Below are 57,671 nucleotides of genomic sequence, written 5' to 3' on the forward strand. Positions count from 1 at the left end.
ACACGTGAAACCCCGTGGGAATCTGGCAGGACCATCTGCTAAGGCTAAATACTCCCTGGTGACCGATAGTGAAGCAGTACCGTGAGGGAAAGGTGAAAAGCACCCCGGAAGGGGAGTGAAATAGAACCTGAAACCGTGTGCTTACAAGAAGTCAGAGCCCGTTAACTGGGTGATGGCGTGCCTTTTGTAGAATGAACCGGCGAGTTACGTTTACGTGCAAGGTTAAGGTGAAAAGCCGCAGCCGCAGCGAAAGCGAGTCTGAATAGGGCGAATGAGTACGTAGTCGTAGACCCGAAACCGTGTGATCTACCCCTGTCCAGGGTGAAGGTGCGGTAACACGCACTGGAGGCCCGAACCCACGTACGTTGAAAAGTGCGGGGATGAGGTGGGGGTAGCGGAGAAATTCCAATCGAACTCGGAGATAGCTGGTTCTCCCCGAAATAGCTTTAGGGCTAGCCTCGGAGTCAAGAGTCGTGGAGGTAGAGCACTGATTGGATGCGGGGCCCGCCAAGGGTTACCAAGTTCAGTCAAACTCCGAATGCCATCGACTTATATCCGGGAGTCAGACAGTGGGTGCTAAGGTCCATTGTCAAGAGGGAAACAGCCCAGACCATCAGCTAAGGCCCCTAAGTATACGTTAAGTGGGAAAGGATGTGGAGTTGCCCAGACAACCAGGATGTTGGCTTAGAAGCAGCCATCATTTAAAGAGTGCGTAATAGCTCACTGGTCGAGTGACTCTGCGCCGAAAATGTAACGGGGCTAAACGTATCGCCGAAGCTATGGCTTGCATCGTAAGATGCATGGGTAGGGGAGCGTTGTGTATCGGGTTGAAGGTAGACCGGAAGGACTGCTGGACTATACACAAGTGAGAATGCCGGTATGAGTAACGAAAAGACATGTGAGAATCATGTCCGCCGAAAGCCTAAGGGTTCCTGGGGAAGGCTCGTCCGCCCAGGGTAAGTCGGGACCTAAGGCGAGGCCGAAAGGCGTAGTCGAAGGACAACAGGTTGAAATTCCTGTACCACCGTAAGCCGTTATGAGCAATGGGGGGATGCAGAAGGATAGGGACGCGAGCTGATGGATGCTCGTCCAAGCAGTGAGGCCGGTCAGTAGGCAAATCCGCTGACCATAAGGCTGGGCTGTGACGGGGAGGGAAATTTATAGTACCGAAGGTCTTGATTTCATGCTGCCAAGAAAAGCCTCTAGCCAGGTGAAGGTGCCCGTACCGCAAACCGACACAGGTAGGCGAGAAGAGAATTCTAAGGCGCGCGGAAGAACTCTCGTTAAGGAACTCGGCAAAATGACCCCGTAACTTCGGGAGAAGGGGTGCCTCGGTAGGGTGAATAGCCCGAGGGGGCCGCAGTGAAAAGGCCCAAGCGACTGTTTAGCAAAAACACAGGTCTGTGCGAAGCCGCAAGGCGAAGTATACGGGCTGACGCCTGCCCGGTGCTGGAAGGTTAAGGGGAGTGGTTAGCCGCAAGGCGAAGCTATGAACCGAAGCCCCAGTAAACGGCGGCCGTAACTATAACGGTCCTAAGGTAGCGAAATTCCTTGTCAGGTAAATTCTGACCCGCACGAATGGCGTAACGACTTGGGCGCTGTCTCAACGAGAGATCCGGTGAAATTTTAATACCTGTGAAGATGCAGGTTACCCGCGACAAGACGGAAAGACCCCATGGAGCTTTACTGCAGCTTGATATTGGACTTTGGTACGGTCTGTACAGGATAGGTGGGAGCCTGCGAAGCCGGTGCGCCAGCATCGGTGGAGGCATCGTTGGGATACCACCCTGATCGTATCGGAGTTCTAACCTAGGACCGTAATCCGGTTCGGGGACAGTGTCAGGTGGGCAGTTTGACTGGGGCGGTCGCCTCCTAAAGAGTAACGGAGGCGCCCCAAGGTTCCCTCAGAATGGTTGGAAATCATTCGAAGAGTGCAAAGGCAGAAGGGAGCTTGACTGCGAGACCTACAAGTCGAGCAGGGACGAAAGTCGGGCTTAGTGATCCGGTGGTACCGCATGGAAGGGCCATCGCTCAACGGATAAAAGCTACCCTGGGGATAACAGGCTTATCTCCCCCAAGAGTCCACATCGACGGGGAGGTTTGGCACCTCGATGTCGGCTCATCGCATCCTGGGGCTGAAGTAAGTCCCAAGGGTTGGGCTGTTCGCCCATTAAAGCGGTACGCGAGCTGGGTTCAGAACGTCGTGAGACAGTTCGGTCCCTATCTGTCGCGGGCGTAGGAAATTTGAGAGGAGCTGTCCTTAGTACGAGAGGACCGGGATGGACGTACCGCTGGTGTACCAGTTGTCTCGCCAGAGGCATGGCTGGGTAGCTACGTACGGAAGGGATAAGCGCTGAAAGCATCTAAGCGTGAAGCCCCCTTCAAGATGAGATTTCCCAATTAGTAAGACCCCTTGAAGACGACGAGGTAGATAGGTTCGGGGTGGAAGCACAGCAATGTGTGGAGCTGACGAATACTAATCGGTCGAGGGCTTATCCTAATAACAATGATTCTAGAGCAAATGAAACTTTCGCGTTCAGTTTTCAAGGCGCAATCCTTGAATATCTGTTTGGTGGCGATAGCGGAGGGGTTCCACGCGTACCCATCCCGAACACGACCGTTAAGCCCTCCAGCGCCGATGGTACTTGGACCGCAGGGTCCTGGGAGAGTAGGACGTTGCCAAGCAGACGATATCCACTGACTTATGTCAGTGGATTTTTTGTATATAAGCAAGTCAAGCTCCCGCTTCGTCTAGGAAATGAAGAAAAACGTTGGACGAGCTGAACAGAATGCATGACAATCTAAACATAAACTCATGGCGAGCTGCATCTGCCCCAAGAGGCTGTTCCGCTTGGCCAATTGCTGAAAATCGGTATTTCCGCGTGAGAAACTGCAAATATGCTGTAGAATTTGGCTCTGCATCTCATTATAGACTCGTAACTGCAATTATGCAGTTATTATGACTAGTTATACCATTATTTGTGTGAAACAAGCATGGTGAACTGTACAAATGCAGTTCATTGGGAAATTTAGGCGCAAACAGGGCCGATTCGCTGCACTTTTGCAGTTAGAGCGTGTCAATTAATCATCGTACGAATGAATTCAGCCCATAGATAAACCAACTTATTTCTTTATACCTAAAGTATCCCTGTAAAATGATGTCTGTCCTTACTTTTATCATTGTATTTATGAATCGCATCTCTCCATCTAACTGGAATATTATGAATGAATAGGAAGACAAACAGGAAACGAAGCGTGCAATTCTGCTTTTGTGCCCATTTTCTTAGAGGAAAAGAATGATACAGTTCAGCCTTTCTCATACTAATTAAAAGTCATTTAATTTGTATACGTGGGGAGGACACTCTAGATATTGAAAATTATTGAAAAGCGTTGAAAAATCTCCTTTCATTAAAAGGCGCTTATCTTGACAGCCTTATACCGCTTTGCTAAGATTGCAATAATATATTCAGAGAGATGACGTAAATCGGAGGACAAGCCCCGTGTCGCAAGGGTTTGGCCGATGGATCGCCAATTTAAATCAAGGGAGGAACTTTCTGGTGTGGGAATCTAAGTTTGTAAAGGAAGGTTTAACATTTGACGATGTGCTGTTGGTGCCGCGTAAATCGAGTGTATTGCCACGGGAAACAGATGTATCGACGCGCTTAAGCAGCAAAGTGAAGTTAAATATTCCTTTGATTAGCGCAGGTATGGACACGGTAACGGAAGCTCCGCTTGCCATCGCAATTGCACGTGAAGGCGGAATCGGCATCGTTCACAAAAATATGCCGATTGAACGGCAAGCAGAGGAAGTTGACCGCGTAAAGCGTTCGGAGAGTGGCGTCATTACCAATCCGTTCTCTTTATCGCCAGAACATACGGTGGAAGAGGCTGATCGCTTGATGGCCAAATATCGTATTTCCGGTGTTCCGATTGTCGATGACAATCATAAGCTGGTCGGCATTTTAACGAACCGTGACCTACGCTTCGTGCATGACTTCAGTATTCTCATTAAGGAAGTTATGACGCATGAGAACCTAGTAACGGCAGCTGTTGGAACGACGCTCGAGGAAGCGGAAGTTATTTTGCAGCAGCACAAAATCGAAAAACTGCCGTTGGTGGATGAGGCGAACACGTTGAAAGGTCTCATTACGATTAAAGATATCGAAAAAGCGATTCAATACCCGAATGCGGCGAAAGACGAGCAAGGGCGTCTCCTCTGCGGCGCTGCGATTGGAATTTCGAAGGATACGTATGAACGCGCAGAAGCGCTTGTTCAAGCGGGTGTGGACGTCATTGTCGTCGATTCGGCTCATGGCCATCATATCAACATTATTGAAGCAGTCCGCAAATTGCGCGGTTTATATCCAGAGCTGACAATTATCGCAGGCAACGTCGCAACAGGCGACGCAACTCGCGACTTGATCGAAGCCGGCGCGTCCGTCGTTAAAGTCGGTATCGGACCAGGCTCCATCTGTACGACACGCGTCATTGCGGGTATCGGTGTTCCCCAAATTACGGCAGTGTACGATTGCGCGACGGTAGCGCGTGAATACGGCATTCCTGTTATCGCAGACGGGGGCATCAAATATTCCGGTGACATTACGAAAGCCATTGCAGCAGGCGCAAGCGCGGTTATGCTCGGCAGCTTGTTCGCAGGCACCGAGGAAAGCCCTGGCGAATCCGAGATTTATCAAGGACGCCGCTTCAAAGTATATCGCGGGATGGGTTCCCTTGGGGCCATGAAGCAAGGCAGCAAGGATCGCTACTTCCAGGACAATGATAATGAGAAGAAGCTTGTTCCAGAAGGCATCGAGGGGCGTGTTGCTTATAAAGGGCCGCTTGCCGATACGATTCATCAGCTTCTCGGTGGCCTTAAGGCAGGTATGGGCTACTGCGGAACGAATAATTTGAACGAATTGCAAAATGATACGTATTTCGTCAAAATCTCAGGTGCGGGTCTTCGCGAAAGCCATCCGCACGATGTGCAAATTACGAAGGAAGCGCCGAACTATTCCTTGTAACTTGCATCATTTCATGCAGATTCGACAAAGAAAGGCAGGGTATTACAACCCTGTCTTTTTTTTGCGTGGCCCGCTATGTTAGAATAGCTTCATGTGGGATTTATTCAGGAGAGGAGTTGTCGTGGTGTTGCAGCACAAACAAGCATCCAGACGCACAACATGGAAACGGGCGGTGGCGATTGTTACCGCATGTCAAATATTAAGCTTTGCCCTATTGCCTTCAGCAGGAATGGTACTGGCCGAAGCGGCAGCAACCCAAGAGAAGGGACAGCAAGCCGCTACCAATAAAGGGGCGTCTGCTCCAGCAGCGAAAGTGACCAAGGAATCGCTTGGATTGGAAGTCACCTCCGCGATCTTAATGGAAGCGAGCACGGGACAAGTGCTTGTAGATATAGATTCGAACTCGCCCAAGCCGCCGGCAAGCATGACGAAGATGATGACTGAGTATATCGTCATGGAAAAGGTAAAGAACAAGGAACTCAGTTGGGACGACGAGGTAACAACGCAAGAGCATGCTTCCCTGACGGAAGGTTCCCGTATTTTCCTGGCCAAGGGAGATAAGCATAAGGTGCGTGATTTATACATCGCCATGGCGATTGGCTCTGCCAATGATGCCACCGTTGCGCTGGCAGAACACATTGCGGGCTCGGAACCTGAATTCGTCAAGCTGATGAATGATACGGCGAAGAGATTAGGGATGACTACGGCGCATTTCATCAACTCCACAGGGCTTGGAAGGAATGATATGCCCAAGGACTATCGTCCTGAAGGCACTGATGAGACGGTAATGTCTGCAATGGACGTCGCCAAGCTTGTGCGTGCTATTGTCGTCGATCATCCAGAATTCAGCCAGTTCACGACCATTCAATCGTTCAAGTTCCGCGAGCGGGATCAGACGCCGATTACGAACTTGAATTGGATGCTGGAAGCGAACAAAAATATTACGAACTTCAAGCGCTACGCCTATCAAGGATTAGATGGAATGAAGACGGGTTTCACTGATCAAGCCCAATACACCTTTGCGGGTACGGCAGTGCGTGATAACATGCGCTTAATCTCGGTCGTTATGGGGACAAGCTCGAAGAGCGAGCGTTTCGTGCAGACGCAGAAGCTGCTTGACCACGGCTTCACCAGCTATGAGGTGAAGAGCGTCGTGGCTCCGAAGAAAGTCGTAGCCGGCGTGGAGGAAGCGCCGATTAAGAAGGGCGTCAAGACGCAAGTTCCGATTGTGACCGAATCGGGCGTATCGTTCGTTGTGCCCAAAGGTGCCAAGGTAGACGACAAAATTACGCATGCCGAGAAGTTAATCCCGGAAAATGAGCTGGTTGCTCCGATTAAAAACGGACAAAAAGTCGGAACGATTACTTTTACGTATAAAGATAAAGATGTGGAACAGAAACAGACGGTCAACCTGATCGCGTCAGAAGATGTGGAGAAGGGAAGCTGGTGGCGTCTGTTCTTCCGGGCGATCGGAGACTTTTTCGTAGATTTGTTCAAATCCATTAAAAATTTGTTCTAATCCGCACGAATTAAGGCAATCTATATGTCAATTCCGACAATATTGGTTGTCTATCCTATGGCGCATCATGTAAAATAAGTGAATGAGCCTTTATAGGCAGGTCATGTCGTCTCTAGAGGACGGTTCGTATTGGTTACGTAACGGCAAGTTAATATATATGAAATGGCGGGGGGCATTCAGATGGAAACAGGTACAGCTCGAGTCAAACGTGGTATGGCGGAAATGCAAAAAGGCGGCGTCATTATGGACGTCATGAATGCAGAGCAAGCAAAGATTGCGGAAGCGGCCGGCGCAACAGCGGTCATGGCATTGGAACGCGTTCCTTCCGATATCCGCGCGGCGGGCGGCGTTGCTCGCATGGCGGACCCGACCATCGTCGAAGAAGTGATGAAAGTCGTCTCCATTCCGGTAATGGCGAAAGCGCGCATTGGCCATTATGTAGAAGCGAAAGTTTTGGAGTCGCTTGGCGTTGATTACATTGATGAGTCGGAAGTGTTGACACCGGCCGATGAAGTGTTCCATATCGACAAGAATGAATTCACGGTTCCATTCGTATGCGGCGCGAAAGATTTGGGCGAAGCGCTTCGCCGCATCGGCGAAGGCGCGGCTATGCTCCGCACGAAAGGCGAGCCCGGCACGGGCAACATCGTGGAAGCGGTTCGTCATATGCGTCTCATCAACAGCCAAATCCGCAAAATCCAGAATTCGTCGAAGGACGAGCTGTATGCGGAAGCGAAAAATCTGGGCGTGTCCTATGATCTGCTGCTTCAAATTCATGAGAGCGGCAAGCTGCCGGTCGTTAACTTCGCAGCGGGCGGTATAGCAACACCATCGGACGCAGCGCTTATGATGCATTTGGGTGCAGACGGCGTATTTGTCGGCTCCGGTATTTTCAAATCGGACAGTCCAGAGAAGTTCGCGCGCGCAATCGTGGAGGCAACAACGCATTACCAAGATTATGCCCTTATCGCGGCAGTATCGAAGAACTTGGGTACGCCGATGAAAGGGATTGAAATTTCCAAGCTGGCGCCGTCTGAGCGAATGCAAGACCGCGGCTGGTAAGATAGAAAGAAGGTCTCACGGATGAACATCGGAGTATTAGCCCTGCAGGGCGCTGTTGCAGAACATATACGGAGCTTGGAAGCTGCGGGGGCCAAGGCGGTCTCTATTAAGCGTCCGGAGCAATTGGATGAGCTTCAGGGCCTCGTTATTCCCGGCGGCGAAAGCACGACGATCGGCAAGCTGATGCGCAAGTATGGCTTCATTGATGCGATTCGTGACTTCTCGGAGCAAGGGAAGCCCATCTTCGGCACGTGTGCGGGCCTTATCATCTTGGCAAAGCATATTGAAGGTCAGCAAGGACCGGAAGAGCCTCACCTGGGACTGATGGACATGACGGTGCTGCGCAATGCCTTTGGACGCCAACGGGAGAGCTTTGAGACGAACCTGAATGTCCGCGGCATTGATGAGCCGGTTCGAGCCGTGTTTATCCGTGCCCCGCTGATTAAAGCGGTGGGGGCTGATGTAGACGTATTGTGCGAAGTGAACGGCGAGATTGTAACGGCAAGACAAGGGCATCTGCTGGCTTGCTCGTTCCATCCGGAACTGACGGATGATGCCAATCTGCATCGTTACTTTGCCGAGATGGTTAAACAGCGCCAGAACGTAGCAGGATAAGGAATAGCAAAACACCTTGACTCCGTTCCCTGAAGGGTAGGGGTAAGGTGTTTTTATTGGAATACGAATGAAATTAGAAATGGCATAGATAGAAACGGTATGTCCTTGTCTCCAGAGAAAGGGCGATGCAGCCGTTTCTGGCAGGAGGGACAATCGGTGCTAGACATTAAGTTATTGAGAAACGAGTTCGGACGCGTGGAGCAAGCGCTGCAAAATCGGGGCAAGTCACAGGATATGATTGCAGGATTTCCAGAGCTTGACGCACGCCGCCGGGAAATGCTTCAAGAAACCGAGCAGTTGAAAAATCGACGCAACGTCGTATCTCAGGACGTAGCGAAGAAGAAGAAAGCCGGGGAGTCGGCAGACGATCTTATTGCCGAAATGCGTGAAGTCGGCGATCGCATTAAAGCGTTGGATGAGGACATCCGCTCTATTGAAGCGCAGATGGAGGAAATGACGCTGGCCATTCCGAACGTTCCTCACGAGAGCGTGCCTATCGGCTTGTCTGAGGATGACAATGTAGAAATTCGCCGTTGGAGCGAACCGAGAACATTTGCATTCGAATTCAAGGCGCATTGGGATTTGGCGCAGGATCTGGGTGTGTTGGACTTCGAGAGAGCAGGCAAGGTGACGGGCTCGCGCTTCGTATTCTACAAAGGAGCGGGTGCGCGCCTAGAGCGTGCGCTGATCAGCTTCATGCTGGATGTGCATACAATGCAGCACGGGTACGAAGAGGTGCTTCCGCCGTTCATTGTTAACCGTGACAGCTTGATTGGCACAGGTCAGCTGCCGAAGTTCGAAGAGGATTTATTTAAGCTGCAGGGAACGGATTATTATCTGATTCCAACGGCAGAAGTGCCGGTAACCAACCTGCATCGTGATGAAATTCTCAATGTGGAAGAACTTCCGCGGTATTATACGGCGTACAGCGCCTGTTTCCGTTCTGAAGCGGGCGCTTCAGGAAGAGATACGCGCGGCTTGATTCGTCAGCATCAGTTCAACAAGGTTGAGATGGTCAAGCTGGTCAAGCCGGAGGATTCGTATGCGGAGCTGGAGTCGTTAACGGAACATGCCGAGAAAATATTGCAGTTGTTGAAGCTCCCGTACCGTGTAATGGCGCTTTGTGCCGGAGATCTTGGCTTCAGCTCGGCCAAAACGTACGATCTCGAAGTATGGCTGCCGAGCAGCGGCACGTACCGCGAGATTTCGTCCTGCTCCAACTTTGAGGATTTCCAAGCGCGCCGCGCGAGCATTCGCTTCCGCCGCGATACGAAGTCGAAGCCGGAATTCGTGCATACGCTGAACGGATCGGGTCTGGCTATCGGACGCACGGTTGCGGCAATTATGGAGAACTACCAGCGGGCAGACGGATCGATTGAAATTCCAGAGGTGCTCCGTCCTTACATGGGTGGATTGGATGCCATTCAGCAGAAGAAATAGGCAAGAAGGAATAGTTGCGCTACAGACAAAAACATGATAAAATAATGACTGTTCGATCTTTCTTTCGGACAGTCATATTGTGGAGAGGTACCGAAGTGGTCATAACGGGGCGGTCTTGAAAACCGTTAGGGTGCAAGCCCACATGGGTTCGAATCCCATCCTCTCCGCCATTATATACTTTGTAATTGGAACCCGCATCTTTCTTGGATGTGGGTTTTTTGCTGTATAAAATAATGGCCCCATCCGCAAACTGTTAATGAATAGTGGAGGTGTGGGTCTTATGAATAATGAAAAGGCAGTGCAAGTCGATCAATACCGACTCGTCAATGAATGGCAGCAGACGCTGCCGAGAAAGCTGGAACAGGGAGACAAAGCAACCGTCTTGCCAGATGGTTCAAATCCGCAAGGGCTTATTATCCATATCGATACCGCAGGCCGGCAAATGTATTCATTTGACTTTCAGTGCGCTTATGTGGACTCCCGGGAAGTGGACTTGCAATTACTCGATGTGGAGCGGGATGGCGTGCATGTGGATGAGCGCACACAGGTCATTCAGGAACTGGCACAGAACTATATGCGGCATATTCATGAATGCGCCCAGGAATTGCACGATGTCACACACCATGGAGAATCATGATTCAGGAGGGATGAATATGACGAAAGCCAAAGGCCGCTTGGATAAGAACTTGAGCGGTGTCGTCAAAGATTTGGATGCGGCGCCCGTCAACAGCCATCAAGCTCAGCAAATACAGCAGGATCGGAATGATCGCCGTCATCAGGACGCGTTAAATCATGACAAGCCGACAGATATGGGGCATTTATAATACAAGGTAGAAAGGGAGCGACGAAGTTATGAGCAAGCCGAAATCGGTTCCGGTACCAAGTGCGGGCAAGAATCAGCCTAACCGCCATCACGCAGGCAATGAGCGCGGGGCGATGCAAGAACCGCTCTCAGGGTCGAAGAAAGTGAAAAATGCCAACCACGTGCACCACAATAACCCGGAGGGGTAAGAATCGATGGAACGGCACGTTCGAAATGATTAAGGAAGAGCATGGTTTTCCCCGCTATATGGGGAAAGATCCACGCTCTTTTATTTTTTTACAGGGAAATTGATCCGTTGGGTCCAATCTTGATACAAAGTTCGGTATAATAATAATAGTGACAAAAAAGTAACTAAAGAGAGGTGAACGCGGTGACCAATCGTAAAAATGAACACGATCGACTAGATCAAAGCACTTTTTCGCAGCACCCGGTCGAGCAGATTGCTGCGGCTCAGGAGCAGCAAGAGATAGGGCAGGCTATTGAACAGCTGACTTCTATAGAAGCGGCAGCGCTTGCCTCCATACAATGCCAGCAGCATTCGAAGATGGGGCTTGTAAAGCTGTTGAAACGCATAATTTTCGTAAGTATTGGTGCCGTGCTGATGGGGGTGGGCCTAGAGCTGTTCCTCGTCCCCAATCAGATTACGGACGGCGGAGTGACTGGCATTTCCATTATTATTTCACATGTTACGGGCGTACCGTTAGGCGTCTTTCTTTTCATTCTGAATCTGCCCTTTCTCATCATGGGGTATAAACAAATCGGCAAAACATTTGCCCTCTCCACGCTGCTTGGAGTCGCCGTTATGTCGCTAAGCACGGCGCTATTGCATCCGGTGGCGGCATTTACAGAGAACACGTTTCTTGCAGCTGTATTCGGAGGGATTATTCTTGGAATCGGCGTGGGGATGGTCATTCGCTTTGGCGGATCGTTGGACGGTACGGAAATTGTGGCCATTTTGCTGAATAAAAGGACGCCCTTTTCTGTCGGCGAAATCGTCATGTTTTTCAACCTGTTCATTCTATCCAGCGCAGGATTCGTATTTGGATGGGACCGGGCCATGTACTCGCTTATTGCCTACTACGTCGCATTTAAGATGATTGATATTACGGTGGAAGGCTTAAACGATTCCAAATCGGTCTGGATTATTAGCGATAATCATAAAGCGATTGGCGATGCGCTGTTGAGCCGTCTTGGCCGCGGGGTAACGTACATGCAGGGGGAAGGCGGATATTCAGGAGACGAGAAAAAAGTCATCTTTACCGTGATTACCCGGCTGGAAGAAGCCAAGTTGAAGTCTATTGTGGAAGAGCATGATCAGCAAGCGTTTTTGGCGATTGGCAACATCCATGACGTGAAGGGTGGTCGCTTTAAGAAGAGAGATATTCACTAAAAAGGGAATGCATAGGACCTATTGCGTATGTCAATGAAATGCTTCATAAAATATATTTCCAAGGAACTATTTTCAATCTTATACGTATAGGTTAATATGTATTGGGTTAATTTAGACATCATTTATAAGGAATAGGGGAGCTGAATTCAATGAACAGATGGATGAAAAGCGCGGTGGCCATCGTATTTGCCTTCGCCTTAATCATCACGGGTTGCGGTGCGAAGAGCAATCCGAAAGAAGCGGTAGAAGGTGCTTTTGGCAAGTCGCTCGAAATGAAATCATATTCTTTTAATAGTTCGATTAAGATCGATGATTTCTTGGTAAACGCAGCAAGCGCAACATCGGATCCAAATGCGCAGATGGTAATGAGCATGCTGAAGAACGCTGAGCTGAGCGTTAACGGTGTGGTGCAGCAAGAACCGCTGCAGATGGAAGCGAATTTGGAAGTCAACTTGAAGGGCGATATGGCCTTAACCTTTACACTTCCGATCGTAATGAATCAAGATAAGATTTGGGTGAAGGTCCCTAATATTCCGACACTTCCGCTTCCGCAAGATCTGGTCGGCAAATTCATCGAGTTGGATTTGAAGCAATTGGCTGAAGAGTCGGGCGAGCCGCTTCCGACGGCTGCTGACATCAAGAACATGCAGAAGTTTTCCAATGACTTGTTCAAAGCAATTGTAGGCAAATTCGACGAGAAGACATTCTTCTCGACAGTAGATAAGAAAGATGCAGGTTTGCCGGATACAGTTAAGGCGAAAGAAATTGTGAAGTTCAACGTAACGAACGAGAATTTCGAGCAGTTCGCTACAACCTTTGCCAAAGACGCGCTTCCGGCCATAACAGAGGTAGTGAGCAAGGAAGAATACCGTAAGCTGCTTCAAATAGAGCAGTCTGACATTGATGAGATGAAGAAAGAGCTTCAATCTGATGATAACGAATTGAAAAAAGGCATTGAAGAAATTAAGAAAACGATGAAGATTAACGAGCTTAGCTTGACTACGGCCATTGATAAAGATCAATTCCCTGCGTATCAGCAAATCGTAGCGAACCTTGAATTTACAGAGAACGGCCAACAGGCGAAAATCGCTGCCCGCATTACGAACGAATATACGAACATCAATGGAAAAGCAGAATTTAAAATCGGCATTCCAACAGATGTAGTTACGATGGAACAACTGGAACAAATGTTCGGCGGATATTAATATCGTCGTAAAAAACCGGCCCTATTCAGAGGGTGGTATTATCCCCTTTAAGTAGACACTCAAAAAAAACCTTGTGCTATCATGAGGAACAAGAGTGAACTTGGAGGGGATTTTTCTATGGCTAGAAAGGGACAAGTGTTTCAACAGTATACCGAAGAATTCAAACTAGCAGCAGTCAAAGCGTATTTAGAAGGGAAGGCCAGCTATAAAACGGTAGCGGAAAAGTTAGAAATCAGAAACTGTACCCAATTAAAAGTATGGGTAAGGAAGTGGCAGCATGGAGAAGCGTTCGATATCCGTAAAGGGGTATCGAATCTTCTTAAGGGACGTCCGCGTACAGCCTTTGACACTGTAGAACAAGAACGGGATTATTTGAAAGCACAGGTCGATTACTTAAAAAAGCGGTATCCAAATCTGGTAAAGGAGGCACGCTCCGTTCGCAGGATAACTACCAAGTGATTGAAGAGCTGCGTGATCTCTATGATGTTACGCGTTTGTTAGCCATTGCGGGGGTACCTAGGGCTAGTTATTACAAGTGGCGAGCGACACGGTCATTAAGGGCCGAAAGACAAACAAGGGATCACGAGATCAAGGAGCACATGATGGCTATTCACTTTGCGCACCCCTATTTTGGATATCCTCGTATGATGACAGCTTTATGGGAGGCTGGTTATCGTATTAACCATAAAAAAGTATGGCGGCTTATGAAGGAATTATCTATCCAGTCCGTCATTCGCAAGAAACGAAAGCGTTCTAGTTCTACGCCTTCCGTCGTGTATCCTAACCGATTGAAGCGTCAATTCCATGCTGTAGGTCCGCAGCAGAAGCTAGTCACCGATATTACGTATATCTCCGACGGCACACGCTTTTATTACCTGTCGGCGATACAAGATCTGTTCAACAATGAAATTGTGGCTTGGCAATTATCCGAGCGAAACGACGTAAAGCTGGTGCTGGATACGATTGAGCAGTGGACACGAAAAAGAGACGTTTCGGAAGCCGTGCTCCATTCGGATCAGGGCTTCCAGTACACGTCTCAGGCCTACAACTCACGATTGGAAGCATTCAGCGTCAAAGGCAGCCACTCTCGCAAAGCAACCTGCCTGGATAACGCCTGCATCGAATCCTTCTTTTCGCATCTCAAAACAGAGAAGTTGTATCTTCAGCAGTGTACGTCAGAAGTTGAGATTCATCAAGCTGTAGAAGAGTATATCTACTTTTATAATTATCAACGCTTTCAAGCCAAACTCAAACAGCGCGCGCCAATTGAGTATCGGCACGCGCTGGCTGCATAGCTTTTTTCATCTGTCTACTTGACAGGGGTATGACCAGGGTCGGTTTTTTGTTGGTTGCGCGTGGATTCGCATAATGATGGCCGGTCTCCCCTGATAATGTGCCCCAACATACAAAAAACTACATCTTTTCCCTTTGAAATCCTTGAAAATAGCGCTTACATGAAATAAATACAACGTTCCTTTAGTTTGTACACTATCTACTCCCTGGTAAAAGGAGCACAATGAGTTAAAGCGTTTACATTACATAAAAGGGGTTAGAATTCACATGAAGAAGAAGCATTCGCCATGGAAAGTCTTGCTCGCAACTACACTCCTCTGCAGCTCTTTGACTGCATTTGCTCCCAGCGCTTTTGCCGAGCAACCGTATTCACCTTATTGGTTCCCGCAAGATCTGAAGCAATGGCAGCCTGGTACAAACAAAGATGATGCATTCAACAAGTCAAGCATTCCGCTAGCAGATCGCTTTAAAGGCAAGCCCGTCAACGATACGGCGTCACCGGATCGCAGCGTCACTCATTTGGCTAGCATGCAAGCGCATACAATAGGTTTCCCTTCTCAAGGCTCTGATGACTTTCACGCGTACGCGTTCGGGTATTGGCAGTACATCGATCAATACGTTGCATGGGGCGGTTCTGCCAAGCAAGGTATCATTGTAGCACCAAGCGCCGACGTCATCGATGCCGCGCATAAGAACGGCGTTCCGGTACTTGGCACCATATTCTTCCCGCCGAACGCCTACGGCGGTGATATCGAGTGGCTGCGTGAAGTCGTACAAGAAGAGAATGGCCGTTTCCCGATTGCGGACAAATTAATTCAAGCCGCTGAATACTATGGATTTGACGGATGGTTCATCAATCAAGAGACACATGATGGCACCGTGGAAGATGCCGCTCAAGTCCAGAAATTCATGAAGTATTTCCAGGAACATAAACCTGCGGACATGAAGCTGCTCTGGTATGATTCGATGGTCAAAGACGGTAATGTCAGTTGGCAGGATGCTTTGAACGAGAAAAACGAATCATTCTTGCAGCACGGCAGCCAACGCGTGTCCGACAACATGTTCGTCAACTTCAACTGGTTCAAGAAAGGCACTGTCGCCAGCTCCATTGAGAAAGCCAAGCAATTAGGCCGCCAGCCTCAAGACCTGCTGTTCGGCATCGACGAGCAAGCGCGCGGCTTCAGCCCGAACTGGAACAAGCTGTTCGAGCAGAGCAATGAGGCTTCTGTCGGCTTGTACCGTCAAGATTGGACGACGTTCCATAATTCGGAGGACACGGAAGATTTCTATAATAAAGAGAGCATGTATTGGATTGGCTTGAACGGCACGCCAGAACGTCCGGTTAAGGACGGCGCGTATTGGAAGGGCGTTTCTAATTATATTGTGGAAAAATCAGTCGTCAATGACATGCCATTCGCGACGCACTTCAACACGGGTCATGGCAAGCAGTTCGCCGTTTTGGGCGACCTGGTGTCCAATAAGACTTGGAACAACTTGAGTCTGCAGGACATCATGCCGACATGGCGCTGGATTACGCAGAGCGACGGCGACCCGCTGAAAGCGAGCTTTGATTTTGACCGTGCGTATTACGGAGGAAGCTCGCTGAAACTGGAAGGACATCTGTCCCCGCAGAACAGCACGACGGCGAAGCTGTACGCAGCAGACTTGACGGTTAGTGAGCCTACTGTCGTATCCGCAACCTATTTCTCAAATGCGAGCCATTTCGACGTGAAGCTTGGACTCACCTTCAAAGATCAACCGAATGATGTCGTCCTTGTCAATCCGGAAGGCATTGCAGATAGTGGAGTAGCCGTTGAGCGGACTGTTACGGCTGCGACTTATCGCCAAGGTCCTGATCTAGCTCCCAGACACGCTGCGGATACGTTAACAGCGGCAACACCAGCAACCGAGCCGGAATATACTGCTTCCGTAACGGACAGCGTGTACAAGCCAGGACAATGGAATACGATGAAGTACTCATTGAAACCTTATGCAGGACGTCAAATTTCCGAGTTGTCCCTCTATGTAGGCAGTGAGCAGGACATTGCTGATTTCTCTGTCAATATCGGTGAATTGTCCGTGTATAACGAATCGAGGCAGGCTCTCCCTTCGGGGGTGTCGAACTTATCCGTTATGGACAATGAAGTGAAAGAAGGCATTTATAGCGACATTCGCTTGTCTTGGGACAAATTGTCCAGCGAAGTGCACCACTATGAAGTATACCGGGTGAATCAAGACGGTTCGAAGACGTTCTTAGGCGCGACGCCGAATTCGGCGTATTATGTGCCGAACATTCGCCGTGAAGGCAAAGAACCGCATTCAACACTTGAGATCGTTGCTGTTAGCCCGCAATTCACGCGTGGCGAATCGGCCCGTGTCAGCATGGAATGGCCCGCTTATCCAAAGCCTCGCGCTGATTTCACCGCAGAGCATGTTGTTGTCGAGCCAGGCGAAGCTGTGAAGTTCATCGATAAGTCTTCTGAAGTAACGGAAGCTCGCAGCTGGGAATTCCCAGGGGGTACGCCTTCGTCCAGCACGGATAAGAACCCTGTTGTCGTGTATGACAAGGAAGGAACGTATCCGGTCGTTTTGACTGTCAAAAATAGCGAAGGCGAAGACGTGCAGCGACAAGAGCAATTCATCCGCGTCACTCGAGATGAAGTTGCGTTGGCTCGCAATTTGGCGCTCGACAAGAAGGTCACCGCAAGCAGCTTCGTCAGTGATGGCGAAGCGCCGCAGTTCGCTGTGGACGGCAAAGTGACAGATAACAGCAAATGGTGTGCCGTATATACGTCAAAGGACAAGTTCCCTCACTGGATGGTCGTTGATTTGGGCAAAGATGCGAAGCTGAGCAAATTTATCATTCATCACGCTGAAAGCGGCGGTGAAGGTCCGTCCTTGAATACGCGAGGATTCAAGATTCAGCTCAGCAATGATGGGGAGAATTGGACCGATGCGGTCACGGTGACGGATAACAGCTCGGCTGTATCCACACATCAGATTCCGCTGACGAATGCGCGTTACGTGAAGCTGATTACGACGCAACCGTCTCAAACTTGGGCAGACGTTGCTGCGCGGATTTATGAATTCGAGGTTCACGGCGTCTATGCGAAGAAGACAGACGGCAACGGCAGCTCGGGCGACAACGGTGCAAGCGACAATGGAAACAACAGCAACAACGGCACAAACGACAACGGGAATAGCAATAACAGTGCAAATGACAATGGAAACAGCAGCGGTACAAGCGACAACGGAGACAGCAGCAACAGCAGCAATGACAGCACATCTGCAACCGGTATGCCGCTACCGGATACGACCGCTGACCAATCCGAATCCGGGAACAAATCCGGAGACGATACAACAAGCGGTAAAGGGACGAATGAGACAAAGCAGCCTGTTGCATTCACCGATCTGAACGGACACTGGGCACAGGATGCGATTCAACGCCTGATTAAAGAACAGGTTATCACCGCTTATCCAGATGGCACGTTCAAGCCGCAGCAAAGCATGACACGTGCGGAAGCGGCAGCCATGTTCGCGCGAGCGCTGCAATTGAACCCGGACCAAGCAAGCTCCGTCCAATTCACGGATGTGGCTGACAATCATTGGGCGCAAGGGTTCATCGAAGCTGCAGCACAGCAAGGCATTATCGCGGGCAAAGATGCGAAGAAGTTCAAACCGAACGATTCGATTACACGCGAAGAACTGTCCGTGATGATCGTTCGCGCATTGAAGCTGACTGACGGCGCGCAAGCATTATCGTTCTCTGACCGTGATGCCGTAGCATCGTGGGCACTCGAAGCAGTAAAGATCGCAGCAGGCCATAATCTCGTGAAGGGCTATCCGGATGGAACCTTCCAACCGAAGCAATCGGTCAGCCGGGCCGAAGCAGCTCTGATGATAAACCGTGTTATGGACAAGCTTCAATAGTGTATTTTCCCATATAAGCCGCCTCCAGGGTCAGCTACAAACTCGTTCGAATTTTGGCGGACATTGAAAAAATTCTAGGCTGCAAGCTGGTACCTGTGTTCAACGGGGGCCAGCTTGTTTACCTTCCTTAGGGGACATATTTTACATTTGATTAGCCATGCCGTAGATCTACGAGGGGCACCACTGACCGATTACTCTTTTTTGCGCAGACGGCGAAAGAACTGGGTCAGCATGGCCGCGCATTCGTCTCGCAGAACGCCATCGATTACGTCCGCACGGTGATTGAAACGGGGCTCCTGCAGCAGGTTCATAAGCGTTCCCGCGCATCCCGCCTTCGGATCGGTCGTCCCGTAGACGACATGCGGAACGCGCGATTGCACGATGGCTCCAGCGCACATGGGACATGGCTCCAGAGTAACGTACAACGTGCAATCAAGCAGACGCCATGCCTGCAGGGCTTCGCTCGCTTGTCTTATGGCAATCATCTCGGCGTGGGCGGTGGAATCAAGCGTCGTCTCGCGCAGGTTGTAGCCACGGCCGATAATTTCGTCTCCGCGGACGACGATGGCGCCAATCGGCACTTCGCCGATGGCCTCGGCTTTCTTCGCTTCTTCCATGGCGATACGCATCCAATGCTCGTGCTGCTTCATATTTTGCGGTTCAAATGGTTGCATGCTCAAACAAAAAACTTCCTTTCTTGGACAACATTTTAGACTCGGCTAATGGGTAGACGCCAAGGTGTGCAAAAGTCTAATCGTTATTCCCCGAACAAATATTCGTTGTTAACACTCTGTGCACAAGTATGTGGATAAGTTCAGTTTTACTCACACTATTATACACATATTATCCATAACTGTTCACATTATGTGAATAAGTTGTTGATAACTATTTTGTTTCGCATAATGCGACTTCGAACGCTACAATTATACTCTCTACCAGCAGTATTATCCAAAAACGATAGACAAATCGCTGCAAATTAAGATATGATTCGTAGAGAAGCTACAAATAAATACAACATTTGTCAGGAATATTCGCCGTTATTAACAGGCGAGATGATAGACCTGATAGAGGTGAAGCATGCGACTTTCAATCAAAGCCAAGTTATCCATCTCCATATCTATTATAGTACTGGTTGTTCTTCTGCTTCATATGGTCCTCACCTACAATATTACCAAGGACAAGCTTATCGAAGAAATACAGCAGCGTATGAATGTAATCGCGCAACAAATCAACGTATCGGTCCAGCAATCTCGATTGACCGCTAAGTCATTTGAAGTGCAGTTGGCAGAAAAGCTGCAAATAGCCTCCATGTATGCAGCGGGCAAGCTCCCTCCCCGTATCGACCAAATATCAGACAAGCAGCTGCAGTCGCTCTGCAAAGAGCTGGGCATCTCCGATATGTCCTTGCTTCGCGCGTTGCCTGACGGCAGCGATATTATTATAGAGCGTTCATCGGATCCAAGCGAAGTCGGGATGTCCACAAAAAAATGGGGATATTGGCATGCAGCGTTTCAAGAACTGCTTGAGACGCAACAGGTCTCGATTGCAAAAGGGGAGAAGCTGAAGAACTTCTGGTCCGGCCCGTTCGATGTATCCACGTCAAATCCGAATCATATCGATAAATGGGGATATTATTACGATGGCAAGCGGGATTACATTATTAATCCGTATATTCGCGATGATCGAGTGGATACGTTCCTTGAACTGACCAAGCCGGATAATCTAATCGAGCAGACGGTCAAGGCCCAAGCGAGCGTCATCGAAATTGCGGCGCTCAACCCGGAAACATTCGACAGACCGCCGAAAATGACCGTTCGTCACGATGGCATTCAATTTGTCAGCCAGCAGGACAATGCGGTGTTATACGGGAGTTATACTTTAAAGCACGACCATGACAAGCATTATATGGATGAGGCGATGGAGCAAAAGAAGCCGTTGTTCTACGAAGGACAGTTCGGTAACAGGGCCATCATTAAAGGGTTCGTCCCGATTCAGGCCGAGAAGCCGTATGTGTTGAATATTGCGATGGATTTCGATTCGCTCATGTCGGCGCTGCATGATCAATTGATGCGCAATATCGCGATTGGCGTCGTCCTGTTGGAGATCGTCCTCATTAGCAGTTATATATTATCCGGGATGCTGATTCGTCCGATTCAAGCGATATTAAATAAAGTGAACATGATTTCGGTCGGACATTTTCATACGAAATTGAGCATTGAGCGGAAAGACGAGCTGGGACTTCTCGCGCAGCGGATTAACTCGATGGCCCGCAATCTCGATATGTCCACAGAACGGCTGCGCACATTATATGAAGAGAACCGGGCGATGAAGGAGCATTTGGAGTCGTTCATCAACCAATCCAAAGACGCGATTCATGTCACCAATTTGCAAGGGCAGATCGAACGCGTCAATCAAGCTTTTGTCGATATGTACGGATGGACGACAGAAGAGGTAATCGGCCGTCCGCTGCCCAATATACCAGAGAACTTGAGAGACGAGGAACGCAAGATCGAAGAGTCGCTGCATGCGGGTGACCCAGTAAGCATCCGGGAGACGGAGCGGCTTACGAAGGATGGACGTCTGCTCGATGTGAGCGTCAGCACGTCGCCTATCTATAATGAAGCGGGCGAATGCATCGCTTGGGCGAGCATCACGCGGGATATGACGAACCGCAAGCGGATGGAAGAGCTGCTCAGACGTTCTGAGAAGCTGACGACGGTCGGTCAATTGGCAGCGGGAGTCGCGCATGAAATCCGCAATCCGCTGACGACGCTGCGCGGATTTTTGCAGCTGCAGCAGCAGACGAAGCGGATGAATGAAGGGCATGTGGACATGATGCTGTCTGAGTTGGATCGGATTAATCTCATTGTCAGCGAGTTTCTTATTTTGGCGAAGCCGCAAGCCGTAAGCTTCCAGCCAAAGGATGTGCGTATTATATTGCAGGAGGTTCTTTCCCTGTTAGACAGTCAAGCGCATTTATACAACATTAAATTCGTGACGTATTTCGATCAGGAGATTCCGATGGTCAATTGTGAAGAGAATCAGCTTAAGCAGGTGTTCATCAACATTATTAAGAACGGAATGGAAGCGACGACGGGCGAAGGGGAGATCGAACTGCGCATAGAAGCTCGGGGAACCGAAGAGGTGTTCATCATCATTAAAGATTACGGCATAGGCATTCCGGCCGAGCATCTGGAGCGTCTTGGCGATCCGTTCTTTACCAATAAAGAGCAAGGAACCGGCCTTGGCTTGATGGTCAGCCAGCGCATTATTCATAATCACCGGGGAACGATGGATATTGCAAGCGAGCTGAATAGGGGTACACAAGTCACGATTGCTCTTCCGGCGGTAGAGGCTGTGGCAGTGGAAAGCGGGTCCTGTCCACTTCTGCGAAGCGGTATCCTATCATAAATAAATACAGAGTGCCCTGCAGTATACGATAAGGAATTTATCGTTATACGTGCAGGGCACTCTTATATGAAAGCGCATATGCATAGATTGAGTTATTTCCCTGGCGGTTCCGTGTCGGTATCGGCCTCGCTTGCGTTGCTTCCTCCGGGAGCCTGCTTGTCCGTAAATTTACGAAGCACGGATACCTCGACGCGGCGGTTCTTCGCTTTGCCTTCTTCCGTGGCATTGTCCGCAACCGGATGATATTCACCCATCCCAACGGCCTTGAAGAGCTTAGGGTCCATACCCGAACGCTCCAGAACGACCTTCATAAAGCTGAGCGCCCGCGCCGAGCTCAGATCCCAGTTGGACTCGAAGCGGCTGTTCCGTATTGGACGATTGTCGGTGTGACCACTAATTACGACCTCATATCCTTGATACTGCTTCAGCATATCTCCAATAGTGAGGGCCAGCTGCTTCGAATCCTTCTTCAAGCTGGCTTTCCCCGAATCATAGAGCGCGCTGTCCTTAATCGTAATCTTCAGCTCCGAATGATTGAGCTTCGTGTTGAGCTGGTCGGATAATCCGTTGCTGGCAATATAATTGTTCAACTTGCTTTGAAGCTGTTCCAGCTGCTCCTGCTCATGCTTTGCTTGCAGCATATATTGGTCCTGCTCGCGACTGCGTGATTTGGATGGGCTAGGCTCGAATTCCCCTGAACGTGAGCTATCGGACCGAATGACGGCCGTTTCATCCAAAACACCCACACCGCCGCTAAAGGCGACGCTGAATGCTTGGCTCATCTGCTCGAACTTCTTCGCATCAACCGCGCTCATGCCGTATAACACGATGAATAGTGCAAGCAGCAGTGTTAAAATATCGGCATACGGGATGAGCCAAGATTCGTCGGCATGCTCTTCGTGTGGCTGGCTGCGCTTTTTACTCATTGCGAGCCTCCTCCTTTACCCCCATTTCGGCGCGTTCTTTCGGAGTCAAGAAGACAGACAGCTTTTGATTAATGGCAATGGTAGACACGCCCGATTGAATCGACAACAATCCTTCTACCATCATCAGCCGAATTTCGATCTCGCTGTGCGACAGGCGTTTCAGCTTGTTAGCAATCGGGTGCCACAGCACATAACCGGAGAATATCCCCATCAACGTCGCGACGAAAGCGGCTGCGATGGCCTTGGTCAAATGTTCCATCTCGGACATGTTCCCCAGAGCGGCGATAAGTCCGATAACGGCGCCCAACACCCCAAGCGTCGGCGCGTACGTTCCGGCCTGGGAGAATATTAAAGCTCCCGCGCGGTGACGTTCTTCTGTTTCGTGAATATCCTCCATCAATACATCCCGAACAAAATCTTGGTCATTACCGTCAATAATCATTCGCATTCCATTGCGAAGGAACTCATCGGGAATATCGTCAATATGCGACTCCAGCGCCAGCAAGCCTTCGCGGCGGGTAATGCTGGCCCATTCCATAAACATTTGAATCAGTTGAACCCGGTTGATAAGCTCCTGCTTCTTGAATATCATGCCGAAGAGCTTCGGAAATTTCTTAATTTCTTTCATCGGGAAAGCGATGAAAAGCGAAGCCGCTGTACCGACGAAAATAATCATAATAGCGGCGGGATTGACGAGGCTTGTTAGAGGAGCCCCTTTGAAATACATCCCGAGCGTAACGGAGACGATACCGAGAATTAGACCAATAATAGTAGACAGTTCCATGTTTCCCTACACACCTCATCCATGAGTATAATGTGCTTCCTGCGTCCCGCATTCGACAGCGTTCAACGGAATGCGTGAAAAAATGATGCAACACCTATTTTATCGGCAAAAGAGGCTCAATATTTTAATACAAAACCGCTTATAAGTTTCACAGAGGTCCATCCATAGATGAAAAATCCGCTATGACTTGAGTAGTGACATGGGCTAGGCCTCTTTTGCCATATTTCATTCAGGAAATTTTTGATTGACATTTATTGTGCGAGAGTCATACAATATCATTCAAATACTAAGTAAATCGATCGGAATATATGCATATAGAGAGACGGAGCGAAAGAGGTGATATTCATGAGCAGGCCATATGATTGCATCGTCATCGGAGCGGGGTCGTTCGGGGCAAGCGCAGGTATGCATCTGGCGCGGGCGGGAGCCCGCGTGCTCCTGCTGGATATGTTTCATCCGCCGCATAAGCGTGGAAGCCACCATGGAGACACCCGTATTTTTCGGACTGCATATACGATGGGCTCGGCTTATGTGCGCTTGGCGGAGCGTGCGCGAGCGGGGTGGCTTCGTCTGGAAGAGGATGCGCGGCGTTGCTTCGGATTAACATCGGATGCTGCGAACAGAATGGCTAGCACGGATGAACAGCCGGAGCGGTGCAAGCTTTTTCTGCCGACTGGCGTAATTAGTGTCGGAGAGGCGTATAGCAACGCGCTGGACAAGAAGGAAGCGAGTTGTGCCGCGAATGGGGTCCCTTATGAACGGTGGGATGAACGGGAAGCGCAGCGCAGGTTGCCTGCATTATGCGTTCCTGCTCAAGCTCAGGTTCTATATGAACCGGAGGGTGGCGTTTTGTTTAGTGAACGGATTATCGAAGCCAACTTGAGGTTGGCCGAGGCATATGGCGCCGAATGGAAGCCAAACCATCCTGTACAACGCATTGCGGCCGTAGGGAATGCGGTGGAGGTATGGAGCGGGAATGAGCGGTTTGCCGCCTCTAAGGTGCTGGTGACGACGGGAGCGTGGCTTTCGCGGCTGCTGCCGTCTCTATGTTTGCCCGTACGAGCGGAGCGCCGCACTGTCGCTTGGTTCGAGGACACGAGCGGTAACTATGCCGCTGAGCGGTTTCCCGCATTCATTGTTCATCAGAGCGCTGATTCGGAGTATTACGGTCTCCCTTCGGTGTGCGGTTCCGGCATCAAGGCCGGACACCATCAGCTGGGGCAGACTTGGGACCCCGATGAGGAAGTCGCTCCATTCGGCAGCTGCAGCGGCGAAGAACGGCTGCTCTCCGAATTCGCGGCGCAGCACTTCCCGGAGGCGGGGCGATGTATTCGCGGGGCTGCCTGCATGTACGAGATGACGCCAAGCGAGCAGTTCATTATCGACAGACATCCCGGCGAGCCGGCAATATGGTTCGCGGGCGGCGGCTCCGGACACGGATTTAAATTTGCCAGCGCTATCGGTGACACGGTAAGCCGCTGGATGCTGCATGGGAAGCGGGAACCTGAACTTGAGGCGTTTTCGCTAGTATGTGCACGATTAAACACTTGAGCGCGATCCGCTTGAGATAAGCATTCAATTGATGGCAGGTATTAAAGCACCGGTGAAGGCGATGACGAATACAGAAAGGTTTTAACGGGGGAGTGTTTTTAATGGCTAAAAACCAACTTGATTTATCGGATAACTACAAATATAGAAGTGTCAATGTGCGGACGCGTTCAAAACGAAAACGCTTGTGGAAAGCGGGCGCGATTGGAACTTGGCTGCTCCTGATGGCCCTGGCGGCTGGCTGCGCTTCGGGTGCGGCCGGGTCTGCCGGCGGAACAGATGCGTCCCCCGCGACTCCGGCAAAAGCGGGCGGTGCAGGGGGAACGGGAAAAGTGATTCGAATCGGCTATCAGAAGGGCAATACGCTGAACATTTTAAAAGTAAAGGGCAATCTGGATGCACGCTTAAAAGCCGAAGGTTATGAAGTGGAATGGAAGGTGTTCGCTGGCGGTAACTTCGTGCTTGAAGCGATGAGCAGCGGGAGCGTAGACTTCGGTCATGCAGCTGACGGATCCGGCGTATTCGGGCAAGCAGGCAACAAACCGTTCGTGTACGTGGCGAATGACCTCCCGAACCCTGAAGGGATGGGGATTATGGTTCATGCGGATTCCGGCATCCACTCGATCGCCGAGCTGAAAGGCAAGAAAATTGCTGTCTCAAAGGGCGGCAATCACCATTACTTGGCCGTTCTTGCCCTCGAAAAGGCGGGATTGAAGCTGGATGACGTACAGTTCGTGTACGTGAAGGATGCATCGGAAGGACGTGCGCTGTTTGAGACGAAGCAGATCGACGCGCTCGGTTCATGGGATCCTTTTTTCGCTTCGGCAGAAAATGATTTGAAGCCGCTCACGTTAACCGACGGCCAGGGATACTCGCCGAATCGCACTTTTTATTATGCCAATGAGCAATTTGCCAAGGCGCATCCCGAATTGATTCGCCTGATTCTAGAAGAAATTCAAGAGGCTGATGAATGGGCCAACGATCATAAACCCGAAATTGTGAAGTTATTGTCAGTTGCATTGGGCATTGATGCAGATGCGATCGAGCGGGCCGTAGGGCGGCGGAAATACGGGGTGGAGCTGTTGAGTCCAGAAATTATCGCGCCTCAGCAGCAATTGGCCGATACGTATCATCGCATCGGATTGATTCCGAATCCGATACAGGTGGCCGAGCGGATGCCCGTTGACGCTCCATGGGCGGCAGATAGCGCGACTCGAAACAAATAGTCTGCATAAGGAGGAACGCTTCATGAGCACGAGCACGTCACAAGCACCTGCCAAATCCAAACTTCAATCCGTAGAATCAATTCCATCTCGTATGGATTCCACTAAACCGCCTTATCCGGAAGGGGCAATTTCACATCATATTCATCCGTTGCACAAGCCTCTTCGCAGCAGCCGATGGCGTAAATGCGGAAAGGCCGTCATTCCCTGGCTGCTGCCTCTATTGCTGCTTGCCGCTTGGCAGGCGGCGTCCGCGGCGAATTGGCTCTCTCCGCAGCTTCTGCCCCTGCCTTCCCAAGTGCTGCAGACGCTGTGGGCGCTGACGTTAAGCGGAGACTTGGCTCATCATATGGGCGTCAGCCTGCTGCGGGCACTGGCCGGATTCGCGATCGGAGGCGGCATCGGTTTTCTGTTCGGCATATTGAGCGGCAGCTTCGCCTGGTTCTATCGGCTGTTCGATACGTCAATGCAAATGATTCGCAACATTCCGCATTTGGCGCTGGTTCCGCTCGTTATTATTTGGCTCGGCATCGATGAAGGCGCAAAAATTTTTCTTGTTGCGCTTGGGGTCATGTTCCCGCTTTACGTCAATACGTATCATGGCATTCGTTCGGTGGATCAAGGCGTAGTGGAAATGGCCAAGGTGTATGGTTTGCGTTCCGCTTCCTTGTTCCGGCACGTTATTTTGCCTGGGGCGCTGCCATCGATTTTCGTCGGACTGCGCTATGCGCTTGGCGTAATGTGGCTTACTCTGATCGTCGCGGAGACAATCGCAACGGATGCGGGTGTCGGTTACCTTGCGATGAATGCGCGCGAGTTCATGCAGACCGATGTCATCATATTAAGCATCGTGCTGTATGCAGCGTTCGGCAAAGCGGCGGATCTGATCGCGAAGCTGCTGGAACGGCGGGCGCTTCGATGGAATGGAGCATATACCCCGTAATATCGAACATAAGGATAAGGGAGGTACGGACTTATGGGTGGAAATGCAGCGAGATCGTGGCCTATTTTGACGCAAGAGACTAGGGAGACTACGGCGGATAAATCAGGCGCGGCGGCGGAACTGCGCATAGAGGGTGTCAGTAAATTTTTTGCGGAGCAGGCTGTTCTGAATGAATTGAATGTGACGATACAAGCGGGGCAGTTCATAGCCGTAGTCGGCCGCAGCGGATGCGGCAAGAGCACGCTTCTGCGCTTGCTGGCGGGACTGGAGCTGCCGACAACGGGCAACATCAAAATAGATGGAGAAGTGGTGAGCGGGCTGCGCGAGAGCACGACGGTCATGTTCCAGGATAGTCGGCTTATTCCCTGGAAGACGGTTATCGACAATGTGGGGCTCGGGCTGAAGGGAGACTGGCGGCCGCGGGCCGAAGCAGCGCTGCGGCAGGTAGGGCTTGAAAACCGCAAGGATCATTGGCCGAATACGCTGTCCGGAGGCCAGAAGCAGCGCGTCGCACTGGCCCGCGCGCTTGTGCGCAGGCCGAAGCTGCTGCTCTTGGATGAGCCGCTAAGCGCGCTGGATGCATTGACGAAGCTGGAGATGCAACAGCTCATTGCCTCGTTGTGGGGAGAGCAGCGCTTTACGACGCTGCTCGTCACCCATGACGTTAGTGAAGCGGTGCGGCTCGCCGATCGCATTTTGCTTATTGACCGCGGCCGCATCGCCTTGGATATCGTCAACGACATCGCGCGGCCGCGTCAGGTAACGGACACTGCCTTCGGGAAATTGGAGAAGCAGGTGCTGGAGCGTATCTTTGCGGAGCAAATCGATTAGGCATGCGGTCGGGCATAGGGCATTAGTGACATGCATCAGCGCAGATACAGCAGATAAGCGGAGGTGAGCGATGTGGCAAAAGTGGAGGAGGATACGGAAATACGAAGCATTGCGGAAAGAAAGGACGCAGTGTCAGGGAAGACGATGGATGAAGAATGCAAAGTAAAGCGGGGACTGCGGCAGATTGACCGCATTGCAGAGGAGATGCGGGCGGATGCGCAGGAGCTTGACGAGCAGCACGGCATCCCGGTGCTGCATGTGGATTCGCTGCGCCGGATTGGATACCCGGCGTGGAATGTGCCTAAGGAGTATGGGGGTCAAGGCATGCCGCTCACCGCATGGCTGGCGGCGCAGGAGCGTCTGGCGCAAGGCAATCCGTCAGTCGCGCTCGGCATCGGTTGGCACATGGGAATCGTGCATGACTTGGCGGAGAAGCGGCCGTGGCCGGAATCAACATTCGCCGACATAAGCCGCCGCATTGTGGAAGAAGGCGGACTCATCAATCGCGCGGCGATGGAGGTCGGCGGAGGAAGTCCTTCACGAGGGGGGAAGCCGCGCACAACGGCGCAGCCGCTGGCTCAGGGCGGGTATGTGGTGAACGGACGCAAAACATTTACGACGTTTGCTCCGCTGTTGCAGTGGTTTATTGTGACGGCGACTGTCGAAGGGACGAACGATGTCATCGATCTGATTATTCCTCGTGAAGCTGAAGGAGTGTCCATCGAGTGGACGTGGAACATGACAGGCATGCGCGGGACGGCGAGCCATGATCTTCTATTGGATCATGTGTCAGTTCCAGAGGAGGCGCGAGTCATGCAGCATAACCAAGAGGACGTTCGCAGGCCAAATCCATATCTGCTGCATATTCCAGTGTGCTATTTGGGCATAGCAGTGGCGGCACGCGACGAGGCGCTGTCGTTCGCAACGACGTACACGCCTCCTTCATTGCAGCATCCGATTGCCAAGACGGCCCATGTGGAGCGCCCGTTGGGGGAGATGGAAGTGGATTTGATCGCGGCCAGACATCTGCTCTATGGCGTGGCAAAGGAATGGGAAACGAAAGGCTCGGAGCAGCCGACCCAGCGGCTCACGGATCTTGTTGCAGTGAAAACGTTCGTGGTGCAGACGGCGTTGTCGGTCGTGGACAAAGCGATGCGCATCGTCGGAGCGCACAGTCTGAGCATGGATCATCCGCTTCAGCGCATGTATCGGGACGTTCGGTTCGGGCTGCACAACCCGCCAATGGAGGATATCGCGCTGCAGCAGCTGGCACGGGGTGCAGTGCACGCGTGGGAGCAGGGGAAACGGGGCAGCACCGGAGAGTGAAGGTCGTTCGTGCTTCAAGGCAACGGTAAAAAAATAGTGTTCATGAGGGGGATCGCCGCAGATCTCCTTTTTTTATTTGAACATGTCTACTACCCTTCAAGCCAATAAAGATAGCGGATAAGTACTTTTCTCCACTCTACCACCCGTTCAGAAGGCAGTCCCTCCCTTAACTCGTAATCTGATCACTTCTTATAAAAAAAGCGGACAAGGATTCTTGTTCTGTTATTTGGCGAAGGAAAACGATATATTTGAGATGGGACCATGAAGCAGAAGTGATTAAATGGAAATAATCCATATAGGAGGAACGATAATATGCAATCCGTACAACCGCATATTCGCATCGGAACTCATATGACTCAATCACGCTATGCCATTCTTCAGTGGATCCGAAGCGTATCGGAGCGGTCGCCCATTGGCTGAATCGCGTCGAAGAGCTTGCGTTCAACCGGGAGTATCGTGCTGGAAACATCCGCATGATTTGTAATTGGAGGCTTGCGAGGAATGCGCGCGCCATCCATACTTAACGTTATGGCCGAGCATGAAGGCGATCTGGAGCAGGGCATTAACAACTTGGCGCCTCAGACTGCGTGCGAACTTGGCGAAGAACGCGAAATCCGGCTTGCCTTAGAGGCGATTCGTGCGGATGCGGAGCGTTTGACACGCTAATTCAATCGGGATACGGGCAATATGGAAGCAACCTATATAGAATTAGAATCTATCCAAATGTTCTAGGAGGTATGATTATGTCCAAACGAAGTATGTGGTCCATTTCTACCGCAGCGCTTGTGCTGATTCCCGTAGCTGTCGGCATTAATTACATCGGAAAATTATTTGCAGGCGTGCTGAAGCTTCCGCTATGGCTGGACGCGATCGGGACGGTGCTCTCCAGTATGCTTGCGGGTCCGATTATCGGCGGGTTATCAGGGTTAATCAACAACGTCATTTACGGCTTGACGATGGATCCCATTTCGTTCGTCTATGCGCTTACGAGTGTGTTCATTGGCTTGGTAGCCGGGGTTATGGCATACAAAGGGTGGATATCGAGCTGGGGCAAGGCCGCTGTCACCGGCTTGGCGGTCGGGTTGACGGCGGTCGTCATCTCTACGCCGCTCAACATTTGGTTCTGGGGCGGCCAGACGGGGAACTTATGGGGAGACATCGTCTTCGGCTATGTCCTTAACACGACGAAGTCGGTATGGCTGGCTTCTTTCGTTGACGAGCTGGTTGTCGACCTGCCAGACAAATTGCTTACGGTGCTGGCCGCTTATGGAATATACCGGGTGCTGCCGAAAAGTCTGATTCACATGTACAACAATAATGACAACATTGAATCTCTATAAGAGAATGTTCCAAAAGGTGGGAGAAGCATGAAGTCAATGAGCCTGTATGTTGAGCGGGAGTCTGTGGTGCATCACATCGATCCCATTACGAAGCTTGTCTATATCGCTGCTGCCATTGCGCTGCCCATCATCTTGCCAACTATCCATACGGCCTGGATTTGCATGCTTGTTAGCTTTCTCATTCTTGGAATAGGCGGAGTGTTGACGCGGTCGCTCCCCATTTTCGGCTTCGTCGGCTTCATTCTGCTGACGGTCGTCATCATTCAAGGCTTCTTCCATGTTGGCAACGAGACGGTGCTGTTTCAATTAGGCTCATGGCCCTTCTATGAAGAAGGGCTCCTGTTTGCTCTGGGCATTACATTCCGCGCATTGAATATTGTAGGGGCCTTCCTCATTCTCGTATTGACGGCCAAGCCATCGGATTTGGTGGAATCTTTGGTTCGCAAGGGCCTGTCCCCCCGCATTGGGTATGTGTTGACCTCGGTGTTTCAGATCATTCCGCAAATGATGGCTACCGTAGATACGATTACGGATGCACAGCGTTCAAGAGGGATGGAGACGGAAGGGAAGTTAACGAAGCGCATCAAGGCGTTTCTCCCGCTGATTGGCCCAGTCGTGCTCAGCTCTCTGATTGATACGAAAGAACGGACGCTGGCACTGCAAGTGCGCGGCTTCAACGTGAAGGGAAGCAAGACGTTCCTGAACGAAGAGAAGATGTACCGACACGGTTCTGCCATGCGTTGGGGCATGCTTGCGATCGTGATCGGTGCCGTGATTTGGAGGGTGATTGCATGAGTTTAATCGAGGTCGAACATCTCAAGTACCGTTACCCCGCGACAGAGAAGCTGGCGCTGAATGACATTTCACTGAGGGCGGAAGCGGGGGAATTCATCGGGATTGCCGGGAAAAATACAGCCGGAAAGTCCACCTTCTGCCAAGCGCTGGTCGGTCTGGTGCCGCACTTCTACAAAGGCGCATATGGAGGCAGCGTCCGCATCGGGGGCATGGATGTCAAGGAGAGCGGCGTGGATGAGACAATTCGCAAAGTCGGCATCGTCTTTCAAAATCCGTTCACTCAAGTGACCGGATCGAAGCTGACCGTGTATGAGGAGATCGCCTTCGGACTTGAACATTTGGGCATCCCGAGGCAAGACATGATGGAGCGGATCGATCACGCGCTGGATTTGCTCGATATTGAAGCGCACAAAGACCGTGCTCCCTTCGATTTGTCGGGCGGCCAGATGCAGCGCATGGCCATTGCCAGCGTCATCGCGATGCGGCCGCAGGTCATTGTGCTCGATGAGCCGACGTCTCAGCTGGACCCGCAAGGATCGGACGAGGTGTTCCGAGCCATTCAAGGCTTGAGCCGCGAGGGTATAACGGTCATTTTGGCCGAGCATAAGATGGAGAAGCTTGCTGCTTATGCCGATCGGATCGCGCTGCTTCATGAAGGGATGCTGCTTGATTATGATACGCCTTCCCGCGTGTTTTCGCGCAGTGATTTGGCTAAGTACGGCGTAGAGCCTCCGGTGTATACGCGAGTGTGTCAAGCCATTGGCCTCCGGATGCCGGGGATGGATATGTATCCCGTAACGCTCCAAGAAGCGCAGGCCGCATATGATGCGCATCGCAGCGCAATCCCGGGTTCAACACAAGCAGAGCAGGGTGAACGCCATGATTAAGATACAGGATGTGCGCTTCGGATATAACGGGGGACAAGACGTGCTGCAAGGCTTGACGCTCGAATTCGATCGCCGCAGGACAGCCATCATCGGTCAGAACGGCGCGGGCAAGACGACGCTGGTCAAGCTGCTGAAGGGGCTGCTCAAGCCGGCTGGCGGGGACATTTGGGTTGCCGGAGTCAATACGAAGGATGTCACCGTGGCTCAATTGGCAAGCAAGATCGGGTTGGTTTTTCAAAATCCGAATGATCAAATTTTCAAGCGCACGGTGTTGGAAGAAGTGATGTTCGGGCCCTTGAATATGAAGCTGGATACAGCGGCTGCGAAGCAGCAGGCTCTGCAGGCGCTCGACATGGTCGGCCTGGCCCATCATACCGATGTCAACCCGCATGATCTGGGACTGTCGGAGAAGAAGCTGATCAGCATCGCCTCGATCGTTGCCATGAATACCGACATTATCATTTTGGACGAGCCGACGATTGCGCAGGACACTGCGGGAAAACGCCGCATCGCGCAAATCATCGAGGAGTTAAGCCAGGAAGGCAAGCTGGTCATGACCATACTGCACGATATGGACTTTGTCGCCGCGCACTTCGAACGGACGATCGTCATGAACAAAGGCAAAGTGCTGCTGGACGACAAGACGAGAGAGGTGTTCTCTCATCAGGAATTGCTGAGAGAGGCTTGCTTGGATATCCCTTACGTCACGCAGCTGGGCAAGCAGTGGGGCTTGCCAGAGACGGTACTGACCGCAGAAGAACTGATCGCCGCCATGGAATAGCTCGCGATAACGCCGGCACTATGCTGTTTGCTTGCCATCGATCAGGAGATAAGATGGGCAAGTGACGTTGAAATAACGAGAAAAGGGCACTCCAAAGCGGGAGAGCCCTTTTTTCTGTCCGGTATTCGAGCGAGACGGGGACATGTGCTACAATACGTTTAAGTTGATTTGAGGGGAGCTAGCAAGCTAATGGGCGTTGCATTCGGAAGACAATACAAAGACATCTTGGAAGAACTGACGGTGGCGGTCGGGCTTATCCCTGACGGATACACCTTCTTTGACATGACGGAAGAAGAGTGGACCGCGCTTGGCGACGCAGAGCGGCAGGAAGTGTTGGAAGCGCTCGCAGATGATGTGTTTTACGGGTTGGGACAGGAGAAGCTGCTCTTTATCGGCAGCGGCAGTGTCCAGCACGATCCAGAGTTCCATATTATAGAAGTTGTGGTAAACAGCGAAACGGTAGCGACAATACAGCTGACTTAAATGCAGTGTTACCGCTCTGCCTCGTCTGATTGCGGATCGAACACCATGCAGTGGAATTGTCCTTGTCCAGTCGGAGTCGGCCGTTCGTACGTATCGGTAATACGAAATCCGGCTTTCTTATAAGCGCGTATGGCGCGCTCGTTCCAAGTCAGCACTTCCAGATCAATCTCATCTTCTGGATGGCGGCGGAGGGCTTCCTGAGCAATGACTTGGACGAATGAAGCGCCTTGACCTTGGCCGAGCAGATCGGGGCGCATGCCCAAGCCCAGGCGGGTGACGCCGACGAGCGGGAACAGCTGCGCAAATCCTGCCAACTCGCCTGCCGCATTGGTAACGGAGACGTATTGGGCGCGCCGGATGTCAGGGTCGCCCATTTCAATGCCGAGCGCTTGCGTCTGATTCCACGGCAGGAAGCCGTACAGATGGTAAGGCGGCTCATATGTCCACGCGCAGATTTGCTCGGCATCCTCCTCTGTCATCGGGCGTACGCGGAATGGATAGGACGGGGAACTGGATGCAGCCGTATCAGGCTGAGGCGCCGGGCTGTCAGAATGTTGGTCTGGAGTATGGGATGATGACATAGATTAGACCTCCTTCAGGTATATGATAATATTGTGACAGGTTTGGATTCAATTGACAATCGATATGCGGTCGGTTCAAATAGAAGAATAGAGTGCTGCGGCGCTCGTTATGAGGGGGAATCGAAATGAAGCAGCAGACATGGATGGTTTCATTCGAGGAAGTGCAGGCTTTGGTGGGACAGGCTGGAGTTGCCATTGCAGACTGCCGCTTCTGGCTGTCAGAGCCGGAACGCGGGTATGCAGCCTATGAGGAAGGACATCTTCCCGGCGCGGTCTACTTCAACCTGGACCTTGATTTATCTTCACCATTGGGCGCTCATGGCGGACGGCATCCGCTGCCTTCGCCGGAGATGCTCTCCGACAGGCTGGGGGAGCGCGGGATTGACCGTGAGACGACCGTCATTATCTATGACGATCAGGGCGGGGCTATGGCGAGTCGGCTATGGTGGCTGCTGCAATATGTGGGACATCAGGGCATCGTTAAAGTGATGGACGGCGGATACAGCGATTGGGCGAAGCTCGGCTACCCGATAAGCACGGAACAGCCATCCCCGGCTGCCCGCATATATGAGCCGCATGTCCGCCCAGATCTGGTCATGCATATGAAAGACGTAAGAGAACGGCTGGGCCGTCCGGGTGTCGTGCTGATCGATTCACGCGAGCCTGCGCGATATGCAGGAGAATCGGAGCCGATTGATCCGAAGGCAGGCCATATTCCCGGCGCGGTGAATCATTTCTGGCGCCATGGTGTAGACGAGGCGGCTGGACGATGGAAATCGCTCGTATCGCAGCGCGAAGCGTGGGAGCGGCTCGTGAAAGAGGCGGATGAGATCATCGTGTACTGCGGCTCAGGAGTGACCGCTTGCCCGAATGTGCTCTCCTTGTGGCAATCGGGTTATCCGCGCGTCAAGCTGTATGCGGGAAGCTGGAGCGATTGGATTAGCTATGAGGAGAATCCAATTGCGGTGGGGGAAGAGGAGAAGGCGTAAGCAGTTATATAGGTTGTAACACGGAGTACGTCGTCGATCATGTGACGATGTACTCCTTTGCTTTGTGTCCAGGAGTATCGAGGTCAATTTGCACGTGCATGCGATTCCACTTGATTCACAACCTCACGCGCGAGAAACAGCGGGGTCATCCCTCGTGTGGTCCTTAAAACGGGAGAGTCGACAAGGGACTAATTCGCTTCTTGATTCCCGATTGATTATTTCACTTGCAGCCAGACGCGCAATCAGCGGCGCCAGCGTAATTGCAGAATGCATCACTGTCAGATAAAGTCCCTTTATGTGATCATGGAAGCCCACGATCGGATAGCCGTCTTCAGGCATTGGTCTCATCCCGACCTGGATGCTTTCCAGTTCCAATTGATTCCCGCCCTTCAGACTGCGACGCAACGTCTCGAACGCTCGCTTGCCGACCGCCTCTGGCCCGTTTTCTTCCGACTCGTCGATATAATCTTCCGCAGCCAGCAGCGTTTGATCCGTCAGTTGACGCGCTTCAAATTGCGCATTTGAGATTAATGTGCGTATCAGCTTATTCGCAGTTTTCATCCGAATCAGAATGGAAGGCGACGGCGTTACCGGCACGGGACAACCTAACGGGTTGGAAAGTTCGGGTATGCCTGTACCTGCGGCCAATACCACGACATCCGACTCCAGAAAACCCTTGGACGTGTGGACGCCGACCAGGCAGGAATCTTCTTGCTGCAGCTGTGTAACGTTGGTACCGAACTGAACCTTTGCTCCGTACTCCCGCGCTTTGCTCAACAACAGATCCGTTAACCCTATCGGGTCCACCGCACCTTCTTCGCTGACAAACATCGCTTCATCCGGATATTCCTTCAGATTCGGTTCCAATGCCTCAAGCTGCTCCCGGTTTAATTTTTGAAAACGGAGTTGCTCCCTTAGGGGCGGATTGCCCCAAGTCAGCGCCCCGTGCCAATGAATTTGCAGTTCGGACAAATCTTGCTGAAGCGCATGATATTCTTCATAAGCCGCATCGTACAAATGCCAGTATTCGGGAGCCACCCTATGCGTCGTATGTATCCAGGCAAACGATTTTTCCGTGACTTCACGCGCCGCGGCGGGGTGTCGTTCAATAACGGTTACATCTTGATTTCGTTTGGCCAGATGATAGGCCACGGACGCCCCGACAATTCCTGCGCCAATAATCACGATTTTTTGTTTACTCAATAATGACACCCCCTTTGTCACCTTATTGTAGCATAGGCGTCATAATAATCCGACGTCATAACATATGAGGACAGCTGGAGCGATTGGATTAGCTATCCGGACAATCCGGTGGCCACTGGGAGGAGTAAAGCTGAAGAGCCCGCGTCTGACGAGGCCACTGAAAAACTTATACTATTAATTTTGTGAAATGAAATTAACTTGATAAAGGCGACTTTTCATTCAATCCTGAATGGAAAGTCGCCTTTATTTATGTTCTTCTCTATCTCTTTTACTTCATAATTGTCAATATTCTTTTGAGATTGACAGCGAAAATGGCCATTGCTCCTTGCATGTGCATGCCAGACCTGAGGAAGATGCTACATCATACCTGTGTCTATGTTTCAACTCGCTATGTTTTGCTGATTTGATGCTTACCGAATAGGTTTTTGATTTCGCCCCTTCTTTATAACAACCTTCTTTAAAAGGACATTGCTTACACTTTTCGATATCAAAGTAATACGTGTCTACTTGATCTGGTCTCAGGGCTTCCGCAATAGCTTAACTCTATATTAGCTAACTTAAATCAACTTTAAAAGAACCTTGAAATAAGTTGAAAAACATCTTGTAAGAAGCAGAAAAAGAGGTTAATATATTTTTATTGACTGAATAGTTAATTTATAGTCATTAAAAGGAGGGGGATTATGCCTAAGATTGTCACCGAACATGAAAAAGAAATGGTGAGAGAAGCGATGTATACAAAAGGGATTGAACTGATTCGCAAAAAAGGCGTAAAGCGGGTTACTGTGGAGGATATCACCATTGCGACAAATATCGGTAAAGGTTCCTTTTACTCGTACTACAATTCCAAAGAAGAACTCCTCTATACGATTATCAAAAAAAACGAACAAAGCATGTTTGAGAGAGTAGAGGCCCTCTTGTCCGAAGAAATACATGTGAAAGAGAAGATTGTAAGGGCATTGAAGGAGATCTATTTGGCTACGGACAGTATTGTACTCTACGTGTCTCCATCGGACATCGAGTATCTGCTTCGCAAGCTTCCTGAAGAGGCGGCAGATTGGGAAACAGTAAAATCTAACGACTATTTTAGCAGGACACTATCGCTGTGCGGCATTGACGATTCGGAATGCGAGATGGATGTGCTCGCTTATTTAATGAATGCACTCCATTATATCGGGTCGACAGAGATGCCTTTTGGAGATCGGGGGAAAAAGAAGGCCCTGGATATACTCGTTCACTCCATTGCCGACTACATGGCGGGGGGAGCCAAGCAATGAGAGAATTCCCAAATAAATACAAACTGTCGTATGGGATTGACCACAATTGTTCCGTTGAGCGGAACCACGGTCATATCGGTTATCGGAGGTACCTATGAGCGTTTTATTGATAGTTTTAAGCGGATTGCTTATATTAATGGTTTGCTTGGTTCTGTTTGTCCAGTACAAGAAAAAGAAGAAGGCCAATCAAATTCGAATTGCGCCCACGAGCAACGGCATTGATTGCAGAGAGTTCGTCATGATCGGCGGCATTTCGCAATATTTGCATCATCGAGGCGAGGACGTTGACAATCCGGTACTGCTGTTTCTGCATGGCGGCCCAGGAGAGCCGATATTGCCATTTGCCCAAGAGTTCCAGATCCCGTGGGAGAAGCATGTAACAGTTGTGCATTGGGATCAAAGGAACTGTGGCAAAACCTATTTCAACAATGATCCGGAACAAGTTGCTCCAACAACCACCGTTGACCGTATCGTTCAGGATACTTATGAAATTGTAGAATATTTGAGAAATAAGTATCACAAAGAGAAGATTATTATTTTGGGACATTCATGGGGCTCGGTGCTAGGCAGTTTGTTCAGCAAAAAATATCCGGAGCTCGTGCAGGCCTATATCGGCGTCGGGCAGGTTGTCAATATGATTGACAATGAACGCGTCGGGTACGAAAAAGTACTGGAATCAGCAAAAGAAGCGGGAAACGACAACGATTATCAAGCTCTCCTTCGTTTGGAACCATACCCTCCCCGCGCATTCGATGATGACATGATCAGGAAACTTAAGAAGGTTCGAAAATTCCAAAGAAAATATAAGTTAGCGGCCGGTCCAACAATGGAATTGATCGGCAATGTTTTATGTTCACCATTTTATACGTTCAAGGATATGCGTTATTTCTTTATCTCCGGGGCATTTAGTGTCGGACAGCGTCATATTTGGAAATATTTAATGGAATCGTTGGATTTGTCGTCGATGGGCGCCGCGTTTGAAATACCTGTCTTTTATGTACATGGCGATCGGGACTGGCAAACTCCCTATCCGCTGGCACAGGAATTCTTTGCAACCATAGAAGCTCCGCTCAAGCGGTTTTACTCCATACCGGATGCAGGACATATTGCCATGCTTGAACGAAAGGAGGCATTCAACGAGGCGTTATTTGATATTTTGGAGCGAACGAATGTTATGGCGACGGCCAAGTGAGTATCTGCACGGGGCTCCGTTAATACAGGCGGATGCGCTTATTGTCGCGGTCAATATCCATGCAATTTTACGAAATGGCGGAAAGTGCGTTGAAGTGCTTGCAGGCGAGATGTTGAAGGCTGCCCATAGGTTCTGCGCGGAGCCGGGCGTTTTGGGCACTTGGGTGGTGTAGTCTAAGTTTTAGAGGCTTACCGATGGTGGTGTATCCCTGAACAAGGTCCCCGTTTTGAAACGAATGTAGCTACCAATGTCCAAAGGATAGCTTTCTCTGCGGTGTATTATGGCAGGGTTCTGGACGAAGGGCACATCGTATTAATGGCGCTGATGGGGTTTGCTCTCAGAGCCGTTCCTTCCACAACTTGTGGCAATGTCTGTGAAAGCATTTTCCACCACAATTGACAGCTGGAGCGATTGGTGCTCCTATGAAGATAATCCGGTGGCGACGGGCAATGAATGAACCAACCGAGAGGCCGCGACGGACGCGGCCTCTTTGCTCTGCAATAGTTCAATCTGATCTGTATAACGCAAGTGCAGTATTTACTATTTCTTTTTTTGCGTTACCTTGCCTTTAACATCCCCGATGCTTACTTTACCGTTGCCGGACTGTGTAATGGCTGCATCCTTCGCCACGCCGTCGATGTCAAGAGAGCCGTCTCTGACGTCAATCACAGCCGAGCCTCCCACCTGCTCGATGATGATGTGTCCATTAATGTTCGCGATGGTTACGTCCGATGCAATCTCGCGGATTGTAATATCGCCGTCTCTATTATCTATATCAAGGGGTCCTGCTGTGTTTAACACTTGAATATTGCCGTTTATATTGCCTATTTTAACATTCGAAGACATATTGGATATGTGCATATCCCCATCCCTATGGGACATGATGTCCACCTGAAGGTGCTTCGGCACCTTGATTTGAAGATCCACAAATCCCGAGCCCATCGCCAAAAATTGACCTTCAAAGGAAGCGTCCAAATAAGCGGTATCCTCCCGATTCTCCAATTTAAGCTTCAACTTATCTAAACTGATACCCTTAGCCCTTGCCTGGGCCGTGACTTCAATCTTGTCCGAGTCCGTATGGCCTGCAATCTCAATTTCCCCATTTCGGTTGTCAATTACAAGCTTCGAGAGGCCGGCTGTCTGTAATTCCAGATCCCTGGTTTCCGTTTGTTCCTCGCCCGTCCCGCATGCCGCAATCAGAAACAGCATAGATAGGACGATTGCGCACTTCAACACTTTCTTCATATGTTTCTCCCCATTTCTTGTTTTTGTTAGTCATGCCACATCGCGTTTTACAAATAAGGGATACGATATCAAATGCATCACCGCTAGGTGAAGCACGATAAATACAACGGAAAATCCGAGCGTGATTCCGTCAACGGAAGGCGTACCATAGAAGAATGGCGTGAAATCCGTATGTGAAAACACAAAATATTTCGTCCAGGCCCAGCCGTTCATTGCAATCGCCATAATAAATCCAGTCAGCGATACGAGAAGGGATATGACAATGGAGAACGTCGTGCTCCGAAAGGCTGCGGAAATCATAAAAGCCAACGTAATCGCCACTAACATGAATGGAATATTGAACACATACCCCCCGAGCAAGGCCTGCAGCATGGGGACCTCGCCTACGGCCTGATTTTTCACATACAAATAGTGATCGCCTAAACCGTCAAAACCGAATATGAATCCACCGAATAGAATGGACACCAGCATGCCAATCAGAGACAGAAAGAGACCGAACAAGATAGCGGCAGCATATTTCGAAAAATAGATCTTGGTACGGCTGGCCGATCGGGTCAATAACAGCTTGATCGTGCCCGACACAAATTCGGCAGCAACAATTTCACCGGCAATAATGATGGAAATGAGGGACACCGCAAAAATAATATTGCCCACTTGGCTCACAGCAAAGCTCCACGCATTCGTGTGCGGCGCCTGATCGTGCTCCAAGTAGTATTGATTCAGCAGCATGTTCTTCTCCGCTTGCTTCACTTCGATCTTCAGCGCATCTGGCTTTGCCGCTTCCTGCTTAAGCAAAATATTCTCCTGTTCGAGCTGCGTCCGCCAATCTTCACTGACAGCGCTGCTTCCCGATGTTTTCAGATTTACAATCTGGAGCAGCACGTAGATCACTACCAACGCGACCATAACCCAGGTGCGTCTCCGCTTATAAATTTTCATGTTTTCGTTGCGAATTAAAGGTATCAAAGGTTGTCTCCTCCCGTAATCTCCATAAACTTGTCCTCAAGCGTCTTCTTTATCGTATGGACACCGAATACACTTATTCCGGCAGCCATCAGCTTCTGGTTGATTTCAGGAATGCGCGCTTTCGGAATGCGAACCTGTATCTGTCGTTGGTCTGTCATGATTTCCTCGCCGAACATTAAGGATTGCAGAATTTGTACGGCCAGATCCGGGCGGTCGACTTCAAACCGGGCTTGGGCGAGTTCCTCTTCCACCATGTCCGCCATGTTATGCATCCCGACCAGCTTCCCTTTTTGCAAAATAGCGACCCGATCGCACATCATTTCCATCTCGGACATCAGATGACTGGAGATGACGACACCGACGCCTTCTTTTTGCGCCAGGTTTCTTAAATGCCCTCTCAGCTCGCGGATTCCGGCCGGATCGAGTCCGTTTGTCGGCTCGTCTAGAACGAGCAGGGAAGGCTTATGGACGAGGACGACGGCAAGGCCCAAGCGCTGCCGCATGCCAAGCGAATAGGTCGCGACTTTATCGTTGATGCTATGCTCCAAATCGACTAAAGAAACGACCTCCCGTATTCGTTTTTCTGTCACGCCCGGTGTCATTCTGGAGAAATGAATCAAATTATCATAGCCGGATAAGTATTTGTATAAATCCGGATTTTCCACAATGACTCCTACATGCTTCATCGCCTGTTCAAAATGAGTATGCGCATCGATTCCATGAATGAGCACTTGGCCGCCTGATTTGGAGCTCAGGCCGGCGATCATTCGAATCGTGGTCGTTTTTCCCGCCCCGTTCGGACCGAGCAAGCCCAGAATTTCTCCCTTTTCCATTTCCAACGTTACATGGTCTACAATGATCTTGTTGCCTATCTTTTTCGTAAGATCACGAATTTGCAGCAGCGACAATGACTCGCACTCCCTTTTGTTAATGAATTGAATGAGATATAATTTCCGTGTTCAACTGGATTCATCTCATCCACCATCAAGCTAACAAACCAGCTGTCATAACACCCAGTGACAAAGCGTCACAACCTTGATATGACAAGGGAAAACGGGCTTTTTTATACAGTTTGTCATTCATTTCACATTGGTTGATCGGAGTTGTGCATATGCGCCTTTTTAACAAGCGATGGTCTTGGCAGGATTGGACCATGTATATCATTCGAATCGTATGGGTCGCAGCCGTCATCCTGTTGATGTATCAGGATAAGCCGGATTTTCCTTTTTGGCCGGTGCTTGTTTCTCTGCTGGCTTGCCATACGATTCCTTTTTTATTTGTGAAGAGTTACTATTCCCGTTATTTCATAGCGGAATGCTTATTTGCCGGAGGTTTGTCGCTTTTCCTTGCTTATGATCTCGAATTAATCCGGCTATTTCCTCCTGCGCTCTTTACGATTGCATTCTACAGCCGTGGCAAAGCGCATTGGTTCTCGCTGCCCATCGCCGTAATTCTGTTCACATTAAGTGTGGGCGAATCAATTTCCTCATCGCTGTCACATCCTTTGATATGGCAAAGCTTAGCGGATGCCCTTCTTTTCTATGGGATTAGCTTCGCTCTGCAAAAAGGGGCAGTGTCCATCGATGCTATTAAACAGAAGCTCGCGTTGATTAAAGAGCAATATACGATTCTGGAGCAATACTCATCACAGATCGAACGGATGACGCTGCTGGAAGAACGATACCGCATGGCCCGTGAACTGCATGACACGATCGGACACACCTTTACCTCGATGATATTGGGCATGGAAACCTTGCGTCCCCATATACAGTCGAATGAAGGGGAAGCCAAGCTGCAGGGCATGCTTAAGCTTGCCAGAACAGGCTTGGACGATATCAGGCGTCAAGTGCACCAGATGGATCCTTTAGAGGAAGCACTTCCTCTGGACCGGTCTTTGCTCCAAATCATTGATGAATTTAAAGCAAACACGGGAGTCCGCATCCTTTTTCGTACGATGGGTGAACCTTATCCTGTGATGAAGCAGGCCAAGCTCACGTTGTACCGCTGCTTGCAGGAGGCTCTGACCAATGCGAGCCGGCACGGTCAAGCCAGCTCGATTCAGGTTGTTCTTCAATATGATCACGCTCAGGTGATGCTGCAGGTGCAGGATAACGGCAAGGGCGCGGAAGCTATTCAATACGGCTTTGGGCTTTCGGGCATGAAGGAGCGTCTTGTCTCGCTGCAAGGGCAGCTCTATATCCATACGCAGAAGGATGAGGGCACGATGGTAACGTGCACGATCCCAAATCAGATTAGTGAGGGCAGCCAGAAGATCAAGATATTGCTGGCGGACGACCAGCCGTTGATTCGCGAAAGCCTGAGGCTGCTGTTGGGGGAAGAAAAGGATTTTGAAGTCGTGGTTGCCGGGAACGGGAAACAAGCCCTCGAGCAATGCGAGCAGGGGCGTCCCGATATTATATTAATGGACATCAATATGCCGGAAATGGACGGGATTGCGGCGACCAAAATAATTAAAGAAGCATGGCCGGGCATGCGTGTCATTATGATCACGACCATTGAGGATGTGTCTTATGCCGCTGAAGCGCTTCGCAGCGGGGCGGAAGGTTATATGCTGAAATCCATTCATCCCAAAGAATTGGCGGCGACCATCCGGCTCGTATATGGCGGGGGAACGATGATTTCGCAGGACGTGGCTCAGCAATTGTTCCACTATGAGACGTGGGATTCGAAGCACAATCCGTATGAGCTGACCGAGCGGGAGTTGGATGTTCTCCAGTGCTTGACGGAAGGGCTACGCAATAAAGCAATCGCCCAGAAGCTGCATTTGTCGGAAGGGACGATTAGAAACTACATTTCCTCCATCTATTTGAAATTGCAGGTGCAGGGCCGTGAAGAGGCTGTGGAGAAGGCAAGAAATGAACGTCTCATTTGCTAAATGCTGCTCGATCTTTTTACTTTATCTGGGCAAGCTGCGTTTCGCCGTTCTATAAACTAAATTATCGGACTATTATACAAAACCCGTGAAGTTGCTGAATATAGCAATCTCACGGGTTTTGTTGAGTAAATTCTCTCTTAAATCTTAGGTGTCTCTATGGAGCTGTTGTACCAAGAACTTCATCAAGTTGAGTTTTAACTTGTTCTTTCGTTAGCAGAACAATCCATCTCATGGACATATGTGAAAAAGACCGAAGGTTCATCAACATTCAGATAAGGAAAAATACGTGTCGAGGAGGAATTTGGCCTAGGAGTCCGTTCGCCGTTCCATCTATTGGATTCTATCCAATGGATTTCTTTATCTTCTGGCTTGCTTGGACTTCTACTGGAAAACAGCCAATCAAATGGCCTCATTTCCTCTTATCGGGGCCTTACGGTCTCATTCTGCTGCATGAATTCCAGTAGAATGCCTTCTTGCCAGCTTGAAGGTGAAGAAACACTGTACGTTTTCCAATGGAATCTCAAAAGGAAATCTCTACATCAGCCTCATTGCTGCTGCTTGCAGCGAACTCAAAGCCACTTACATTGAACTCATAGGAACTTAAAGCGAACGTGACCCCAGCATACCAAACCTGCCAAGCTACCAACGCACCGACAGCGTATGAACCAAAGCATAGCCTGCAGATAATCTTTCCGCCCCCTTTCGCTCCCCTACACAACATGCATGTCCTCTGTGCACGAATGGTTTACAATAAGTGTTCCATTGCGACTTCCTTCAATTCGTAGTAACGGATATCCCTGCCTCTTGCTATAGGCTGCAGCCAGCCCTTCTCCACCAATGATCGTAGCCATTTGCGAGCAGTTCGGAAATCGACATCAAAGCAGTCAGCCACATCCTTGGGCCGAACCCATCTTCCTGGCGACCAGGCGTACCGAAGAATCTCCTTCTCGATGAAGACAGCTGGACGAAGAGGCCGACTTCGGATGAGATAAGGACTGAGGACCAATTGCAGCAGGGTGCGGCATATTTCAGGACGGTGCTGAATATCGTCGAAGGAGAAGTGGATCATTTTCCACCCCATTCCGGTCAGAAAGGTATCCCGGTTCAAGGCGTAGCTGAATTTTTCCCGGTCCATATCTTTTACATGACTTTGAAAACCATCGCATTCGAGCCCAAACTTACCGAATGGGGGGAGAGAAGCAACATCGAGAAATTGCGATTTGCGATTCCAGTCGTACACTTCGTACTCTGGATGCAGGTTATCGAAGTTACCGAAGAGCGGCCGCCACACATTTTTCAACAGCAGCTTCTCGGCATATTGATGTCCTCTGAGCAAGCGTCCCTTTCTTTCGCCGCTTCGATGCGTACGGTGATCATCCAGAAATGCCGCATGTGCCGTTTCAAAATCCATATCCTTTCTTCCTCCTCCTAAACAAAAAAAGAACGCCCCCCACCTTAAAAAGGTAAAGGACGTTCTTCGTCTGCTCCTATTGTATCATCTCGCCCCCCTCATTACTACGGAGACCTTAGTCTGGTCTGTGGCAGACAATACAAGGCCGATGCGGGAACAAAGCTTGCAATCGTCCTTCAACTTGCACAGGCACTACTGCGGAAGCATGCTGCAGACTACAGACTAGACTTAAGACGGGTGTGAAATACTCCGTCAGACTAGAGCGTGAGCAGAACCATTCATGCTATACTGAAGCAGTCTTACCACAGATATACAGTTGAATATATATATGAATATAGGGGAATCGAAGATGAGAAAAGTGATTGGGTTGGTGCTAATTATAGCGGGTATTGCCGGCGTCCTGTTCGCAGTGAATCCGGGAAATCTATTTCCGGGCAACTTGCTATCCTTCGGCACGAAGGAAATTAACTTGGAAAGAACGGTCGATGCGGGCGACTACCGGAACGTTCTTATCGAAAGCGGGAGCCCGGATGTGCAAATCGCACGCGGGAATTCGGATCAAATCAAGGTTCGGTTGAAAGGGCAAGTAAGTCCTAAAAATGCGGATAAAATAGATATTAAAGTGGCTCCCAAAGGCGATACTCTTGAGTTGGGAGTGGAAATGCCTGATATCAGTCTCGGCATTAATATTTTGAATGTCGACTTCACGATTGAGCTTCCCGAGAAGCAATGGGATAGCGTTGATGTCAGCACAGGCAGCGGCAATGTGGATGTATCCCAATTGAACGGGAATAAGGTGAGTGTGAAAACGGGCAGCGGCAACATTCTGGCAACGGTTGTCGAAGCGGATACGATTGCTCTGCAGGCGAGCTCGGGCAATGTAAAGGCGCAGCATTTCAAGGCCGATGCATTGACATTCGGCACAGGCAGCGGCAACACCGATGCGGCGCAAATTACGGGGAAAACAGTAAATGTGAAATCGAGCAGCGGCAATATCCAAGTGCAGGCTGTTGAAGCGGACACGATTGCTTTGAAGGCGAACTCCGGCAATGTTGCAGCTGACGAATTCAAAGCTGGGACGCTTACATTCGATACAGGCAGCGGCAGAGTGGATTTGACCAATGGAGAGGCGGCATTGCTGGGCGTCACGAGCTCAGGGGATATAGAGGTGAAAATGGACGATTTACGTCATGACGCTGACTTGAAGGCGAACAGCGGATCTGTTACGGTCGATCTGGCCAATGAACCGAAGTCGCTGGCGGTCGACTTTAATGGAGGATCCGGCAACGGACGCATCAAATGGGATGGCGTGACATATGAAGAGAACAGTGCAAATGGAAACAGTCTAAAGGGCTCGTTCGGCAATGGTGAGACGAAGCTGAAAGTTCGTACCGGCTCGGGGGACTTTACACTTGGCAGCCAATGAACAGATAAGAAAAGTTTTAGTTGGTTTTCAGTTTCCTTTCAGGTTGGATGAACATACTAGTACCATCTCTTGAAGAAGGAGGAGGATATATTGAAACGAACCTCAACCGTAATTGCTTGGACCAGTCTAATGATGCTTCTCTTGGCATCGCCTGCGGCAGCGCAAGGGGAGAACGGACTGCAAGGGGCAGATTGGAAGCTGATCGGGGGAACGTCTTTAACCGCCGTGAAGCAAGACGAGGCCGCCAAGCCGGCAGAAAGCACCAAGCAGGCCGAGTCCGAGACGGATAAAGAACTGGAGCAAATCCATACGAAAATGAAAGAGCTCCGTGCTGAAATGAAAGAGCTGCGTGAGAAGAAGCTTGAACTCATGGCGAAGAAGCACAACATTCAGACCGAAGGGAAAAGCAGCACGCAAATTCGACAGGAGCTTAAGGCGAAATTAGGCGAAAAAGGGCAAATGTTCCACGAGAAACATCGGGATCATGGAGAACGCGTCGAAGGACGAATGGAGAAATGGAAGCAGGAAGCGGAGAAACGCGGCATTTCGACAGATGGGTTAAGTCCTGAAGAGCTGAAAGCGAAGCTGCGTGAGTCGAAGTAACATAAGGTGCCGCAAACGCATATAAATATATCGAACTGACAATGTATGGGGATAACACAAGGAGGTATGCCGGCTAATAAGCATGCCTCCTCTTAATTCATAGTATGAGGAAGACAATGGCTTTTTGAGGCTGTTAGAATGGGTATACTGCATAAATTTCGAAATAAAAAACCCGACAGACAGCGATTATCGCTTCCCATCGGGTTATGTACGCCTATATAAGTATAATTCCAATATGACTACGTAATTGCTATTCCGTTGCGTATGAAGAATATTGGCTCTCGCTCATCACGCGTTTAGCGCCTACATAGCGTTTCTCATAGTAGTCCATGCTGAGCTTGTCAATGCGGGTGCCTTTGTCTGTCGACGCATGTGCAAATTTGCCGTCGCCGACAAAGATTCCAACATGCGATATGCCGTTGCCGCCGCTAGTGTCGAAGAAAACTAAATCTCCAGGACGCAATTCATCTTTGCTTACCTTCTCACCGACGTCGAATTGAGACGACGAGGAGCGAGGCAAATCGATTTCGAAACTGTCAAACACGTACTTGGTGAAACCGGAGCAATCGAAACCACTTGTTGTGCTTCCGCCATATTTGTACGAAATGCCTAACAGATCTTCAATTTTGTTATCCATCTTGGATGCCGCGAAAGTGCTGCCTGCACTGAACGTGAATAGGACGCTGAGGCCCAGCACCGCCGTTACTAGCTTCTTCTTCAAATTGGAAAGCCCCTTCCTTGCCTGCGAGGTTAGCTGGAGGGTTCGGTTGAAGGTCCCCTATGATCCCTGTGAAACGAGATCAATTCACCCAAATAACTGGTTCCCCCGCTTTCCGGTTGTCCGGAAATTCGGCAGCATTGTTCGGATTTAATTGCTGTATACGGTAGTTACAAATTTGCAAATGTTACTGTCGCTTTCATGACAAAGTTGTAATAAATCTACGACTTATTGTAACAGACCTTTTTTCCTTTGACAAACACTTTTTGTCCAAAAAACGCAAAAAACTTGTCCGGTCGGCATTTCCGACGATAGACAAGTTTTTTTGTCACGCTTTTAAACGGTAATATGACGTTTTTTTGAATTGTTACATTCTTCTCATTTTGGTTGCTGATTAGCCTCCTGCCATATGGCATAGCGGGCGGACAACCCCCACATTTTGCACAGGACCCGAATGGCAGGAAATGCTTGCTGCAATATTAGCGCAGTCATGCCGGTCCAGAACATCGCTGCGGTTGTAAATAATATGCTGACAGCCAGCACAAGGCCCATGAAAATTAGCGAAATCCCGAGTATAGGGAGCAGTTTGCGCACCCCCGCCGTCACAGAGCGGAGCAATGACAATTCCGAAGCGGCGCCAAATTGCATAAATAAGAACAAATGATGAAATATCCAACCACATACGGCCCATATAAGCACAAAGGGAGCGACGGATGCAAGTGCCGATACTGCGGTGGAGCTGGCCGTCAATACGTGCGCAGCATACGGGACAAACCAATATGCGGGAGCCAGGAGCAGAACCATCTTCAAGGCATACAGCAGCAGCATCGGCTTCCACATTGCTTTTATGCCGCGGAAAAAGGCCAGTCCCGATTGGCGCGGTTGGGCTATCGCGTAGAACAAGCCGGCTTCAATAAGGGGCGTCAATAGCATGCGAATGGCAACGCAGCCGACCAGTATCCACAAATAAGGCGCGTAATCGTTCGTTTTGGAGAGGTGGAACTGACTTTCGATTAAAAAGAGCTGCGAGCTCATCTCGGTTGGGGCCGGATCCGGATACCGCCGCAGCACGGGCACCACGATCCCGTCAATGAAGCGGTAGACGAAGAAGCCCCATAACAGTTGGTATAAAAAGAGGATGACCCAAATATATATGTGCTCTTTTAACCAATCCCAACCGGTTTGCATATAAGCTTTCATCGATCTCACCACCCCAATATGTTCGTAAATGCTTCAACGAATTTTATGACGGTTAAGTTGGCTCGCGTTCGTGCGGGCTCCTCGATCTGTGCTTTCATATAGTTGTTAATATGTTTATTCTCTACCACAATCGTATAGAGCGGGTCCACCATGACCCAATCCAACGGGGCTGTATGAGTGAGCCGGTATTGCATCCGATCGCCATCCCCGTCCCACACCTTGCGTGTCGTGCTTCCGTCCGTGAAACGGAAAACGATCGGGACGTTCGGATAGTCGGCGCCTAGCTTGCGAATATGGACGGTCGCTTCATAACGTATTGCCCCGTCTTTTTCAATAGTGCGGGCATCGATGCTTTCCACGGCAAAGTCAGCCATCTGGCCGCCGTACACATATTGATTGAAGAAGTCGGTCCATTTGCGGTCGGTTACCTGTTCGACGATACGTTGGAAATCGGCGGTCGTTGGATGACGGAAGCGATATTTCTGGGTGTATGTCTTCATAATGCGCTGCATCGTTCTCTCCCCGACCTGCTTCTCGATGGCGAGCAGCACGAGCTTGGCACGGTAATATACGTTGTCTGAATAATGATTCTGGTGTTTATACCGCCAAGCGGCAAGCTTTAGCGGAGCTGGATCGGTAATATAACTGGATGTGATGGCCAGATTCGGCACGACTCCGAATTCGGACTCCATCAATTTGTCCTCGGCATAGGAGGTGAACCCTTCATCAAGCCATGCCTCTTCGAACTCATTGGAGGCTATGAGACCATAAAAATATTGATGGCCAATCTCATGGACGACCGTCCGCTCCAAATCATATCCTGGACTATCATTCTCGGCGCCGAACGCTGTGACGAGCGTTGGGTATTCCATCCCGCCGGCGCCGTTGCCCGACTTGGGCGGGACGACGATAGAGAGCGTGGAATATGGGTATTTGCCGTACCAATGGCTGAACTTGGCGAGTGCGGTCTTCGCCGCATACATATAGCGTTCTTTCAGCAATTTATGTTTCGGATCGAGATATAGCTTAATCCGGACGCCCGGCACATTCGGGGCAGAGAATGGTTCTTCATAGTAGACGAAGTTCGGCGAAGCCGACCATGCGAAGTCGTGAACGTCATCCGCATAGAAGTGATAGTTTTTGTAACCACCCGCGATATAAGGCGTTTTCGTGGGAAATCCGGTCGCAGCTACAATATATGATTCCGGCACTTGGATGCGCACATTGAAGATGCCGTAGTTGGAATAAAACTCGGAGCTCCCGTGGTATTGGTGCACATTCCAGCCTTCGGCCGCCCTGCCGCGCACGCCTGCCTTCTCATAGGCGGCGATCTTCGGGTACCATTGTCCGGCCATGACGAAATCATCTGCATACCCCATGCGGGCAAATATTTTCGGCAGCTTCACTTCGAACTTGAGCTTCAAGGTGATTTTCTCCTGACTCTTGACGGGCTGGGGCAGCCGAATCTTCATGACCGTCTGATCCTTCGCATTGCCGTCATCCGGCTGAACATATTCGATCCGGTTCATTAAGGAGTGGCCGTCTACGGTAGTCAGCTCCTGTAAGGTCATGCCTCCATAACCGTCCTTTGGCATCTTGTCCTCCCGCAATACGCCACCTGACTCTTTCATGAAGGTTGAGTCCGGGGATTGGAACGCATTTGGATACAGGTTGAAAAAGATCTCATTAACCGTCTTCTGCCCCGGATTGTTCCAAGTGACCGTTTGCTCACCGAACAGAGTATGAGTGGACTCGTCCAGTTTGACATCGATATGGTATTCAGCGATACGTTCACTGAGCACCTCGGCGCTCGGCTTCTCCACGCTTTGCGGCGTAACTGGCTCCTGAGCGGCTTTCTTCTGCACTTCCGGACCGAGAGAAGGCACGGTGCCGGACGGCCGGAGCCAGACGAGGAGGATGAAGCTGGCGGCCAAGAGTGCAATAATAAATAGAAGTGGGCGATAGACATTGCGTCGGGTCATACGTTTCTTACCTCCCGTTGACAAGCATCTACAGCATGTATATGTTGGCTTTTTGCGGAATATTAGCTAAAATGAAAATGATTTTGATCACCCCCCAGGCCGCCCGTGTACTGGAGTATTAGGGCAAGGAAGGAGCGCATAACGATGGATACTTCGGATAAGAAGGTTAAGAAGCCGCTTGCGCTGAATGTAATGAGCAGCGGTAAGCATAAAGGATTCGGTTCAGGCAGCATCGATTTGAACAATGTATCGCCCGTCATTATTGATGAAGGCAGAGCTTATATCGATTTAGGCGCCATGCATGCCAAGAGCAAGGTAGAGCGGGGAATTAAGTTCTCCCCGAACAAGGAGGACGTGCCGAACGGCCGCAAATGCTGGATAGTGTGGGTGGCTGTCGACAGAACGCCTGAAGGCGCATGCTACGGTGGTCTGGCTGCGTGCGAGATGCTCGTCGATCCGGAAGCGAAGCGCGGCTGGAAGGTTCTTGCCGATCACGTGAACAAGATGGATTACGCGATGAAGCGCCGCATCATATTGGACGGACTTGACGCCGAGGAGAAGGCGGCATTGCGCGAACTGCTCATGACGCACAACGCGGAATGGTGGGAACGTTCAACGGATGAGTTGAAAGCGCAGTTGGCATAATAACCCAACGATGGAGAAAGTGTTACATGAAGAAGACCTGTGTCCCATAGAGGAGCACAGGTCTTTTTGGCGTTGCCAGAATCTAATTGACAATGGTTCTCATTTGTGTGTAATATAATACATATAAAATACATCCAATCATCCTATGTTTAAAAATGTGAGGAGGAGAACAATGGAACAGCGTCCTTTAAGAAAACAAACATTGGTGGAACAGGCCATTGAGCGGATGGAGCAGCTGATTCAGTCCGAATCGTGGCCATTAGGCAGCCGCATTCCCCCGGAACCGGAGCTTGTCCAAGCTTTTGGCGTCAGCCGCAACAGTATCAGGGAAGCCTTGAAGTCATTGATTCACGTCGGCGTATTGGAAGCGCGGCAAGGAGATGGAACGTACGTCTGCTCCAAGAGCAGCCTGAACGCCCTGTTGTTCCATCAATTGAAGAAAGCCGATGAACGGGAGACGGCAGAGGTGCGCTTCTGTCTGGAGCGGGAAATCGCCCGTCTCGCGGCCGAGCGCAGAACGGAGTCGGATATCGAGGAGATGCGGAAATGGCTGCGGCTGTCCGGCGAGGCCCATCGAATGGGAGACGATAGCGCCCATGTCCAGCACGACTACCGCTTCCACTTGGCGTTGGCAACGGCAACGCATAATCGCCTGCTCGTCAGCCTGTACGAGAGCATAGCCGGAGCCGTTCAGCAGTCGGTCTGCGCTTCGGTCATGCGCAGCGAGACTCGTTCTGCCGAAATGACCCTCATTCACGAGCAATTAATAGATGCGATTGAAGAACAGGATGTAAACGAAGCCGAACTTCTGGTAAGGCGGTCTTTGCAGCTTGCCTATCGATAATCTATATAAGTTGAAATACTGCCACCATTAGAAGTATACGAGGAATAGAGAGGTAAGGAGAGTTGCATATTGAGACAGGCACTAGCTGCGGAACAACCGGTTCCGTCAAATAAAACGTTGATTTTGTTATTGCTGGGATTATTGCTGGCAGGCGCTAATTTGCGCACGGCCATTGCATCGGTAGGGCCGCTCATCGGCTTTATTCGGGACGACACCGGCCTGTCTAACGGGGCCATCGGCTGGATTACGACCATTCCGCTAATCGCATTTGCATTGTTGTCCCCGTTCGCGCCTTCCATTGCGCGTACCGTCGGCACGGAGCGCACATTGGTGGCGAGCCTGCTCGTGCTGACATTGGGCATCGGAATTCGGGCCATTGATTCCGTCCCGCTGCTGTTCATCGGCACGGCGGGGATCGGGATAGCGATTGCCATATGCAACGTGCTTCTGCCGAGCATCATCAAGCAGAAGTTCGTGAATCGGATTGGATTCATGACCGGGTTATACAGCATGACGATGAGTATTTTCGCTTCGATAGCGGCGGGCGTCAGCGTGCCGTTAGCGGAGGGGTTGGGCTGGGGATGGCGCAATTCGCTGCTCGTATGGGGGGCGCTGTCTCTGCTGGGTATGTTAGTCTGGCTGCCGCTCATCCGTTCTGGAGCGCCGCGGGCAGGGGGCAAGCACCACGCGAAGTCCGAGAAGGGCACGAATGTGTGGACATCGGGCTTGGCATGGAAGATAACGATATTTATGGGATTGCAATCGCTTAATTATTACGTGTCTGTCGCTTGGCTGCCAGATATTTTATTGAGCAAGGGCTGGTCTCCGATAAATGCCGGATGGATGCTGTCCGTAATGCAGTTGGTGAGTATCCCAATCACGTTCCTTATTCCGACCGCCGCCGAGCGGATGAAGGATCAGCGGTTGGCGGCTGCGTCCGGAGCGATTATCAGCTTTGTGGGATATGCGGGATTACTGTTCGGCCATCCGGCAATCGTGACTGCCGCCGTTGTTCTGATGGGTATCGGGCAAGGCATCTGCATCAGTCTGGCATTGATGTTCATTGCATTGCGGGCGAAGAGCGCCGTCCAGGCAGCCACCCTGTCCGGCATGTCGCAATCGATGGGATATACGCTGGCCGCATTGGGGCCGATTTGCCTCGGAATGCTGCATGACGTTACAGCATCGTGGACATGGCCGATTGCTGCCTTGCTTGTATCTTCCTTTGTCATTTTACTGGCGGGAATCGGGGCTGGCCGCAATCGTCATGTGGAATAAGGCAGGCCCCATTTTCACGTTCAATTGGTCCACCACCGTTTGAAGTGCTGCCACCATGACCGTTTCCCGGCTTCTTGCGTCTCCTGAACCGGTGTTTGCTGCGGCGAGCCAGGTTGTACGGCTCCGTGCTGGTCACACCATTCCGTCGGCTCAGTTCCCTTCACGAACGTTTCCAGACGCTTGGAGGCACAATTCTCTCCGGCAAGCTTCCCTGTATCCGGATCGATATAAATGCTGACCACGTTGTCCGGCACCGTAAAGATTTTGGGAGGTACGCTCGTCAGCGCCTTCTCCGTATAGTCGGCGAAGATGGGCGCCGCTTTATGCGATTCCGACACCGAAATCATCTTGCCGCGGTCATAGCCGACCCAGACCGCGGTCGACAATTCCGGCGTGTAGCCGACAATCCACGCGTCGGAGTCCGTCGTTCCCGTCTTGCCGGCGACGGGCCGCTTGATGTTGGCAGCGACCCGGTTGCCTGTGCCGCCGGATTCGAACACGCTCTCCATGAGGCTCGTCAGCACGTAGGCGTCGGACGGATCGATCACCTGCTCCGACTCCACGGGTGGCGCTTCATACAGCACCCGCCGATCCGGGGCCGTTACCTTCAAGATGGAGCGCGGAATCACGCGTTTGCCCTCGTTGCTGAACACGGCGTAAGCAGAAGCCATTTCGAACGGGCTGACGGGGAACGTGCCGAGCGCCAAAGAAGGCAGCGGCTTCATGCCGCTGTCGATGCCGAGACGCTTGGCCAGCGAGATGACATGCTCTGGGCCTATTTGCATGATGGTATTGACCGCATAGATGTTGTCGGATGCTGCAATCGCTTGACGAAGATCGATATCGCCATAATATTTTCCGCCGTAATTGCGGGGCTTGTACACTTGGCGTCCTTCATCATAGCTGAATGAAGTCGGGGCGCTTACGAAATGCGTAGCTGCCGTGACAGCCCGTTTTTCCAATGCCGCCAGATAGACGATAGGCTTGAAGGCCGATCCGGGCTGGCGCGTATCCGCGAATACGCGGTTATATTGATTGACGCGGTAGTTTTTGCCGCCGACCATCGCTTTTATATATCCGTTGCGCGGATCAATCGATACGAGCGCAGCCTGCAGGTCGCCCTCGGCGGGAATTTGCTTCGCGACAGCTTCCTCCGCCGCCTTCTGCGCCCGTTTATCAAGCGTCGTATAGACGCGCAGGCCTCCGGCTTCCACGACCTCGTCGGGGATGCCCAGCGCATCCAGCTCCCGCCGGATATAATCGCGAAAATAGGGGGCGGCGAGCGTCTCGGCCCGCTCCTCCTGGGGCCGGAAGACGAGCAATTCGTCATATGCGCGCTTGGCCGTATCCTGCGTAATATCGCCTATATCGACCATATTCTGCAGCACGATTTTTTGGCGGTCCTTTGCATTCTTCATATTTAAATAAGGCGAGTAATAACTGGGACCGCGTGGAATTCCTGCAAGCAAGGCGCTCTCCGCCAGTGACAATTTCCGTGCGGGCTTGTCGAAATACAACTGGGCCGCCGCTTCGATGCCGTAGGCGCCATGGCCGTAATATACTTGATTCAGATACATCTCGAGAATTTCGTCTTTGCTGTATTTCATCTCAAGCTGGAGCGCGTAGAGCGCCTCCTTCGCCTTCCGGATCCAGGTCCGTTCATGGCTGAGATACAGATTACGGGCGAGCTGTTGCGTTAAGGTGCTCGCTCCTTGCTTTTTCGACAGATGCTCCAGATTGACCAGAAAAGCCCGCGCTACTCCTTTAACATCGATGCCCAAGTGATGATAGAACTGGCGATCCTCGGTCGCTATCGTCGCTTGCACGACTTCAGGCGCGATATCAGCCAGCTCCACCGCAGACTGCTGTGTCTGCCCCGACGTAAGCATCGTCAGCACGTCCCCATGATAATCCAGCAGTTGAGACGATTGCTGCGCGCTGGATACGGGCAGATCCGTCATATATAGATAGCCGAGCACGGAAGCCGAAGCGCCGAGGCCGAGCGCAAGCGTGCCAATGATGCTCCATAGGAACAGGCGGCCCCGGCGTTTTGTCTTTGTGCAGTTTTTTTTCGTATTCATGTCGGGCTCCCCCTCTTCATCCGCTGCTGTCCTCCGGTCAAGTCAGCTAAAGTCGTCCTTACTATCAGTATGGAGTAGGATAAAAAAGGATATTCACCGCACAATTGTTATTTTTCCGCATACGGCCGCTTCATTGGCTCTACACAGGATGAAATGGGTTGAAAATAATTACTTGGGAGATAGTTGCTTTTTGGGGGGGAAACGCTATAATACTCTTGTTTGGTGCAAAATGGAGATGAAGTGTTACGAATGTATACATGGGAACCATTACGAGCATTTCGACTGGACCAACGATACCATATCGGAAGAAAGAAGGTTGATTTTATGGAATTGTGGTTTACAGAGAAGCAGACGCCGACCTTCGGCATTACGGCAAAAATTCGCGAAACGTTCGTGAATGAACAGACGCCGTTTCAGCATCTGACGATGTTGGATACCGAGGAATTCGGACGAATGCTCGTATTGGACGGCATGGTTATGACTACGATCAAAGACGAATTCGTCTACCATGAGATGGTCGCGCACCCAGCCCTCGTTACACATCCGAATCCGAAGAAAGTGCTCGTAGTCGGAGGCGGAGACGGTGGCGTCATTCGTGAAATCATGAAGCACCCTTCCGTTGAAAAAGCGGTTCTCGTCGAAATCGACGGAAAGGTCATTGAATATTCCAAAAAATATTTGCCGGAAATTGCGGGAGAACTCGACAACCCGCGTGTCGAAGTTATCGTCAACGATGGCTATATGCATATCCTGAACAGCAAAGACGAGTATGATCTCATCATGGTTGATTCCACGGAGCCTGTCGGCCCTGCGGCGCCGTTGTTCGAACGCGGCTTCTATCAAGGCATTTACGAAGCGTTGAAGGAAGACGGCTTGTTCGTGGCACAGACGGACAACCCTTGGTTCAAGGCGGATCTGATTCAGCAAGTCAACCGTGACGTCAAGGAAATCTTCCCGATCGTGCGCGTGTACGGCGCGAACATTCCGACTTACCCAAGCGGCTTGTGGACGTTCACTATCGGCAGCAAGCAATACGATCCTATGAATATAGATGAAGCGAGCATTCCGGAAATGGAAACGAAATACTACTCGCCGCGTCTGCATAACGCAGCCTTCTGCTTGCCTAAATTTGTAGAAGATCTCTGCAAATAATAACGAGGCAAAGGGAAAGAACGAAGGAGGCCATCAACGATGAAAATAGATCAAAAATATTCCGGCAACGTGTTCATCTGCAGCTCGGATGATTATGAAGCCGCAACAGCGGTCATTTACGGCATGCCGATGGACTATACGGTCTCATTCCGTCCCGGTTCGCGCTTCGGCCCCGGCCGTATACGCGAGGCGTCTGTCGGTCTGGAGGAGTACAGCCCTTATCTCGATCGGAGCATTGAAGAACTGAACTACTTCGATGCCGGCGACTTGCTGCTGCCTTTCGGCAATGCAGCGAAGAGTCTGGACATTATCGGTGATTACGTTCGCGGGCTGCTTGCGGATGGCAAGTTCCCGATTGGCATGGGCGGCGAGCATCTCGTCACTTGGCCGGTCATCCAGGAAGTGTACA

Annotated in this window: 49 protein-coding genes, 1 tRNA gene, 2 rRNA genes, 1 pseudogene and 1 riboswitch (2 of these 54 cut by a window edge); of the genes and pseudogenes, 39 read left to right on the plus strand and 14 right to left on the minus strand. The window is 50.7% G+C overall.

The window, feature by feature from the left end:
* The 15 genes from JSQ80_RS11115 to JSQ80_RS11185 all read left to right on the plus strand — a co-directional run.
* Positions 1 to 2,500: ribosomal RNA gene (locus JSQ80_RS11115) — 23S ribosomal RNA — on the plus strand (it extends 428 nt beyond the left edge of the window).
* Between the two features lie 68 nt (positions 2,501 to 2,568).
* Positions 2,569 to 2,685 (plus strand): 5S ribosomal RNA (rrf, locus tag JSQ80_RS11120).
* A gap of 872 nt (positions 2,686 to 3,557) precedes the next feature.
* Positions 3,558 to 5,021, plus strand: coding sequence for an IMP dehydrogenase (guaB, locus tag JSQ80_RS11125; RefSeq protein WP_087434114.1), 1,464 nt, complete (start codon positions 3,558 to 3,560; stop codon positions 5,019 to 5,021).
* A 121-nt stretch (positions 5,022 to 5,142) separates the two neighbouring features.
* Positions 5,143 to 6,540, plus strand: coding sequence for a D-alanyl-D-alanine carboxypeptidase family protein (locus tag JSQ80_RS11130; RefSeq protein ID WP_087434115.1), 1,398 nt, complete (start codon positions 5,143 to 5,145; stop codon positions 6,538 to 6,540).
* A gap of 180 nt (positions 6,541 to 6,720) precedes the next feature.
* Positions 6,721 to 7,602 (plus strand): pyridoxal 5'-phosphate synthase lyase subunit PdxS, encoded by an 882-nt coding sequence (pdxS, locus tag JSQ80_RS11135; RefSeq protein ID WP_087434116.1) that lies wholly within the window; start codon positions 6,721 to 6,723, stop codon positions 7,600 to 7,602.
* Positions 7,603 to 7,623: 21 nt separating this feature from the next.
* Complete coding sequence (gene pdxT / locus JSQ80_RS11140; protein ID WP_206095339.1) at positions 7,624 to 8,217, plus strand: pyridoxal 5'-phosphate synthase glutaminase subunit PdxT; 594 nt, start codon at positions 7,624 to 7,626, stop codon at positions 8,215 to 8,217.
* Between the two features lie 156 nt (positions 8,218 to 8,373).
* Positions 8,374 to 9,657 carry a serine--tRNA ligase gene (serS, locus tag JSQ80_RS11145; protein WP_206095340.1) on the plus strand — a complete coding sequence of 428 codons (1,284 nt, stop codon included), beginning with the start codon at positions 8,374 to 8,376 and terminating at the stop codon, positions 9,655 to 9,657.
* A gap of 81 nt (positions 9,658 to 9,738) precedes the next feature.
* A tRNA-Ser gene (locus tag JSQ80_RS11150) sits at positions 9,739 to 9,827 on the plus strand.
* Between the two features lie 110 nt (positions 9,828 to 9,937).
* Positions 9,938 to 10,294 (plus strand): hypothetical protein, encoded by a 357-nt coding sequence (locus JSQ80_RS11155; protein WP_087434119.1) that lies wholly within the window; start codon positions 9,938 to 9,940, stop codon positions 10,292 to 10,294.
* Between the two features lie 16 nt (positions 10,295 to 10,310).
* Positions 10,311 to 10,481 (plus strand): hypothetical protein, encoded by a 171-nt coding sequence (locus tag JSQ80_RS11160; RefSeq protein WP_176392853.1) that lies wholly within the window; start codon positions 10,311 to 10,313, stop codon positions 10,479 to 10,481.
* A 28-nt stretch (positions 10,482 to 10,509) separates the two neighbouring features.
* Complete coding sequence (locus JSQ80_RS11165; RefSeq protein WP_087434120.1) at positions 10,510 to 10,668, plus strand: small acid-soluble spore protein P; 159 nt, start codon at positions 10,510 to 10,512, stop codon at positions 10,666 to 10,668.
* A 356-nt stretch (positions 10,669 to 11,024) separates the two neighbouring features.
* Positions 11,025 to 11,870, plus strand: coding sequence for a YitT family protein (locus JSQ80_RS11170; RefSeq protein WP_087434169.1), 846 nt, complete (start codon positions 11,025 to 11,027; stop codon positions 11,868 to 11,870).
* 149 nt (positions 11,871 to 12,019) lie between these two features.
* Positions 12,020 to 13,075 (plus strand): DUF6612 family protein, encoded by a 1,056-nt coding sequence (locus JSQ80_RS11175; RefSeq protein ID WP_087434121.1) that lies wholly within the window; start codon positions 12,020 to 12,022, stop codon positions 13,073 to 13,075.
* Between the two features lie 117 nt (positions 13,076 to 13,192).
* A protein-coding gene (locus JSQ80_RS11180) for an IS3 family transposase (protein WP_206095341.1) occupies positions 13,193 to 14,370 on the plus strand; the annotation gives its coding sequence in 2 pieces (ribosomal slippage) (positions 13,193 to 13,481 and positions 13,481 to 14,370; 1,179 coding nt in all).
* Positions 14,371 to 14,635: 265 nt separating this feature from the next.
* The gene (locus JSQ80_RS11185; RefSeq protein WP_206095342.1) at positions 14,636 to 18,298 is read left to right on the plus strand and encodes an endo-beta-N-acetylglucosaminidase; all 3,663 of its coding nucleotides are present in this window, start codon (positions 14,636 to 14,638) and stop codon (positions 18,296 to 18,298) included.
* 191 nt (positions 18,299 to 18,489) lie between these two features.
* On the opposite strand, the gene tadA is transcribed toward JSQ80_RS11185, so the two are convergent.
* Positions 18,490 to 18,972 (minus strand): tRNA adenosine(34) deaminase TadA, encoded by a 483-nt coding sequence (tadA, locus tag JSQ80_RS11190; RefSeq protein WP_087434170.1) that lies wholly within the window; start codon positions 18,970 to 18,972, stop codon positions 18,490 to 18,492.
* Positions 18,973 to 19,375: 403 nt separating this feature from the next.
* On the opposite strand from tadA, the gene JSQ80_RS11195 reads away from it, so the two are divergent.
* Positions 19,376 to 21,709, plus strand: a complete 2,334-nt coding sequence (locus tag JSQ80_RS11195; protein ID WP_087434123.1) for an ATP-binding protein — start codon at positions 19,376 to 19,378, stop codon at positions 21,707 to 21,709.
* A gap of 92 nt (positions 21,710 to 21,801) precedes the next feature.
* On the opposite strand, the gene JSQ80_RS11200 is transcribed toward JSQ80_RS11195, so the two are convergent.
* Positions 21,802 to 22,635, minus strand: a complete 834-nt coding sequence (locus JSQ80_RS11200; RefSeq protein ID WP_087434124.1) for a flagellar motor protein MotB — start codon at positions 22,633 to 22,635, stop codon at positions 21,802 to 21,804.
* Complete coding sequence (gene motA / locus JSQ80_RS11205) at positions 22,628 to 23,419, minus strand: flagellar motor stator protein MotA (RefSeq protein WP_087434125.1); 792 nt, start codon at positions 23,417 to 23,419, stop codon at positions 22,628 to 22,630. Before motA ends, JSQ80_RS11200 begins: the two co-directional genes overlap by 8 nt.
* 345 nt (positions 23,420 to 23,764) lie before the next feature.
* On the opposite strand from motA, the gene solA reads away from it, so the two are divergent.
* The 11 genes from solA (at position 23,765) to JSQ80_RS11260 (ending at position 33,576) form a co-directional block, all read left to right on the plus strand.
* Positions 23,765 to 24,970, plus strand: coding sequence for an N-methyl-L-tryptophan oxidase (gene solA, locus JSQ80_RS11210; protein WP_206095343.1), 1,206 nt, complete (start codon positions 23,765 to 23,767; stop codon positions 24,968 to 24,970).
* Between the two features lie 101 nt (positions 24,971 to 25,071).
* Positions 25,072 to 26,193 carry a sulfonate ABC transporter substrate-binding protein gene (locus tag JSQ80_RS11215; RefSeq protein ID WP_206095344.1) on the plus strand — a complete coding sequence of 374 codons (1,122 nt, stop codon included), beginning with the start codon at positions 25,072 to 25,074 and terminating at the stop codon, positions 26,191 to 26,193.
* A 22-nt stretch (positions 26,194 to 26,215) separates the two neighbouring features.
* Positions 26,216 to 27,133: an aliphatic sulfonate ABC transporter permease SsuC gene (gene ssuC / locus JSQ80_RS11220; RefSeq protein ID WP_240463623.1), complete on the plus strand. Its 918-nt coding sequence runs from the start codon at positions 26,216 to 26,218 to the stop codon at positions 27,131 to 27,133.
* Between the two features lie 33 nt (positions 27,134 to 27,166).
* On the plus strand, positions 27,167 to 27,964 hold the full coding sequence (locus JSQ80_RS11225) for an ATP-binding cassette domain-containing protein (RefSeq protein WP_206095345.1): 798 nt from the start codon (positions 27,167 to 27,169) through the stop codon (positions 27,962 to 27,964).
* 72 nt (positions 27,965 to 28,036) lie between these two features.
* Positions 28,037 to 29,290, plus strand: coding sequence for an acyl-CoA dehydrogenase family protein (locus tag JSQ80_RS11230; RefSeq protein ID WP_206095346.1), 1,254 nt, complete (start codon positions 28,037 to 28,039; stop codon positions 29,288 to 29,290).
* A 501-nt stretch (positions 29,291 to 29,791) separates the two neighbouring features.
* Positions 29,792 to 29,956 carry a hypothetical protein gene (locus JSQ80_RS11235; RefSeq protein ID WP_206095347.1) on the plus strand — a complete coding sequence of 55 codons (165 nt, stop codon included), beginning with the start codon at positions 29,792 to 29,794 and terminating at the stop codon, positions 29,954 to 29,956.
* A 77-nt stretch (positions 29,957 to 30,033) separates the two neighbouring features.
* Positions 30,034 to 30,630, plus strand: a complete 597-nt coding sequence (locus JSQ80_RS11240; protein ID WP_206095348.1) for an ECF transporter S component — start codon at positions 30,034 to 30,036, stop codon at positions 30,628 to 30,630.
* 27 nt (positions 30,631 to 30,657) lie between these two features.
* Positions 30,658 to 31,425, plus strand: coding sequence for an energy-coupling factor transporter transmembrane component T family protein (locus JSQ80_RS11245; protein ID WP_206095349.1), 768 nt, complete (start codon positions 30,658 to 30,660; stop codon positions 31,423 to 31,425).
* A complete protein-coding gene (locus JSQ80_RS11250; protein ID WP_206095350.1) occupies positions 31,422 to 32,312 on the plus strand; it encodes an energy-coupling factor ABC transporter ATP-binding protein in 891 nt (296 codons plus the stop codon). The genes JSQ80_RS11245 and JSQ80_RS11250 overlap by 4 nt, the downstream gene beginning before the upstream one ends.
* A complete protein-coding gene (locus JSQ80_RS11255) occupies positions 32,305 to 33,093 on the plus strand; it encodes an energy-coupling factor ABC transporter ATP-binding protein (protein WP_087434131.1) in 789 nt (262 codons plus the stop codon). The genes JSQ80_RS11250 and JSQ80_RS11255 overlap by 8 nt, the downstream gene beginning before the upstream one ends.
* A 189-nt stretch (positions 33,094 to 33,282) precedes the next feature.
* Positions 33,283 to 33,576: a hypothetical protein gene (locus JSQ80_RS11260; protein ID WP_206095351.1), complete on the plus strand. Its 294-nt coding sequence runs from the start codon at positions 33,283 to 33,285 to the stop codon at positions 33,574 to 33,576.
* A gap of 8 nt (positions 33,577 to 33,584) precedes the next feature.
* On the opposite strand, the gene JSQ80_RS11265 is transcribed toward JSQ80_RS11260, so the two are convergent.
* Positions 33,585 to 34,055 carry a GNAT family N-acetyltransferase gene (locus JSQ80_RS11265; RefSeq protein WP_240464047.1) on the minus strand — a complete coding sequence of 157 codons (471 nt, stop codon included), beginning with the start codon at positions 34,053 to 34,055 and terminating at the stop codon, positions 33,585 to 33,587.
* A 227-nt stretch (positions 34,056 to 34,282) separates the two neighbouring features.
* On the opposite strand from JSQ80_RS11265, the gene JSQ80_RS11270 reads away from it, so the two are divergent.
* Positions 34,283 to 35,146: a sulfurtransferase gene (locus tag JSQ80_RS11270; RefSeq protein WP_206095353.1), complete on the plus strand. Its 864-nt coding sequence runs from the start codon at positions 34,283 to 34,285 to the stop codon at positions 35,144 to 35,146.
* A 123-nt stretch (positions 35,147 to 35,269) separates the two neighbouring features.
* Here the strand turns inward: JSQ80_RS11270 and JSQ80_RS11275 are convergent, their stop codons facing one another.
* Together JSQ80_RS11275 and JSQ80_RS11280 are read right to left on the minus strand one after the other, a co-directional pair.
* Entirely contained in the window at positions 35,270 to 36,349 is a 1,080-nt protein-coding gene (locus JSQ80_RS11275) for an NAD(P)/FAD-dependent oxidoreductase (RefSeq protein ID WP_206095354.1), read from the minus strand.
* A gap of 268 nt (positions 36,350 to 36,617) precedes the next feature.
* Positions 36,618 to 36,859: pseudogene (locus JSQ80_RS11280) on the minus strand (IS5/IS1182 family transposase); the annotation flags it as partial.
* Positions 36,860 to 37,029: 170 nt separating this feature from the next.
* Between JSQ80_RS11280 and JSQ80_RS11285 the strand changes: the two are divergent.
* The 3 genes from JSQ80_RS11285 to JSQ80_RS11295 all read left to right on the plus strand — a co-directional run bounded on the left by JSQ80_RS11285 (position 37,030) and on the right by JSQ80_RS11295 (position 38,987).
* Positions 37,030 to 37,623, plus strand: a complete 594-nt coding sequence (locus tag JSQ80_RS11285; RefSeq protein ID WP_206095355.1) for a TetR/AcrR family transcriptional regulator — start codon at positions 37,030 to 37,032, stop codon at positions 37,621 to 37,623.
* Positions 37,624 to 37,717: 94 nt separating this feature from the next.
* On the plus strand, positions 37,718 to 38,815 hold the full coding sequence (locus JSQ80_RS11290; RefSeq protein ID WP_206095356.1) for an alpha/beta fold hydrolase: 1,098 nt from the start codon (positions 37,718 to 37,720) through the stop codon (positions 38,813 to 38,815).
* Entirely contained in the window at positions 38,793 to 38,987 is a 195-nt protein-coding gene (locus JSQ80_RS11295; protein ID WP_206095357.1) for a hypothetical protein, read from the plus strand. Before JSQ80_RS11290 ends, JSQ80_RS11295 begins: the two co-directional genes overlap by 23 nt.
* A 368-nt stretch (positions 38,988 to 39,355) precedes the next feature.
* On the opposite strand, the gene JSQ80_RS11300 is transcribed toward JSQ80_RS11295, so the two are convergent.
* The 3 genes from JSQ80_RS11300 to JSQ80_RS11310 are packed head-to-tail and all read right to left on the minus strand — an operon-like array spanning position 39,356 to position 41,934.
* Positions 39,356 to 40,060, minus strand: a complete 705-nt coding sequence (locus tag JSQ80_RS11300; RefSeq protein WP_206095358.1) for a DUF4097 family beta strand repeat-containing protein — start codon at positions 40,058 to 40,060, stop codon at positions 39,356 to 39,358.
* A gap of 30 nt (positions 40,061 to 40,090) precedes the next feature.
* The gene (locus JSQ80_RS11305) at positions 40,091 to 41,026 is read right to left on the minus strand and encodes an ABC transporter permease (protein WP_206095359.1); all 936 of its coding nucleotides are present in this window, start codon (positions 41,024 to 41,026) and stop codon (positions 40,091 to 40,093) included.
* On the minus strand, positions 41,023 to 41,934 hold the full coding sequence (locus JSQ80_RS11310; RefSeq protein WP_206095360.1) for an ABC transporter ATP-binding protein: 912 nt from the start codon (positions 41,932 to 41,934) through the stop codon (positions 41,023 to 41,025). The genes JSQ80_RS11305 and JSQ80_RS11310 overlap by 4 nt, the downstream gene beginning before the upstream one ends.
* 203 nt (positions 41,935 to 42,137) lie before the next feature.
* Here JSQ80_RS11310 and JSQ80_RS11315 point away from each other — a divergent pair, with 203 nt between their 5' ends.
* A complete protein-coding gene (locus JSQ80_RS11315) occupies positions 42,138 to 43,922 on the plus strand; it encodes a helix-turn-helix transcriptional regulator (protein WP_206095361.1) in 1,785 nt (594 codons plus the stop codon).
* Between the two features lie 745 nt (positions 43,923 to 44,667).
* Here JSQ80_RS11315 and JSQ80_RS11320 read toward each other — a convergent pair.
* A complete protein-coding gene (locus JSQ80_RS11320; RefSeq protein WP_206095362.1) occupies positions 44,668 to 45,333 on the minus strand; it encodes a hypothetical protein in 666 nt (221 codons plus the stop codon).
* Positions 45,334 to 45,682: 349 nt separating this feature from the next.
* On the opposite strand from JSQ80_RS11320, the gene JSQ80_RS11325 reads away from it, so the two are divergent.
* On the plus strand, positions 45,683 to 46,759 hold the full coding sequence (locus JSQ80_RS11325; protein WP_206095363.1) for a DUF4097 family beta strand repeat-containing protein: 1,077 nt from the start codon (positions 45,683 to 45,685) through the stop codon (positions 46,757 to 46,759).
* A gap of 90 nt (positions 46,760 to 46,849) precedes the next feature.
* Positions 46,850 to 47,362 (plus strand): serine protease, encoded by a 513-nt coding sequence (locus JSQ80_RS11330; protein WP_206095364.1) that lies wholly within the window; start codon positions 46,850 to 46,852, stop codon positions 47,360 to 47,362.
* Positions 47,363 to 47,612: 250 nt separating this feature from the next.
* On the opposite strand, the gene JSQ80_RS11335 is transcribed toward JSQ80_RS11330, so the two are convergent.
* From JSQ80_RS11335 to JSQ80_RS11345, 3 genes are all read right to left on the minus strand, one after another.
* Positions 47,613 to 48,083: a C40 family peptidase gene (locus tag JSQ80_RS11335; RefSeq protein ID WP_087434141.1), complete on the minus strand. Its 471-nt coding sequence runs from the start codon at positions 48,081 to 48,083 to the stop codon at positions 47,613 to 47,615.
* Between the two features lie 3 nt (positions 48,084 to 48,086).
* Positions 48,087 to 48,227: riboswitch (cyclic di-AMP (ydaO/yuaA leader) on the minus strand.
* A 231-nt stretch (positions 48,228 to 48,458) separates the two neighbouring features.
* Entirely contained in the window at positions 48,459 to 49,280 is an 822-nt protein-coding gene (locus JSQ80_RS11340; protein ID WP_087434142.1) for a carbamoyl transferase, read from the minus strand.
* A 5-nt stretch (positions 49,281 to 49,285) separates the two neighbouring features.
* Positions 49,286 to 51,262 (minus strand): M1 family metallopeptidase, encoded by a 1,977-nt coding sequence (locus JSQ80_RS11345; protein ID WP_206095365.1) that lies wholly within the window; start codon positions 51,260 to 51,262, stop codon positions 49,286 to 49,288.
* Between the two features lie 144 nt (positions 51,263 to 51,406).
* On the opposite strand from JSQ80_RS11345, the gene JSQ80_RS11350 reads away from it, so the two are divergent.
* From JSQ80_RS11350 to JSQ80_RS11360, 3 genes are all read left to right on the plus strand, one after another.
* Positions 51,407 to 51,907 (plus strand): YwhD family protein, encoded by a 501-nt coding sequence (locus tag JSQ80_RS11350; protein WP_206095366.1) that lies wholly within the window; start codon positions 51,407 to 51,409, stop codon positions 51,905 to 51,907.
* A gap of 172 nt (positions 51,908 to 52,079) precedes the next feature.
* Positions 52,080 to 52,751, plus strand: coding sequence for a FadR/GntR family transcriptional regulator (locus tag JSQ80_RS11355; RefSeq protein WP_176392856.1), 672 nt, complete (start codon positions 52,080 to 52,082; stop codon positions 52,749 to 52,751).
* A gap of 69 nt (positions 52,752 to 52,820) precedes the next feature.
* Positions 52,821 to 54,029, plus strand: coding sequence for a CynX/NimT family MFS transporter (locus JSQ80_RS11360; protein WP_240463624.1), 1,209 nt, complete (start codon positions 52,821 to 52,823; stop codon positions 54,027 to 54,029).
* 20 nt (positions 54,030 to 54,049) lie between these two features.
* Here the strand turns inward: JSQ80_RS11360 and JSQ80_RS11365 are convergent, their stop codons facing one another.
* A complete protein-coding gene (locus JSQ80_RS11365; protein WP_206095367.1) occupies positions 54,050 to 56,110 on the minus strand; it encodes a transglycosylase domain-containing protein in 2,061 nt (686 codons plus the stop codon).
* A 324-nt stretch (positions 56,111 to 56,434) separates the two neighbouring features.
* Between JSQ80_RS11365 and speE the strand changes: the two genes are divergently transcribed.
* Positions 56,435 to 57,262 carry a polyamine aminopropyltransferase gene (gene speE / locus JSQ80_RS11370; RefSeq protein ID WP_206095368.1) on the plus strand — a complete coding sequence of 276 codons (828 nt, stop codon included), beginning with the start codon at positions 56,435 to 56,437 and terminating at the stop codon, positions 57,260 to 57,262.
* A gap of 39 nt (positions 57,263 to 57,301) precedes the next feature.
* Positions 57,302 to 57,671, plus strand: the start of a protein-coding gene (gene speB, locus JSQ80_RS11375) for an agmatinase (RefSeq protein WP_206095369.1). 521 nt of this gene lie beyond the right edge of the window; the window shows 370 of its 891 coding nt (coding positions 1-370); its start codon is at positions 57,302 to 57,304; its stop codon lies off the right edge, out of view.

Origin of the sequence: Paenibacillus apiarius, assembly GCF_017052585.1 — a bacterium.
Lineage (GTDB): Bacteria > Bacillota > Bacilli > Paenibacillales > Paenibacillaceae > Paenibacillus_B > Paenibacillus_B apiarius.

Excerpts from the sequence above, each read along its gene's own strand:
- pdxS (WP_087434116.1), top strand. The coding sequence starts at position 6,721 with ATGGAAACAGGTACAGCTCGAGTCAAACGTGGTATGGCGGAAATGCAA.
- pdxT (WP_206095339.1), top strand. The coding sequence starts at position 7,624 with ATGAACATCGGAGTATTAGCCCTGCAGGGCGCTGTTGCAGAACATATA.
- JSQ80_RS11155 (WP_087434119.1), top strand. The coding sequence starts at position 9,938 with ATGAATAATGAAAAGGCAGTGCAAGTCGATCAATACCGACTCGTCAAT.
- JSQ80_RS11160 (WP_176392853.1), top strand. The coding sequence starts at position 10,311 with ATGACGAAAGCCAAAGGCCGCTTGGATAAGAACTTGAGCGGTGTCGTC.
- JSQ80_RS11165 (WP_087434120.1), top strand. The coding sequence starts at position 10,510 with ATGAGCAAGCCGAAATCGGTTCCGGTACCAAGTGCGGGCAAGAATCAG.
- JSQ80_RS11170 (WP_087434169.1), top strand. The coding sequence starts at position 11,025 with ATGGGGCTTGTAAAGCTGTTGAAACGCATAATTTTCGTAAGTATTGGT.
- JSQ80_RS11175 (WP_087434121.1), top strand. The coding sequence starts at position 12,020 with ATGAACAGATGGATGAAAAGCGCGGTGGCCATCGTATTTGCCTTCGCC.
- JSQ80_RS11185 (WP_206095342.1), top strand. The coding sequence starts at position 14,636 with ATGAAGAAGAAGCATTCGCCATGGAAAGTCTTGCTCGCAACTACACTC.
- tadA (WP_087434170.1), bottom strand. The coding sequence starts at position 18,972 with ATGCAACCATTTGAACCGCAAAATATGAAGCAGCACGAGCATTGGATG.
- JSQ80_RS11195 (WP_087434123.1), top strand. The coding sequence starts at position 19,376 with ATGCGACTTTCAATCAAAGCCAAGTTATCCATCTCCATATCTATTATA.
- JSQ80_RS11200 (WP_087434124.1), bottom strand. The coding sequence starts at position 22,635 with ATGAGTAAAAAGCGCAGCCAGCCACACGAAGAGCATGCCGACGAATCT.
- motA (WP_087434125.1), bottom strand. The coding sequence starts at position 23,419 with ATGGAACTGTCTACTATTATTGGTCTAATTCTCGGTATCGTCTCCGTT.
- solA (WP_206095343.1), top strand. The coding sequence starts at position 23,765 with ATGAGCAGGCCATATGATTGCATCGTCATCGGAGCGGGGTCGTTCGGG.
- JSQ80_RS11215 (WP_206095344.1), top strand. The coding sequence starts at position 25,072 with ATGGCTAAAAACCAACTTGATTTATCGGATAACTACAAATATAGAAGT.
- ssuC (WP_240463623.1), top strand. The coding sequence starts at position 26,216 with ATGAGCACGAGCACGTCACAAGCACCTGCCAAATCCAAACTTCAATCC.
- JSQ80_RS11225 (WP_206095345.1), top strand. The coding sequence starts at position 27,167 with ATGGGTGGAAATGCAGCGAGATCGTGGCCTATTTTGACGCAAGAGACT.
- JSQ80_RS11235 (WP_206095347.1), top strand. The coding sequence starts at position 29,792 with ATGCGCGCGCCATCCATACTTAACGTTATGGCCGAGCATGAAGGCGAT.
- JSQ80_RS11240 (WP_206095348.1), top strand. The coding sequence starts at position 30,034 with ATGTCCAAACGAAGTATGTGGTCCATTTCTACCGCAGCGCTTGTGCTG.
- JSQ80_RS11245 (WP_206095349.1), top strand. The coding sequence starts at position 30,658 with ATGAAGTCAATGAGCCTGTATGTTGAGCGGGAGTCTGTGGTGCATCAC.
- JSQ80_RS11250 (WP_206095350.1), top strand. The coding sequence starts at position 31,422 with ATGAGTTTAATCGAGGTCGAACATCTCAAGTACCGTTACCCCGCGACA.
- JSQ80_RS11255 (WP_087434131.1), top strand. The coding sequence starts at position 32,305 with ATGATTAAGATACAGGATGTGCGCTTCGGATATAACGGGGGACAAGAC.
- JSQ80_RS11260 (WP_206095351.1), top strand. The coding sequence starts at position 33,283 with ATGGGCGTTGCATTCGGAAGACAATACAAAGACATCTTGGAAGAACTG.
- JSQ80_RS11265 (WP_240464047.1), bottom strand. The coding sequence starts at position 34,055 with ATGACAGAGGAGGATGCCGAGCAAATCTGCGCGTGGACATATGAGCCG.
- JSQ80_RS11270 (WP_206095353.1), top strand. The coding sequence starts at position 34,283 with ATGAAGCAGCAGACATGGATGGTTTCATTCGAGGAAGTGCAGGCTTTG.
- JSQ80_RS11285 (WP_206095355.1), top strand. The coding sequence starts at position 37,030 with ATGCCTAAGATTGTCACCGAACATGAAAAAGAAATGGTGAGAGAAGCG.
- JSQ80_RS11290 (WP_206095356.1), top strand. The coding sequence starts at position 37,718 with ATGAGCGTTTTATTGATAGTTTTAAGCGGATTGCTTATATTAATGGTT.
- JSQ80_RS11295 (WP_206095357.1), top strand. The coding sequence starts at position 38,793 with ATGTTATGGCGACGGCCAAGTGAGTATCTGCACGGGGCTCCGTTAATA.
- JSQ80_RS11300 (WP_206095358.1), bottom strand. The coding sequence starts at position 40,060 with ATGAAGAAAGTGTTGAAGTGCGCAATCGTCCTATCTATGCTGTTTCTG.
- JSQ80_RS11315 (WP_206095361.1), top strand. The coding sequence starts at position 42,138 with ATGCGCCTTTTTAACAAGCGATGGTCTTGGCAGGATTGGACCATGTAT.
- JSQ80_RS11320 (WP_206095362.1), bottom strand. The coding sequence starts at position 45,333 with ATGGATTTTGAAACGGCACATGCGGCATTTCTGGATGATCACCGTACG.
- JSQ80_RS11325 (WP_206095363.1), top strand. The coding sequence starts at position 45,683 with ATGAGAAAAGTGATTGGGTTGGTGCTAATTATAGCGGGTATTGCCGGC.
- JSQ80_RS11340 (WP_087434142.1), bottom strand. The coding sequence starts at position 49,280 with ATGAAAGCTTATATGCAAACCGGTTGGGATTGGTTAAAAGAGCACATA.
- JSQ80_RS11345 (WP_206095365.1), bottom strand. The coding sequence starts at position 51,262 with ATGACCCGACGCAATGTCTATCGCCCACTTCTATTTATTATTGCACTC.
- JSQ80_RS11350 (WP_206095366.1), top strand. The coding sequence starts at position 51,407 with ATGGATACTTCGGATAAGAAGGTTAAGAAGCCGCTTGCGCTGAATGTA.
- JSQ80_RS11355 (WP_176392856.1), top strand. The coding sequence starts at position 52,080 with ATGGAACAGCGTCCTTTAAGAAAACAAACATTGGTGGAACAGGCCATT.
- JSQ80_RS11365 (WP_206095367.1), bottom strand. The coding sequence starts at position 56,110 with ATGAATACGAAAAAAAACTGCACAAAGACAAAACGCCGGGGCCGCCTG.
- speE (WP_206095368.1), top strand. The coding sequence starts at position 56,435 with ATGGAATTGTGGTTTACAGAGAAGCAGACGCCGACCTTCGGCATTACG.